The following is a 43,404-nucleotide window of genomic DNA, read 5'->3' as shown; positions in this document are numbered from 1 at the left end:
GAGAGCCCCTGTGAGGCGGGAACGGGAGACTCCGGCATATTTTCAATCTGCCGGAGGACACCGCTATTATTCATTCATTTCCACTGCCAGCACATAATCTGTGGGATCCGGCAGCACGGGATCAGGGCCGAGGGAGGCGAACACAATATCAGGATAATCGCTGTGCACCCAGCTATCGGACACCGGGATTTCATAGCCGTCCGCCAGCGCCCGTATTTTCTTCACTCTGGATTTATCCAGACCGAGAAGGGGCACCGGGCCAATGGTATTTTCAAACATATGGAAATAACAGGTGTTTCCCTTCCTGGTAACCCGTCCGTAATCCGGCTTGGGAACGCCGGCCGGCCCGCAGCCGTAAATGCTGTCCCCGTTTTTCTTCATCCAGCGGCCGATTTCCTCCAGGATCTCCACCGACCGGGGCGGGAAATTGCCGTAGGCGTCAGGCCCCACATTCAGAAGCATGTTTCCGCCCTTGGATACGCATTCCACCAGCTTCTTGATAAGCATCGGGGCCGGCTTGTAAAAATGGTCCGTCCCGCAGTAGCCCCAGTGATTGTTCATAGTCACACAGGCCTCCCAGGCAAGCGGCCTGCCTTCCTTATCCAAAAGTCCGTTGGGAGGAATTATCTGTTCCGGGCTTACAAAGTCCCCATGATAAGGCGTGGGGCTGCATTCCGCCAGGGAACCCATTCCTTCCCCGCTCACCTCCAGCCTGTTATCGATGATCACCTGCGGCTGCAGGGAACGCACCATGTTGATCAGCCGGGTGGCGCCCCATTTTTCCCCGCGCATGTCATCGTAGGAGAAATCAAACCAGAGCAGATCCAGCTGTCCGTAATTGGTGCAGATTTCCTCCACCTGCCGGTGCATGTACTCGATGTACCTGCCAAAATCCCGGTTTTCATTTCCGCATTCCGGATGGTTGCGCATGGGATGGTTGCGATCCTGGTAATGGGGATAATCGTCATGATACCAGTCCAGCAGGGTGAAATAAAGCCCCACCTTCAGCCCCTCCGCCCGGACCGCCTCCACATATTCCTTCACCAGATCCCGCCCGGCCTTTGTATTTGTCGCCTTGTATTCCGTATACTTGCTGTCAAACAGGCAGAAGCCATCGTGATGCTTGGCCGTGAGCACCATATATTTCATGCCGGCCTGCTTTGCCATCCTCGCCCATTCCCTGGGCTTAAAATCCCTGGCGTCAAATTCCTCAAAATACTTCTGATACTCTTCAATTGTCATTTCCTCGGTGCTGCGGATCCACTCACCCCTTGCAGGAATGGAATACAGCCCCCAGTGGATGAACATACCGAACCTTGCATCCCGGTACCATTCCATCCTCTTCTCATATTCATCTCTGTTAAATTGATACATATCCTTTCCTCACCCTTTCACTGCCCCAATCATAACACCTTTTACAAAATATTTCTGCACAAAAGGATAAATACACAGAACCGGCAGGGAAGCCACAACGATGGTGGAATATTTCAGCAGGTCCGTCAGGCCTCTCTGCGCCGCAATGGCCGAAGCATCGCTTATCATCGTGTAATCCACCTGATTCAGAATCAGGATATCCCGCAGTACAATCTGCAGCGGCACCATTGTCTGGCTTTTCAGATAAATCATGGCGTCAAAGTAGGAATTCCATTTTGTAACCCCGTAATACAGCACAAGCACGGCCAGAATCGGCTTTGACAGCGGCACCACTACCCGAAGCAGATATTTGAAGGGCGTACAGCCGTCCAGCTGCCCCGCTTCATACAGTTCATCCGGAATGGAATTCACAAAATAAGTCCGGCAGATGATCATATTGTAAGTGGACATGGCGGAAGGGATGATCATTGACCACCTTGTATTTACCAGTCCCAGGGAATTTACCAGCATATATGTGGGAATCAGCCCGCCGCTGAAATACATGGTAAACACAAAGATCATTGCCACCTTGTTCCTGGCCGTAAATTCCTTTCTGGACAACGGATAGGCGCACATTACGGTCATGACGATATTGACTAATGTCCCCACTATCATATAGTAAAAGGAATTGGCAAAGCCGGTGAGAATATTCCTGTTCTTAAAAACCGCCTGATAGCCCCGCAGCGTAGGACGCACCGGCAGGAACCACACTTCATTGCTGATTACCGCCTGCGGGTCAGAAAACGAAGCGCTCACAATATAGACCAGCGGCAGAAATACCACCAGCATAATGGCCGCCAGCAGGATATAGATCAAAATGATAAATATTTTATCTCCCAAAGGAGCCTTTCCGAACTTTTTCAATTGATTTCCCATAACGCTCCCCCTTACCACAGACTGGTTTCCGTAATTTTTTTGGAAATCTGGTTCACCGTCACCAGCATGATGAAGCTCACCAGCGACTGGAACAGGCCCGCCGCCGTGGAGAAGCCGTAGTCTGCGTTCACCAGGCCGACCTTATATACGAAGGTGGCGATAACTTCGGATTTTGCCAGGTTCATGCTGTTCTGCATCAGGAATACCTTGTCAAAACCGATATTGATCATATTGCCGCAGGCGAAAATTAGCATTGTCACCACAGTAGGCCGGATAGCCGGCAGATCCACATGCCAGATTCTCTGCAGGCGGCTGGCGCCGTCCACAATAGCCGCTTCCTTCAGCTCCGGGCTGACGCCGGCCAGCGCCGCTATGTAAATAATGGCCGAATAGCCCGCCGTCTGCCACACGCCGCTCCATACATACAGGCTCCTGAAAATATCCACATCCCCGAAGAAATTCACCGGCCCCACGCCGAACAGCCCCAGCAGCTTGTTGATGATGCCGATACGCAGATCCGTCATCTGCATGAGCATGCCGACCATAACCACCGTGGAAATAAAATAGGGGGCATAGGTTATCATCTGTACAGTTTTCTTGAATTTTACCGCCTTCACCTCATTCAGCCCCACCGCCAGCAGAATCGGGATGGGAAAGCTTGCAAGGAGGCTGTAAAAGCCCAGCACCAGCGTATTGATAATAACCTTGGAGCTGGAAGGGGACAGCAGGAACTGTTTAAAATACCTCAAACCCACCCAGTCGCTGCCCCAGATCCCCTTTCTGATGCTGTAGTCCTTAAAGGCCAGAATCACCCCGCCCATGGGAATATAGGCAAATACAATGGCATAAATGAGCGGCACCGCTATAATCGCCCAGAACTGCCAGTTGGAATTCTTTACCCTGTTCTTATTTTTTGCTTTTACTTTCATCGCACCTGTTTTCAAAGCATTCCCTCCTCCTCTGCCTTAAGATCGAAATCCTTTGCTGCCCGGCCCGGCCTTCTTCTGTAGAAAAAGGCGCCCCCTTTTCCGGAGGCGCCTTCGCTCCTGACACCGGCAGCGCCTTACGGCAAATGCCATTTATTCCCGCGGCCGCAGGCCGGACTGATGCACGTATGCGTCCGCCTGGCGGCTGCCGCGAGGGTCAAATACCATTTTACTTTGAGCTTTGCCTGTCATATGCGGTCTGATAAACCTCCAGCAGCGTAGGCAGGCCTACGTTGTCAAAGCCTTTTACATAAGAATCCCAGTCCTTATCAAAGTCTTTTCTGCCGGTGATGAACGCAACCTTATTTTCTTCAATGTAGTTTTCCACTTCCACGCCGATGGTCTGGATTTTGGTGGCTTCCTCATCCGTCAGCTTCAGGTAAGGCAGCACATCCCAGTCGCCTTCCTTCTGTGCGTAAGGCTCCATTTTTTCCTTGGTGGCGTCATACAGCAGTTTTTCCAGCCCCAGTGAGGTTCCCACATCCACATTCTGATCCGTGCTTTCACCAAGACGGAACTCTGCGGGGAAATACTTCACCTGCACGTCCTGCCAGTCATGGTTCTGTGCCTCGCCTGAGTAAGGATTGAGCACCTCATACATGGCCGGTTCGCCGTTCAGACCCTTCTTTCCTTCCGGGTTCAGAACCCAGTCGGTGCCTTCTTCAGCGCCGTACTGAGAAGAAAGGGCGCCCTCTGTGGTAAAAAAGTAATCGATCCAGCGAAGCGCAGCTTCGGGATATTTACATTTATCGGTAACGAAGAAATCGCCTTCACCCAGGCCTGCATATTTCATGTAGGTAGCCCGTCTGGTTCCGTCCGGGCCGGCAATGGGAGCCATTACCTGATAATGTCTGTAGGTTTCATTATTGTTGTCCGCATCAAAATGGTTGGAAATGGTTCCGCAGGGCAGGAACAGAACCGGTTCGCCTTCCTGATTGGCCAGGGCGCGCAGCTGCTCCTCTGTCTGTGTGAAGTCGCCGTCATAAATAGCGCCCAGTTTATACAGGCTGTTCATATATTTCAATGCTTCCTTATACTCATCGGTATTGGCAATCGTCCTTATCTTGCCTTCCGGTGCCAGACCTACCTCCACGCGGTAATCCTGGGATTTGGAAGGGGAAAGTATGAAGGCGTTAGTCATCCATTCCTCAAATCTGGCATGCCAGCCGTCCTTCGCCCCGCCTACCGCTATGCCTGTAGGGTTGATTTCCAGGAATTTCTTACATGCGTCATAAAATTCATCCGTGGTGGTAGGGACATCGATCCCCATCTTGTCCAGCCAGTAGGTGTTCACCCACATTTTCTTGGCGTACATACAATGGTAGCATTCGTTAAGCCCGCAGATAGCGTAAATATGGCCGTCCGTCTGCCTGGTAGCATCTATATATTCTCCCATATTCGCCATATAGTTGGGCATATTTGCCTCAATTAAATCGTCCAGCTGCAGAAGGATGCCTTCCTTCACGCCGTATTTTGCCTGGCTGGGGCTTGCAAACATGATCATGTCCGGGTAATCGCCCGTACTGAAGGCCAGGTTCAGCTTGGTTTCCCAGTCATCCCTGCTGCCGGTCTCAAAGTTGATCTTGATGCCGGTCTTTTCTTCCATAAATTTAGTAAAATCATTGGTTGCGAAATCCTCCACGTTAGGCATGGATACGCAGAACAATGTCAGTTCTATAGGTTCCTTTACAATGGGATAGGTACCCGTCTCCGTAAGAATGCCTGTGGAGCCTGAATCGGCCTGTGCTTCACCATTCTCCGCTTTCTCCCCGGTACCTCCTGTTTCCTTTGTGGTGCCCCCGCCGCAGGCTGCCAGACTGAACGTCATGAGCAGGCAAAGCAGAAGCGCTGTTGCTTTTTTCAGCTTTCTCATTAATCTCCCTCTCCTTTCTGTAAATCAGCTCCATTATCGCTGTTTAGTCCCTTGAGTTTGTGCATCTTTCAGAACTATAATTTATTTTAAATGTATCTATAAGCAATTACTACGCACGATTTTTATTTTAGCCAGACATTTTTATGCAAAATGTCCGAAAACACCCATTTTACAGGCATTCCGGACATGTCTAAAAATGTGCGGCTTATTCCCACCGGAAATCACCGATACCGGACATGCTAAAAACCCGGGCTGCAACAGCAGGCGTCCCGGCGGATACAGGCAGCAGCCGGGGACCGATGATTACAAAAATATAATAATTGACACATGCATTTTCGTAACTTACAATGAAAACAGAGGTAACCGCATAAACGGTGAAAGCACCGGACAGTAGTGTGCTGAGCCAAAAAATAAGAAGCAGGAGGTGTTATTTATGTTGCATGAGGTAAGCTTTCCGTCTTACAACAAACGTGACGAGGTACAGGGATGGATTTATGTCCCTGCTGCCAGGCCGAAAGGGATTGTACAGATTATCCACGGATTCGGCGAGCATTCCAGAAGATATCTGCACATGATTTCCAAATTTATGGATGCAGGCTTCATCGTAGCTGCCGACGACCATGTGGGGCACGGGAAAACGGCAATGGTAAGCGGCGTCTGGGGCGACTGGGGCGATGCAGGATTCCACACCATGATGGAAGACGAACACACGCTGAAGGAACTAGTCTGTGAGAAATACCCGAACCTTCCCTATTTCCTTTTCGGGCACAGCATGGGCTCCTTTATCGCCAGGGATTACGCGGCAAAATACGGCGATGAGCTGGCGGGCGTCACCATCTGCGGCACCACGGGCAGCTTCCGCGGCGCGGCGGAAACCGCACTGCTTCTCAAAAAAGCCATGGACGACGGCCTGGGGACCGATTCCAATCCGGAATTTACCGGCGCCCTCATGGGCTGGATGTGTGAACGCTGTGACGACATTACCATCGGCAACGAATGGATCTGTTCCGATCCTTATGTCCAGCGCGACCACGCGGAGGATCCCTTCGACGCCTTCACCAGGCCCACCAGCAACCGGTCCATGTATGATTTTACCCAGATGATGCTGTCCATCGAAGGCACACAGTGGGCAGAAAAGGTGCCCACGTCGCTTGCCTTCTACAATATCGGCGGCGACCAGGATCCTGTGGGCGAGTACGGCAAGGGCATTTATGAGGTTTCAAACTGGCTGTGCGAAACCGGGCATGAGGTTACCACCAGGGTCTATTCCGGCTACCGGCATGAGATACATAATTACAGTGATATCAAGGATGAGGTGGAGGACGGCATCCTTCAGTTTATGCTGGCGGCGGCTCCCTCCTGATATAGCGGGAAACCCCGCAGGCCTTCACAGCGCCGGGACAACGTTAGCCGTAAGCTGAAGCTGCGTCCCCAACGCCGGTTACGCAGAACGCGGCTCTGTCCGAACAATCAGCAAAAGTGCAAGGAGCTACCACATGAAAAACAAGATGTCCGTACAGACAGCGATAGAAAAAATCACTTATGTTACCAGCAATTTTCCTGAAGAGCCGTTCCGCATACTGTCAGAAAACCCGCAGGAAGCCATCCCTTACTTAATGGAAGGCATAAAGAAAGCATTAACGGAACAGGATCGGCTGGATGTAAATTATCAGCTACATTTTTACGCGCTTTTTCTGCTGGCGGAGTTTGGTTATCAGGAAGCCTTCCCAACAGTTATGGAACTGATCTCCATACCAGCCAATACCTTAGATACTTTACTTGGCGGTGCAATTACGGAAGGACTGGATGATTGCCTTTACAGTCTGTATAACGGCGATATTGATTTGCTGGAATCCTACATTATAGAAACACAGTCCAACAGCTATGCAAAAAATGCTGCGCTCAGAGTCTATATTCAGCTATACAATGATGGGGAAATACAGCAGCAAAGGCTGATGGATTTATTCAAAAAGCTGATTTATGCGCCGGTGGTTGAGGACGACACCTTTGACACCATGGTTTCCGCTGCAGTCTGCGACTGCCGCCTGTTCTCCATGCTTCCTGACGTTAAATATATGTATGATTATGATCGGGTGGATGAATCTTATTATGGAGATTATGCAGATTGTGTGGATTCCATATTTAATTACGGCCCCTACCGTGAAAGGGGCCTTAATAAAATTAACAGTGCCGCAGACATGTTGAGGAACTGGGCTATGTTTGACCAGCCCACTGATTCTAAGTCCAAAAAAGACGCCACAAAAAAAGATTTTGAAAAAATGCTGCATAAAATGATTGCTTCCGCGCAGCAGCCGGTAAAAACAGAAAAAATATATCCAAACGATCCCTGCCCCTGCGGAAGCGGGAAAAAATACAAAAAATGTTGTATGAACAAAGCTGCCGATAAAAAGGAAGAGCTTACAATGGCAGCGGACAGGAAAAAATGGCTGGAAAGTTATCCTGAAGATCCCGGCTGCCGGATTGAGGGCCATATCTACCTGAGTGATTTCTATGACCGGGAAGCGATAGAAACGGATAAGCTGGTCTATCTCGCCCTGAAGCACCGGGCCGAATTTATTACCATGCGCGAAACACAGGAACAAAAAATCAAACGCCGGACTTATTATCTGCTCAAGGCCTTTTCCAGATATGCGGAGAGGTGCAAAGCGGAGGACATTCGTACCTTCCGGGAATATGATGATAAATACAGTATCCACTATACCAGCGCTGAATGGCTGAATTACCTGATACAGCTGCTGGAAGAACAAAAGCTTTCTGCGGAATTGAAAGAAGTAAAAAGCTTTTGTGCCGGAAGATAAGCAACACCAGTGAAAAGGGGCCGCATGCGGCCCCTTTTTGTTATGTTTTTCTGAAAGAACTATCTGCGTATATATCGCTGGTTCCGGCTTCTTGGCTTAAGTTGTGATATTAAAAAGCGGTCGATAATATTCCAAAATACTTTCCTCCGGGTTTAACTTACTTACTATCTTGCTTACTATCTTGCTGCCTTCAGTATACCACATTTTTATTAACTATTACAAAATTATTATAAAACAGGTAAGAATGCTTAGTCTATGATAATGCATCCCTTACCGCCCTTTCACCACAACATGCTTTCCCCGTTCCAGCGTATACTCCTTCCCGGCCGCCTTCAGCACGCCGCCGTCCTTATCCGTATACACATCCAGCACGCCGTCCTTCCAGTCCATCCACACCGTCCCTTCATTCACAGGGAAGCTGCAGGAAAAACTGTCAAACAGCTCCAGCTGCGGCTCCACCGCAAAGGTTTCATAGGCCGTCCCTGTGGGCCTGACACCCATGCAGTACCTGCCCAGCAGATAGATGGGGCTCGCCCCCCAGGCATGGCACAGGCTCTTGCCGTATTTATCCCCGTACATGCCGTACTGCTCTTCCTCCGGCTGTTCCGGCTTGTATTCCTCCCAGAAGGTATCCGCGCCCCGCTCCAGCATACCTCCCCAATAGCTTTTTAACGTATCCATCACCACGTCAAAGCGTCCCAGCTTTGCCAGCGCTTCCAACTCGTAGAACTTGAAATACGGCGTAGTGATCGCGGCAACCTCCTCATTCAGAAGAACCTTATGAAGGATGCTTTCCGTTTCCGCCTCATCCGCATAACCGAACAGCACGGCAAAAATATTGGCATGACGCGTTACATTCCTGCGCCCTGACTGATAGCTGTCAATAAAAGCGCCCTTTTCCTCATCCCAGAAAAACTGTCTGATATTTTTAAGAAGTGCCTCCTTCCGGACGTCAAATTCCTCCGCATCCAGCCCCAGCAGCCTGCGCACGGAAGCCACAGCCTCGTAGCTTCTGGCCAGCAGCTGCTGCTCCGCGCACAGTGTCCCTTCCTTGTCCAGCTCCGCCCAGTCAATATAGATCCAGTCGCCTTCCCTCCCGTATATAAAGCCCTGCTCATCCGTCTGATCCATGCAGTAACGCAGAAGGGATTCCATCCTGGGATATACCATGCGGATAAAATCCAGATCCCCCGACATGTTATAGTAATTTTCCAGGCTGATAATCCAGTACATGGAATAATCCACAATTGTATTGATATGCTCTATCACCGGATCATTTCCCCGCAGCGCCAGAATCGTCCGTTTGCAGATATCCTTGTCAAAAAACAGGTACTGGTTAATAAAATAGCTCTGATACGCATCTCCCGACCAGATCCAGCGATCCCTTTTCACCCCGTCCAGGAAAAAAATGCCGCTGGCCAGCCGGAACGTGGTATCCGCAACCTCCCAAATCCTGTTTATCAGCCCGTCACTACAGGAAAAGCTGCTTCTTTTCGGGAAATCCACATATTTATACAACGCTTCCACCGTAACCAGCGAAGCGTTTTCCCCCTCCGGTATAAAAAGATAACGGAAAGCCCTGAGCTTGGTATGATAGCGCTGCCCGGACTCCCAGCGCCCGAACGGGAAAGCTCCACAGTCCGCCTCTCTTTCAGGCCCGCTGGCACAGCCCGCCGGTACACTGTCCTTTTTCCCCGGGATTTCCAGTACCTGCTTCAGATAACACAGCTGCGTATCCAGCGCCTCCGTCCGGGATTCCCCGTAGCACAACGTCATCTGATCCGGCCTCTCCTCCCCGTTTATTTTTATCAGCGTATCCGCCGTCAGCTCCCTGCCGAAATCATACAGCACTCCCCCGTTCACCCGTTCTGTGGAGACAGGCCGGCATAATTCCTGCGTATATTCGAATATCTGGGGATCCTGTTGTGCCCTTACATACATGTCATTCCATCCCACCGGCACTTCGGGCGCCGCAAAATCCGTTACAGTCCAGTTCTTTCCCGAACGGATTACCTCTCCCTCCACATAGATGCAGGGAAGCCCGGTACGGTTTCCTATTACCACATCAATCCCTATTTCTTTTGCAGGACAGGAAATCCATTCCCCGATCGTATACTTTTTTTCCTGATAAAAGGGCTGTCCTTCCGGGAACCAGGACGGCGCCTTCTCCTCCCATTTTACCAGCACGTGGCCGATTCCCTTTGCTGTCACCCGAAATGCCGTCTCCTTTTCCAGCCGGCAGGACGCATGGAAAACCACATGATGGCGGCAGTCCGCTATATGCCAGTAGGCCGGCCAGAAAAAGCCCCGCTCCTCCCTGTCAAAATTCTGGCACATGCCGTGATAAATCTCAAAATCTCCGGGATACCATATCCAGTTCGCCATATTTTCCCCTTTCATAGCTGTGCAGCCGCTTTGCAGTCAGCGTTTTCTTTCCGCAATAAGGCCTTTTCTTATCCGCCGCACAACCGATTGTACTTTTATTTACAGCTATTATATAATAAGCCATGGGAGCTTCTAAACGTCCGATTCCCGTTTCCGGCTCCCATACTACGCCCAAAACCCAGTTGCTTCCTTACACATATTTCACAGGAGAACCGATGAAAAAACAGAAAAAAGCTTCCGTTTCCTCCGAGCAGGCCGTGGATATGCTGGTCCATAATAACTGGACCGCCTCTTCGGATCATCTGACAATTATAACGCCGCTGACCCTGTTCTATAAAATCAGGGATGAAAAAACAGGGAATCTCCTGCACGCCGCAGTCTATCCCGGCGCCATGAGCTGCGATTACCAGCCCAACAACGCCGCCCTGCACCAGCACGACCATTTTGAGCTGATGTATGTGCTTGACGGTGAGCTGACAAATAAAATCGAACGGATTTCCTATACCTATAAAAAAGGGGATGCCTGCCTTCTGAACCGCAACACCCGGCATACGGACATCCCGGGCCAGCGCTGCAGCGTAGTTTTTATCAACTTCCATGCGCAGTATATCCTGGAGCTTATGGAAAAAGATGTGCTTTTTGAATTAAGCCCCCAAATCACGCCCCCGGGCGGGGCTATCCATGATTTCCTGCGCTCCAACCTTCAGGGAGAGGAACGTTTTGCCAGAAATTATCTGGAATTTTCCTCCACCCTGCATTCCCTTGCCGCTCCGTCCGTAAGCCCTGCGGAGACGATCATTGACCAGCTGCAGCAGGAAATGGTGAGTGCCCGGCCCGGCTATTCTTACCTGCTGCGCGGCCTGCTGCTGCGCCTGTTCCACACCCTGGAGGACAAGACCAGATTCCACTGCAATTTCATGCGCCTGGATTCCAGCAATGAGGAATTTCTGTTCGCCCGCATTTCCAACTGCCTGGAGGAAAGCCACGGCAATATCTCACGCCCGGAGCTTTCCCGGGCGCTGCATTATAATGCGGAATACCTGAACCAGATTGTAAAACGGCGCACAGGTGCCAGTCTGCTGAAGCTGGCCGGACAGTACCGCCTGGATCATGCCAGGCAGCTTCTTACGAAGACGGACAAAAGCGTCACCGCAATTGTTGAGGAGCTGGGCTTCTCCGGCACCTCCCATTTCTATAACCTTTTCCGCAGGGAAACCGGCATGTCCCCCCTTGAATACCGGGAAAAAAATTCATAAAAAATACGGCGCACCGCAGATATCCTTTCTGCATAGCCGCCGTATTTTTCATATCAGATAAATACCTTTTGATCTCCTGTTTTCATTTATGGCACACCCTCATGGGAAGCTTACCGGTTTTTCGCCTTTGACAGATACTCGCTTAAAAGCTTAACCAGCTTTTCAATCTCAATAGGCTTGGTGGTATGGGCGTTCATCCCTGCATTGAGGGAGCGTTCCACATCCTCCTTGAATGCGTTGGCGCTCATGGCGATAATGGGGATTTCCTGCGCGCCCTTTTTACCGCTCTTTCTGATTTCCCTGGCAGCCGTAAGACCGTCCATTACAGGCATCTGTATATCCATCAGAATCAAATCATAATACCCAACCGGCCTTTTCAGATAGCTCTTCAGCGCTTCCTTTCCGTTCTTCCTGCGTTCCACCTGAAAATCGTAGCTGCCCAGCAGTGTCTGGGCAATCTCCGCGTTGAGATCATTGTCCTCCGCCAAAAGGATCCTTTTTTCTTTATAGGAAACGCCTTCCTGCGCCTCTGCCTGATCCTTTTGTTCCTCATTTTCCCGGCACTCGGATAATTTCATGGGAATGGTAAAATAAAATTCCGAACCGGCCCCCACCTGGCTTTCTATCTGGAGGGTGCCTCCCAGCAGCTCCACCAGATTCTTGCAGATGGCAAGCCCCAGCCCTGTGCCGGGCACTCTACTGATATTTTCCCCATCTCCCTGTTCGAACGCTTCAAAAATCACATCCTGGTTATCCTCACTGATGCCACAGCCCGAATCTTTGACACGGAATGTGAATTCCGCCTGTTCGTCGTCCCCGGGCGTCTCCTCCGCAATCAGTACCACCATCCCCATGGACTGGGTAAACTTAATGGCATTGCTCAGCAGATTGCCCAAAATTTCCCGCAGGAAAACCGGATCTGAAACCACGCCGGAATGCCGGATGCTGATAGCCCGTGTCAGGCCGACCCCGCTCCTGGAAGCGGAGAAGCTGTATTCGCTGATGATTTCCTCCAACAGCGAACGCAGATCAAAGGCAGTCTCCCGGCATTCCATCTTCCCGCTCTCAATCTTGGACATATCCAGCACATCATTCACCAGCATCTGCAGATGCTGCATGGAAAGCTTCATTTTATCCAGACAGTCCGTAATTTTGTCTTTGTCGTCCAGATTCAGCCTCGCTATATCGATCATACCCATAATACCATTCATAGGCGTGCGGATCTCATGGCTCATCTTTGACAGGAACCCTGTTTTAGCCGCATTGGACTGGATCGCGACCGCCAGCTCCATCTGCGCTTCCTTCAGACGTTCCCGTTCCGTCACATCAAGGAAGGTAAACTGGACGATGGCAGCGCCTTTATCCTCCATAATCCAGTTGGCGGTTCCCTCGATGGTAGTGGAGCCTCCGTCCTTCTTCGTCAGGTTGAAACGGACCTCCCTCTGTTCCCCCGGCTTGCCCAGGGAATGCATGAAGGCGCCGATCTTCGCCAGACAATTCTGGTGTTCGTCCTGCGGATTCTCATTAAACAGCTGCTTTTCGATATCCGCTTCATTTTTTTCATCCAGAACATCAAGCGCAATCCGGTTAATGCTCAGGATTTTATTACTTCTGATATCCACCTGAACGATTCCGCAAACCGCCGTATTATACAGAAGCTTATAGAGCCTGTCATACCTGTCGCGCTCCGCCTCCACCTGCTGCAGCGCACGCTTTCTTTCCGTGGTATCCATAAAGGTGCTCTGAATCAGCGTCTTTCCGTCCGGCGTGATGATTACCTTCGCCACTCCCGTTACCCAGCGTACACCGTCATGCTTTGTATAAACCCGGTGTTCAAATTTAACGCACTCCCCTTCTTTTTTCAGTGAAAGAAGCGTGCGCCGAATATAATCCGCATCCTCAGAAACAGATACCTCGGGAAGCGTCTGCGCCGTCTGCCTGCGGAACTCCTCCATGGATTCATATCCCAGCATCTGGAGCGCCTCGCTGTTGGCATTATAACAGCGCAGTGTGTTATCCTCTATTTCATACTGCACTATTCCGCAGACCACGTTCTGGTACAGCTTATTATAATAATCACGTTCCTTCTTAAGCTGTTCTTCATACTCCTTAATCAGAGAAATATCCGTAACAATACACTGCAGTTCAATGTGATGCTCCTGCCGGAATACCACGGCCTGCATGGAACACCAGCGGCTCATCCCATCCTTCTGCCACAGGCGGCATTCCGCCTTAAGAAGCCTGCCGTCTGAAACAGCCATCCGGATTTCGTCCTTTAATTCCACCCAGTCCGAGGCGTGAAGAAGGTTATCGAAACGATTATGTAAATCCAGGCGCATTTCCTCTGCTGAATAACCGATTAGGTCAAAAAAGCTGTCGTTTGCATATTCTATTACCAGTATATCGTCAAATCTCAGACGGAGCACACCGCCCGGGACGCTGTCCGTCAGATGCTTCAGGTCGAACTTGGCCGCCTCCAGACGCTTGGTAATGTCAAACATGGATACCAGAACCCCCTTGGGGGTATGAGCATGGTCAAAATACGGACGGATCCGCACCAGCCAGATTACGTTATTCTGATCCGTAATCTCCTTCTCCACAATTTTTCCCTGTCTTGACACATCGGTTACATCCTGTCTGAAGTCGGGATAGGAATCCAGAAAATTAATCTGGTTCACCGGACGTTCCAAATCCGTAATCCGCAGATTCGTATGCTGGAGCATAATGGGCGTAATTTTACGGATGTGCATCTTTTCATCCACATACAGCGCGCCCACATCCGCATTGAGCAGAAGGTTATCAAAGTCAGCATTGGCAGTGGTCAGCTCTACGATTTTATTCTGATATTCGGCATTTATCGTATAAAGCTCTTCATTGACCGACTGCATCTCTTCATTGGTGCTCTGCAGCTCCTCATTGGATGCCAGCAGCTCTTCATTGGTGGCCTGCAGCTCTTCATTGCGGGACTCAGATTCCTCCACCGCCAGCTTCAGGTTCCAGTTGCTCTCATTCAGCGCGGTCTCCAGCGCCTGGATCCGGCTGTCCTTCAGTTCCCGCAGGTCCAGCAGGTTATCCACCTTCTTCGGCTTTTCCTCCGCCTTGATCTGTACCAGATAATATTCCCCTTCTGTCAGATTAAAATAGCGCACCTTAACGCACAGGATTTCATTGGGATAATCCGACAGGCCGGTAGCCCGCCTTTCCACGATGCCGTCCGATATCTTCCGGGAATCCAGCAGCATACTATTGATAAAGGCAGCCAGGCTGGGGGAGAAAAAAGAATTAAGCCCTCCGTCAAACTGTCCGTCCTGCATCCTCATATACTGTCCGCCGCCCTGGATTACCTGTACGACCTTACAGTCCTCATTCAGCAGCACCGATGGTCCCGCCATGGCAAACAGCAGCTTCTCGGAAATGCCTGTAGAACGCAGGCCGTTTTGCACACTGCGCTCCCTCTTGCTCCGTTCCGGCTGATGCGTTAAAAAGTTCCCGCTCATATTCAACGCAGGGTACATGGAAATATCTTTCTTTGCATAGTTCTTGTTTTTGGAATAAATCTTCCATTTCTTGTCCAGCAGATTGTAGGCCTCGTCCATATCACCCATGGATTCACTGCTGCCCAAAAACACATAACCGTCCTCTGCCAGAAGCTGATAAAATGCCGCCAGCGCCTTCTGCTGCATCTCCGGCTTCACATAAATGAACATATTCCGGCAGACAATCAGATCCAGCTTGGAAAAAGGAGCATCCCTGAAAATATTATGCTTTGCGAAAACTATCATTTTACGGATTTTTTCACCGACCAGATAACCGCCGCTGGTATGCTCGAAATACTGATCCAGCATTGCCTGATCCATGTTTTCCAGAAGGCTTTCCGAATATATTCCCTTCTGCGCCGTGGCTATTGCATTCTGATCCACGTCCGTGGCAAATATCTTGACGTCTGCGGAAATATGCAGGAATTCCATGCATTCGCAGAGCAGGATTGCCAGGGAATACGCCTCCTCGCCCGTGGAACAGGCGATGCTCCACACACGGATCGCTTTCTTTTTCTTTAAGATCGGGATAATTACATTCTCTCCCAAATGGCGGAACGCTTCCTCATCCCGGAAAAAAGAGGTCACTCCGATGAGCAGATCCCTGTATAGCTGTGCCCGCTCCTCCTCCGTGGAGAGAAGATAGTCCAGATACTCTCCCATCCCATGGAATTTATTGAGGGCAATACGCCGCTCGATCCTTCTGTAAATCGTATTCGTCTTATAGATGGTAAAATCAATATCCGAATACAGGCTGATGGCATTGAGTATACAGGAATAATCCTCAGCCAGTTCCATATGCTCCAGCTCATCCTGGTGCATGGACTGAATGTGGGGATTTTTCAGATATTCCCTCAGTGAAGAGCCGATTTTCGACACATTCAGGGTCAAATCCACCATACCTGTGGAAATGGCGCTCTGCGGCATGGATGCATACTGGGCCTCGCTCGGCTTCTGGACAATTACAAGCCCGCCGTTTTCTTTGACAGATCCAATCCCGATGGCTCCGTCTGAGCCGCTTCCTGACAGAATAATAGCCACGGCATGCACATCGCTTACCGAAGCCAGTGATTGAAACAGCAGATTAATGGGCAGGTAAAGCTGGTTCCGGTCATGGACCGATTCCAGATGGAACCGTCCTTCCTTTATGGTCAATGTTTTTCCCGGATGATTTAAGTAAATGTGATTCGGCTTGGGTTCTGCTCCCTCTTCAGCCAGCTGCACCGGCAGTTTGGAGGATTTCTGCAGTATCTTATCCATCAGGCTCACGGCATCCGGTGACAGATGCTGGACAACAATAAAAGACGCCCCTGTGTCCACCGGCATATTCTGAAATAACTCCTGTAAAGCCTCCACACCTCCTGCGGAAGCCCCCACTCCGACATAGCATCGCACTTTCTGCTGATCCGGCCGGAAATTCTCCGCCGGTTCAGCTCCCTTCTCTCCCATGATATGCTCCTTTCCCCCATCAAAAAACACCTGACAGGGCTTTTACTCCATCAAGTATTCTTCCATTGTATCATCTTTTTTGATATCTTGCACATAATTTTAACGATCTGACATATTTCCTGGAAGAATTCTGGTATTTTTCAGTACAGGTGCGTCCGCTCTGCCTGTTTACCACGCAGGCCGCCGCGCAGACCGCAAGAAAGTGATTCAGGAATGCCAGAATCGATCCCAAAAGGCGGAAACGGGCCGCATTTCTGCCGCCCGTTTCCGCAGTAGCCCGGTGCAGCTTGAAACCGTCACCGTCTTTCTTTTATATGAAATGCCTTTGCGCCGGGATAAACCGCGCTGTTTCCCAGTTCTTCTTCGATTCGAAGCAGCTGGTTATACTTTGCCACGCGCTCCGATCTGCTGGGCGCGCCGGTCTTGATCTGGCAGGTATTCAGTGCAACCGCCAGGTCTGCAATGGTAGTATCCTCCGTTTCGCCGGAGCGGTGGGATACAATTGCGGTATAACCCGCGTTATGGGCCATTTTAACCGCTTCCAGAGTCTCGGAAACACTTCCGATCTGATTGAGCTTGATCAGGATGGAATTGCCGCAGCCCAGGGAAATACCTTTGCCAAGACGCAGTGTATTGGTAACAAAAAGGTCGTCTCCTACCAGCTGTACCCTATCCCCCAGCTCCTTTGTCATCATCTGCCAGCCTTCCCAGTCCTCCTCGTCCAGACCGTCTTCTATGGAATAGATGGGATACTTCTCGCAAAGCGCTTTCCAGTGAGCCACAAGCTGCCCGGAGGTAAATTTCTTCCCGCTCTTGGGGAGCAGGTATTCCCCTTTCTTTTCTCCCTTCCATTCGCTTGACGCCGCGTCCATGGCAAGGACAAAATCCTTTCCAGGCTCATAGCCGGCTTTCCGTACCGCCTCCAGTATTAACTGAATCGCTTCTTCATCACTGGACAGATTCGGCGCGAAGCCGCCCTCATCGCCTACGGAAGTTGCAAGCCCGCGGGACTTCAAAAGCGCTGCCAGCGCATGAAACACCTCCGTGCACCAACGCAGGCCTTCCCGGAAGCTTTCCGCCCCCACAGGCATGATCATGAACTCCTGTACATCCACCGTATTCGCCGCATGCGCGCCGCCGTTTAAGATATTCATCATCGGCACAGGCAGCCGGTTTCCTGAAACGCCGCCCAGGAAACGATACAGCGGCAGCTCCAGGGCTGCGGCAGCCGCTCTCGCACAGGCGATAGATACCGCCAGGATCGCATTGGCACCCAGATTGGATTTATCCTCGCTTCCATCTGCGTCAATCATAGCCTTATCCACGCCATAGGTATCGGAAGCGTCCATTCCCTTCAGCGTGTCGCAAATCACAGTATTGATATTATGTACCGCCCTGGTCACACCTTTTCCGCCGAAACGGCCCTTGTCGCCGTCCCTCAGCTCCAGCGCCTCAAACTCTCCGGTGGATGCGCCGCTGGGGGCCGCTGCGCGCCCCATAGCGCCGCAGGCCAGCGTTACCTCAGCCTCCACTGTGGGATTGCCCCTGGAATCAATAATTTCACGGCCGGTTACTTTTTCAATTTCCAGTTTTTTCATATTCGAATATTCTCCTTTCATAAGAATTTCAAAATCTTTTTGTCATTCACCACCATACAGGACTGCAAAAAGATAGGATTCAGATAATTCCTACCTCTTTAGTATGATTTATCTAAATCCTATTATATTCCTCTTTCCGTTATAACGCAACAGCCCCTGCGCACCATAAATGATAAATCTTTCCTGATAGCTATGGCAATTCACAGGCTTAAGCTGCCCCGATTCAGCTGATATAAAGAATCGGCGTATCCCCCAGAACCCTTCTGATTTCCCTCCGGAGGAACTCTTCCGCCTCAGCCCTGGCCTCAGGACGGTAACAATACCTCCCCCTGCCCCGCCCAGTCATCAGCTCCTGCTGATACAAATCCGGCGCCTTGGGAAAAGCATCCCCATTAATTGCCCGATGCACATAGCTGTATGTCATAAGAATTATCTCCAGGAACATTTCCTTTTTCATTTTAGGGGAAAGGCTCTGTGCGAGCTCCTCCAAAAGTCCAGTATACAGCCCCTTCCAGCCCTCCACCAGAATCACCGGCGCAATCAGCAGCCCGCAGGGATAACCGGCTTCACACATACGGTTTACCGCTCCGATCCGCTCCTTCAGGGAAGAGGTTCCCAGTTCAATCCGGCTGATAATTTCCTGCGGATTCACACTCATCCTGAAGATTATTTTTCCTCTATGCTCCAACGCCAAAAGCGGGTCAACCATATGAAACTTGCTGGGAAAAGTCAGGAACCCCTCCCCCTCCCTGGCAAACCGGGGAATCGTATAAAGCAGATTTCCTGTTATCGTATTTTCCAGCACCAGATCACTGTTGCTGCCGATTTCATAAGTCCGTCCCGGCTCCTTCGCCGATCGCCTGATAATCCGGTCCAGCATGCTCTCCCGGTTTACAAACAGCCTCAGATACGCGCATTTATTATAATTACACACAAGATAACAATAAAGGCACATGGCAGTACACCCCGAAGACGTATAAGGCACCAGATAATCCGAAACCTTATGATTTTCCGTATATTTATGTGTCTTTCGGATTCCCACGATCAGATTTCTTTTCATACGCCCAAATTCCGAATTCGGCTTCTCCTGCATCTCCTTTATAGAATTATGGCTCTCAATCGGTATCCAGGGCACCCCCGCAAATTTCTCCTCCAACTGCCTCCCCAGCTCATAATTCATACTCTCAGGTTCATAATAAACGGCATCAAATGATATCTCTTTCACTTTCCCCTGCTTCCCCCGGACACTCACGCCACATTGTATCCGGCATACTGATTCTGTAACTGTCCGGCACCTTAACAGTTTCTGCCGGGCAGCCGCTTCATTTTCACAGAATTAGTATGCGCCATCTCCCCGAAATCATGTACTGACATAAATCATAAACTATTACCCTTCCTGATAAAAATATAAAATAACCCTGCAGAAAAAAGCGGCGGCGGCATCCCTGTACATCCCGCCATTTTCAGACACGAAGAAAGGCCGCGGAATCCATCCGCGGCCTGCCGTAACTTTCTTTTCTGCGGCGATACGCCGCAACCTGATTATATCTATTCCAGAATCTTTCTGTTATACTTTTCTTTCTTCTTATAAACCTCCTGGCCGCCGTGCAGCTCCTGCCTAAACTCCCTGAGCCGCTGCTCCTTCTGAAGGATACGCTGTGCGCCGATGGTATTGTACCGGTAGCTTTTGAATATATGTGAAAGGCTGATGCGGACATACTCCATTCCCTGAGCCATGGCAATATCCACCTTCATCAGAGAAAGCAACAGCATGTGATATGCCTTACTCCAAAAGCCTTTTCCCGCCTCCGTCTCCCTTACCAGCCAGGCAAAAAGCAACAAAAGAAAAACGCCGTCCAACAAAACAAAAATTGTTCCCATCATAATCCTCAACCTCTTTTCCATCATTGAAACGCTGTTTACGGGAACCATGTTTTTCCTTATGTCTATATGCTAATCATAGCCTTTTTGCAGGGAAGAGTCAAGGATTCCGGCACATTTTGGCTGTGAAAAAACAGCCGCTTTTCTTATTCTTCCGAATCTGTCAGCAGACTTTTATAACGCCTTTAACGATATCCGCTTTGTTATGAACGCAGGAATCCAGCGCATTTTTTATGTCATCCAGCTCAAAGTAATCGGTAACGATGTCCTTGATACGGATTTTCCCTCCTGCCACAGCCTCAATGGCCATAGGGTAAATATTCCGGTAGCGGAATACGGTCTTAAAGGTCAGTTCCTTATCCAGCGCCATGCCGATGGGCAGGGTCATCTCACCTGTTGCGCTGTAGCCAACAAATACGATAACAGCGCCTTTTTTAGCCGCACGGATCAGCTGGGACGCGGTAATCTGGCTGCCCGCCGTCTCGATTCCCAGGTCTGCGCCTTTTCCTCCGGTCAGTTCCCTGATCCGTTCCACCGCATCCTCTTCTTTTCCGTTAATCACATAGTCCGCGCCCAGCTCCAGCGCCTTATCCAGACGCTTCTGCATCACATCCACCACAATGATTTTGGAAACGCCCATAGCGCGCAGTGAAAGCAGCGTACACAGACCAATACAGCCCGCTCCGGTCACAACCGCAGTCTGGCCCAGATGTGCGCCTCCCTGGTTCGCCGCATGCATGCCTACTGCAAGAGGCTCAATCAAAGCGCCCTCCATGGTGCTCACATTCTCCGGCAGCTTAAAGCAAAGCCCTGCTTCATGCGCCACATATTCCTGAAATACACCGTCCACAGGCGGTGTGGCAAAGAAAATCACATCCTCGCACAGATTATATTTTCCTTCCTTACAATGCTCACAGTGGCCGCAGGTCTTTCCCGGCTCCAGAGCCACCCTGTCGCCCACCTTTAAGTCCGTGACGCCCGCGCCTGTCTCCACTACGGTGCCGCCCGCTTCATGCCCCAGTACAAAAGGCGGTTCCACGACAAAATCCCCGATCCTTCCTGATTCATAATAATGCAGATCAGAACCGCAAATACCCACGTACTCCACTTTTACCAGCACCTCATTATCCGCCGGCACGGGAATGGGACGTTCCTGAATCTCTACCTGGGAAATCCCTGTCATAACCGCCGTTTTCATAGTTCCTTCCATTGCTAACCCTCCTGTATGCAACCATTTAGAAGATAAAATCCTCCAATTTTACTACAATTATATCATAGCCGGGTTTCAGAAAAGACGCCAGTCAAATATGGGGATTTATTTGTCAAAAATGTGCAAAACCGTCCGTTGCAACGGCTGCTGAAAAACTGCGGGCGGCAATAATGGCGGCGCCGCAAACCGAGGGGATAACCGTCAATCGCGATGGTAGAGGTCTCTTGTGTAGACCTTGTCCCATATTCCGGCACGTCCCTGTAATTGACCAGGAGCTGCTTGGTATCCTTGGGAAGGCAGTAACCGCCGCAGCCAAAGGAAGGATTGTTGTAGTGGGTGCCTATTCTGGGGGCCAGGCCCACGCCCTCTATGATCTGTTTTGTATTCAATCCTCTGACTTCCGCATAGGTATCCAGCTCATTAAAAAAAGCACACTCTCAGCGCTAAATACGTATTGGCAAAAAGCTTTACCGCTTCTGCTTCCGTCGGGTTGATAATCAATGTCGGTATATCTTTTTTGACAGCCCCTTCCTGAAGCAAATTTACATACAGGCCGGCTTTCCTGTTTATCTCCTCATCTTCCTCCGGGACTCCTTCAATTATTCGGGACGGATATAAGTTATCATACAATGCATAAGTACCCTGCCTTTTGATTTCCCGTCTGATCAGAAATAAATTAAACTGTCGTATCTTTTCCATTTTGTTCATGCTTTCTGCCACTCTGTCCATTCCGTCTTCCCGGTTTCCTTTATATAATGAATATATTGGCATATCCGCCGCGCCGTTGCTTTTTTCCGCACTTAAAAACTGGCGCATTTCAAAGGAACGGCAGGCGGAATCCGGTTGATTTCATTTAACAAGATACACAGGAGGGGACACATGAAACCAAACAAACATTTAAAAGAACTGGACGGCCTTCGCACCAGATTATATGATTCGGAGCTGAAGCGCCGTGAAGAAGAAAACAGAAGCTATATGATGCATCTGGAAAACCGCTTTCTTCTGCTTAATTTCAATCTGGAGGCCGGAAGGGATACTTCCGACAACGTCATAGAAGGAATGCACGGCGGCTGGGAATTTCCCACCTGCCAGCTGCGGGGACACTTTCTGGGGCACTGGCTGTCCGCTGCCGCCATGCGTTATCATGCTGTGGGGGACAAGGAAATCAAGGCCAAAGCCGATGCGATTGTGGACGAGCTGGCGGAATGCCAGAAGGCAAACGGTGGACAATGGGCCGGACCGATTCCGGAAAAATACCTGTATCGGATCGCCCAGGGAAAGCAGGTATGGGCGCCCCATTATACAATCCACAAGGTATTTATGGGCCTGCTGGACATGTATGAATACGCGGGAAATGAAACCGCGCTGGAAATTGCTGAAAATTTTGCGGACTGGTTTTACGACTGGACCGGACGTTTCAGTCGGGAAGAAATGAATGATATCCTGGATTTTGAGACCGGCGGCATGCTGGAAATCTGGGTGGAGCTTTTTGCCGTTACCGGAAAAGAAAAATATAAGACGCTGATGGAGCGTTATTACAGGGAGCGTCTGTTCGATCCGCTCCTTCGCGGAGAAGATGTGCTGACAAACATGCATGCCAACACCACCATCCCCGAAGTCATCGGCTGCGCCCGCGCTTATGATGTGACAGGGGATGAAAAATGGCGTACCATAGCGGAGAATTACTGGAAGCTTGCCGTAACGGACCGGGGAATGTACGCCACCGGAGGACAGACCTGTGGAGAAATCTGGACGCCTATGAAACGCTTAAGCGCGAGACTTGGACAAAAAGGACAGGAACACTGCACTGTTTACAACATGATGCGGCTTGCCGGATTCCTGTTTCGCTGGACCGGGGATCCCTCTTATGCGGATTATCAGGAACGTCTTCTTTACAACGGCCTGATGGCGCAGGGGTACTGGCAGAGCACTTTAAGCCACGGCTTTACCAGCCCTTACCCTTCCCATGGGCTTCTTACCTATTTTCTTCCCATGCAGGCAGGCAGCCGCAAAGGCTGGTCAAGCCAGAAAAGCGATTTCTTCTGCTGTCACGGCACGCTGGTGCAGGCCAACGCCGCTTTCAACAGAGGACTCTACTACCAGTCGGAGGATACGCTCTACGTCTGCCAGTACCGTGACAGCCAGGTTACCTTTAGCATAAAGGATACTCCTGTCACCCTGCTGCAGAAACAGGATCCGCTCACAGGCAGTTCCCACCTTGCAAGCACCTCCTCGGAAAAACAGTCCGTACTGGAGGACACCCGCAAGTATCCTTCCCAGCCGGACTGTTTGGTTCCCTGTCTGAAAATTGAAACGGCAAAGGCGGTGGAAATGACCCTCCAGATCCGCATCCCCTGGTGGATTGCAGGCGAAGCACAGATTCTGGTAAACGGCGAAGAAATCTGGCGCGGCAGCGACGCCGTCTCTTTTGTCCCGCTGAACCGCACCTGGAAGGATGGGGATGTGGTGCGCATCCTGCTGCCGAAAGCAGTAAAGGCATGCCCCCTGCCCGATGATGAAACTATGACGGCCTTCCTTTACGGTCCCGTAGTGCTGGCGGGTCTTACCGACGAGGAGCGCACACTGCACGTTCCCGACCTCTCCCGTCCGGAACAAATCCTTGTCCACGATAACGAACGGGAATGGGGAAGCTGGAAATCCACCTTCCGCACCACCGGCCAGGAACGGGGCATCCGTTTTATCCCGCTGCATGATGTGGGCTATGAGCCATACAGCATTTATTTCCCTGTAAAATCAGACAGGTAAAAAATATAGCCTTCGGCTGCATGTCAGCCAGGTAAAACACAGTTTCCGGGCGCATGCCTGACAGGTAAAAATCATGGCTTCCGGCTGCATGCAGCCTGTTATATCAGGCCAATCAGCTCCCGGCAGCTGCCATCCCGCAAAAATACGGGTATCACGGAAAGCGGCGCCTTTACGGAAACCGTCTGTCCTCCCTCATAGGCCGTACCGTCATGAAGCAGCGTCCAGGTATGGCCTTCCGGGAGGTAAACCGCTCTTTCCATCGCATCCTCGTACAAAACCGGGGCTACCAGCATATCGCTTCCGAACATATACTGTTCTTTCATTTCCCAGCAGCACTCCTGTCCGGGAAATTCATAAAACATGGGGCGCATCACCGGCCTGCCGTACTGATGCGCTTCTTCCATCAGCCGCCTGGTATAAGGCCTCATGGCATCGCGCAGCCGGATATAGGCTGCCAGTATCTTTTCATTTTCCTCCCCGAAGCTCCATACCTCATTGGGCCCACCCGTATGCTGATGCTGTCTGCCGTCCTTTCCCGTCACTCTTTCTGCAGGAAGCCGGTCGCCGTGAAGGCGCATCACCGGGCAGAAGGTTCCCCACTCAAACCAGCGGACCAACAGCTGACGAAAGGCCGCATCCTCCGGATCCCCTCCCGTAAAACCGCCGATATCCGTTGTCCACCAGGGAATTCCCGCAATCCCCATATTCAGCCCCGCGCATACCTGCCTGCGGAAGGTTTTCCAGTCGGAGTGGATATCCCCGGACCAGACAAGAGCCCCGTACCTCTGGCTCCCGGCCCAGGCACAGCGCACCAGGTTCACCGGCTTCTCCACCCCTTCCCTGCGCAGCCCCTCATAAAAGGTCCGCGTAAACAGCTGGGGATACAGATTCCCCACCTGCGCCTGCGTTCCCATCCTGCAGCGGTAATTGTCATAATCATAGGTGGTAAAGCCCGGCTCCGCCTCATCCAGCCAGAAAAGCCTGATCCCTTTTTCCAGATAATTTTTCCTGCATTTTTCCCAGAGATAATCTCGTGCCTGCGGATTCGTCACATCGGTAAAGGTACTGTTTTCATTAAAAAGCTTTGCCAGATCAATCCCCTTCTCCGCCTTAACCAACAGCCCCTTCTGCTTCATTTCCTCATAGTTTTCACTGGTCCAGGCCACCTCCGGCCATACGGAAACCATCAGCTGCACGCCAAGCTCCTCCAGCCTTTTCACCATTCCTTCCGGATCCGGGAAAAATTCCTCATCAAACCGGAAATCCCCCATTCTTGGCCAATGGAAAAAGTCACATACAATCACATCCAGCTTAATCCCCTTTTGATGATAGGTTTCGGCCACCGAAAGAATCTGTTCCTGGTTCCAATAACGCAGCTTGCACTGCCAGAAGCCCAGCCCATATTCCGGCATCATGGGCACCCTGCCCGTGACCGCTGAATAAGCGCACTCAATTTCATCCGGCGTATCTCCTGCCGTAATCCAATAGTCCAGCTGCTTCGTGCTCTGGGCAAACCACTCCGTAGTATTGGCCCCGAAGCTCACACGCCCCACCGCCGGATTATGCCACAGAAAACCATACCCCAGGCTGGAAAGCAGAAAAGGCACGCTTGCCTGGGAATTTCTCTGCGCCAGCTCCAGGTTGCAATACTTGATATTCAGAAAATCCTGCTGATACTGCCCCATCCCATACAGCTTTTCCTCCGGATCGGATGCGAAAGTCACAGCCAGCTGGTAATCCCCGCCGATGACCGGCTTGAAAAAACGGCTCCTCCGGTTGAGCGCGCCATCCTCTCCCGCCTCTGCCAAAAGCAATTTCCCCTCACTGTTGTAAAAAGAAAGCACAGCGCCGGAATTTTTCCCCTTTTCCATCACCCCAATAATTTTCCCATTCCTGATTTCACTTCTCTCTTCCCCAACCGTGATTACAGCCTCCGCCCTCTCCTGCGGCAAAAGCGCATAATCCGTATCCTCCGGCTCCCGCAGCATGGCGCTTCTCACCCGCAGTCCGTTTTCTCCCCACGGCTCCACAATCAGCGTCTCTCCATCCCAACGGCAAACCAGCCTGTTTGCCTCCTGAAACATCCTCTCCATAACAATCCTCCCGTATCCTTTCCCCTGCAATCAATCCAATCCGTCTGCCCTCTGCAGCTCCAAAACCTCATGCAGGACCTCGCACCAGTTATTCCATAGCCGTTCATAATCCTCCCCCGAAATCACCCGCTCTTCCAAATCCGCAACACTGCGGATTCCCCGCTTTCTGCAGGCATCCGCACAAAGCCTGTAAGCCTCCCAGTCCAGCTCATCCTCATCCCAGACCAACGGAATCCTCTCAAGCCCCGCAAGCCAGGCCGCATAAGCCCGGGTATGCCCGTCCGTAAAAATAACCTGCCCATCCAGCTCCTTCACAGGCACCGCCTCAAACCCGGACAAATCCCCCGGCTCAAACCAACGCCCAATCTGCTCCAGCTTCTCCTCAGAAATATAGAACTGCGATGGCTGAATATCCACGATCCTCAAATCCCTGATCTCCATATTTCCTCCTCTCTACGCTAATAAACACGCTCGCAAACCTTCCATTATATCAAAGCAATATATCCACTCTTTCCCTGCCTTTAATATCCCCAGGACTCCCCCGACATCCCCCTCCTACAGTAAACGCCTAAAGCATCCTCAATCGAATTATACCATACTTCTCTCCTTTTTCCATATCGTTCCCCCTCCACATCCCCTTCCTTTTCTCCACAAAAAAAGCCGCCGCCTCAACTCTGCAATCCTACGATAACAAAGTCCACGCGACAGCTCATACCTACCCTTCAAAAACCACCACTATTTCATATCTATACATTCACGTCTCAATACCTTCCGGCCTCCAGCGCCCGGGGCAGCGGGCACAGGACGACGGAGGCACCTCACTTCCCCGATAGACCTCCCATTCACTCCCCCACTGACGGCTTTGTGAGCATCGTCCGGGTCAGCTTCGCCAAAGATACCCCTCCCATGTGCATATCCTCATCTCCAAAACGCATCACCAGATTCTGCCCTTTCTCCATAGGAAGCCATTCCGTCAGCCCCGGCCCATTTGGATTTCCGTTCTTAACAAAATTGGAGATATAATCTACCATGGCATTGGAAAGCTTGTAATCCCATTCCATAAAAGGCCGCCAACTGCCTTCCAGCGTACCAAATACATACCAGAGATCAGAGGAATGCCACGCCCCACAGCCATCTCCCGGAAGCTGCCTGCAAAAGAAATAATCAAAGCTTTTGCACTTTCCCTGATCACTTTGCAACCGCGCCCAGCTCTTTGCCATTCTATAAATAATGGGGGGTACGATATCCTCGCTGGTGGAGCCGCACAAATAAGGCACTGCATGCTGTCTCCCTGCTTTTGAAGCAGACTCCGCAGACTCCATAAGCATTCTTCCGTCCAGCACAGGGCCGCAGAAAGCCATTGCGTTCTTTTTTCCCTTGCACAATGCCTGAAATACCTCAAATAGCCGTTGTGGTTCTGCCCTGCGCAATGCATCCAAATCCGATGCCCCCAAACGCCTTTCCAGCTCCTGCCAGAACGGATATGCCTCACTGGCCGGCCGGGTGGAAAACAGCCTGGATACGCCTCCTCCGCTGAGCATGATAGCCCCGCAAAAAAGTCCTTTGGTAAGAGGCGTTACACACAGCTGCTGCACACTCATGGCTCCCGCTGACTGCCCCATAATGGTTATCCTGTCGGGATTTCCACCGAAGGCGGCAATGTTGCCACGCACCCACTGCAGTGCGCACAGCTGATCAAACAAACCATAATTTCCCGTAAAGCCAGCTTCCTCTGCAAGCTCCGGCAGCGCGCAGAAGCCCATGGGCCCCAGCCGGTAATTACAGGTGACCAGAATCACCCCACGCCTGCAGTACGCTTCCCCGGAAAAATGCTTCTCATGCCCGCAGCCTCCCTTAAATCCGCCGCCATGAATGTAAAAAAGAACCGGCAGGCCTTCAGCGTCCACGGGCGCCCAAATATTCAGAAACAGGCAGTCGTCGCTATAGGTATAGCTTTCGCCTTTTCGGAATTCATTATAATAGAAAGCCTTCTCAGGGACCTCCTCCTCATTATAAAAAGCCCTCGGCTGCCAGGAACAGTTTCCGAACCGTCCGGCATCATATATGCCGTCCCAATGGTCCACCTGTACAGGATATTCAAAACGTCCTGCCCTGGCATATCGGATTCCCCGGAAAACAGCCGTTCCGTCCTCCTTTCCGGGAATTCCACGCACCGGCCCGCAACCGGTCTGAACCAGATAATCCTCCATCATTTATTTTCACTATCCTTCCGATGACAGGCGGCCGGCATCCATGGAAAGCGTTCCATCACATCCTCCTCAAAGGCTCTCAGCTGCGCAAGGCTCTCCACAACAGCAGGCACATCTATTCTTTTTACAAGCTCATCAATTAGCCGCCTTCCCTCCTGCGCAAGCTCCTGCCTGCGTTCGGCGGTGGGAACAGGCGTTGTGGAAGCATGATCCCCGGGATCCCCAAAGCAGTAGCCGACGCTTCCGCTTTGATAGGCCAGATTGAAAATCCGGTTAAACGGCGCCACCGTCTGCGGCTGCATGGAGAAAAATTCCGTTGTAAGCGGCACATCCTCCAACCTTCCCAAAATATCATACGCCCCCAGAAACATACCGTCCAGCTTTTCCATAAATCCCAACGGGTTCTTCTGCATATCCTCTGACGAAAACAGATCCCTGGCCGCTCCAAACATTTGCATGGTCATATCCATATAAAGAATTGGTACCCCTGTTTCATCAAAAAAGTCACGAACCATAGGGCTGCAGGTCATATGGGCCGGCCCATGCAGGCTGATATAGATCTGCCGCTTAAATCCCTGACGCAGCAGGCTGCGCGCAATAGCTCCCAGATAATCAATCCCCTGACGTATGCTCACCTGTGTGGTCCCCCGCCCGCTGGCTGTAGCTCCCGCATAAAAATAGGGTAGCCCGGACAAAACCAGCCCGTCACAGGCTTCGGCCATCTTCAGCGCCACCGCCTCGCTGATTACCGTTTCACAGTCAAGTGGCAGGCCTCCGTGCATTTCCACCGTTCCCACCGGAACGATGATGATATCATTATTTTCCAGATAAGCTTCTACCTCACTGTTCAGCAGTTTCGGCAAAAATCTGCTTCTAAGCTCCATTTTTTTCTCCTTCTTTCTTCTCCAAAACAACCGCTTTTATTCCTCCGCTTTGCCGCCTTCCTTTGAGGCTGCCATCAATGCACGGATTTCCGGCGTGATATTCCATACGAATTTCAGGGAAACCCAGCAAAGCAGCAGGAACACGGCGGGCGTAAGGACTACCAGCGCCTTGATTCCCATCTGGACTCCCGCGGTCTGTGTTTCAGCCCCCGGCATATATCCAATGACACCAAGAAGCGCAACTGCGGCGGATGAGCCGATTGCCTGTCCTATACGGCGCATCAGATTGAAGGTACCATAAATAGAACCTTCCGTTCTCTTTCCGGTAACATATTCATTGTAATCAATCGCTTCACCAACCATACCCCACTGCATCAGCACCGTGATTCCGCCGAAACCACTGGCAAAAGCGGACACTGCCATATACACGAAAATATTATTGGGAAGGAGGAATAAGATAACATACAGGACAACGCTGATAAGCTGACTGGCGCGCACAGTTTTTTCCAGTCCCGCCTTTGCCACTACCTTGGGAACAAGCGCAAGGAAAATAAAGCTTAACCCCATGCTGAATACTGTCATAAGCCCCATCATACTCAGCGCTCCCAATACATCACGGTACATATAAATGCCCAGTGTGGTTCCCATATACTGCATAATACAATAGAAAAGCCCCTGCAGACACAATGCCACAAAAGCACGGTTCCTTTTAAATACCACAAGGATGTCGGTAAACTTGATGTCACTGGAATCCTTAATATCATCCTCCGCAGGTCTCATGTTTCGTTCACAGGTCCATTTGCAGCTAAGTATGCATGCTGCAAAACCGATGATTGCACATACCGTAACCCCGAGAGTATACCCCAGCTGTGGATTGGCTGTCATTTTGTCAATGATGACAGGGAACATTGCCATCGGAATCAGGTTGCCGATCATGGATCCAAAGCCCCTGGCACTGGAAAGATTCGCCCGCTCCGCATCATTCCCGGCCATCGCACTGAGCAGAGAGCCGTAAGGTATGTTGAACATGGTATAGCTGGCCTCATACAACAGATAAGTAACAAGCGCCACAAGCACCTTAGCCGCGCCATTAGCATAGGTAGGCGCTGTATACATAAGTATGGATGTAATAAGAAGAAGCGGCGTTGCACGTACCATCCACGGACGGAATTTCCCCTTGCTGCTGTGGGTACGGGCGAAAATCTTATCCATCAGCGCCCCCATGAGTGGATCATTAATCGCATCCCATATTTTCAGTATCAGGTACATGGAAGCAACTGCTCCCGTTGATAGGCCGGCAACCTCTGTATAATAGGGGGTCAGAAAAGACCCCATAACGGCAAAAGTCATACAGCCGCCCAGATCTCCCATGGCATAACCGATCAAGTTTTTTTTGTTCAGACTGCTGTGGGAGGATGAAACCGATGTTTTTCCCATTTTTTTCTCCTTTTCGTATTAAGCGGCTTGCTATTTCCCCTCCGCTTCCGTATACTCAAAGCATACGGTATTGGAATTACAATTAAAATTGTAAAAATTGCAAATAACATTGTGATTCCAGCAAACAAATCAGTCATATTGTATGTAATGCATAAATAAAAGAGGTGCTTTTTATGGAAATTCCACAACATATTTTGAATAACAAGCAGTTTTTGAAAAGCATAAGCATGCAAAAATTATATCAGGTTATACAGGGACTGGACAGCAGCGAGGGAAATCTCTACCAACAGCTCCCCATGTTCCAGCAGGGTGCGCAGATCAACCACGATATCAGCTATACCGCTGATATCGTGGAGCTGCATTCCCACACATTTTATGAAATTCTGTTTATCTGCCAGGGTGAAAATGTGCAGTACCTGTGGAATAACAACCGCTACCGCCTTCAAAAAGGGGACGTCATGCTCATACCTCCCGGTGTAACCCACAGGCCTCTTTTTGCAGGTGAGTTGACGGAGCCTTACGAACGTTATGCATTATGGATAGAACCGGATTTTTTCAAAAGCCATGCCGCCCAGTTTCCTGTGCTGGACTATGCCCTGGAACAATGCCGCCTGGCCGACAGCGGGCTGCTGCGGAGTACCTCCGCCACCTACTCCGGCCTTTATGCAGGCTTCAACACCCTCTGGCTGGAGCAGGAAGGCCGGCGGTTCGGCTGGGAGGCCGCCGTTGCCCTGGGTGCTGTCCATCTGATGATTCATATCAGCCGCACCTTTTATTACCGCAATGCCTCCGTGGCCCAGACAGAAAGTCGCAGCCTGTTCGACGATGTGTTCCAATACATTGACACACATCTGTGTGAAAAACTCACTCTGGAGTATGTTGCCGGTCAGTTCCATGTTAGCACCTCAACCATTTCCCATCTGTTCCGCAGGCAGCTGGACGTCTCCTTTTACCATTGTGTAATCCAACGCCGCCTTATCAATGCAAAAAATAAAATCCTGCAGGGAATGTCCCTCCAGGATGTATGGGAAGCCTGCGGCTTCACTGACTATTCCTCTTTTTACCGCCTCTTTAAAAAAGAATACGGCATATCTCCCAGAGAATTCCGTACGCTGAACCTGAGGGATTAAAATGCCCCGCAGCCATGGCATTCCATCCATAGCAACGGGGCCATATTTTATGCAAACCGAATCTTACATGGGGCTGCAGACCGCCACGGTTTCTTCTCCTGTGGCACTCCCAGGCTCGCCGACAGTTCTGCATACAGATAATCTTCCGACAGATTAAAAAACTTTTTATCCATGGCAGTATTCTTTTTTCCCTGCGACAAACGCTCCTCATTCCACATCCACAGAGTCTTGATAATCTTAATCCACTACCGGCAGTCACAGCTGCTTAACGCCTGCCTGTAATTTTGCTCTCACTGCCTCTCATCCGCCAGCCGCTCTCACACTTTACGGCTATCATTTCAGATGCTATACTAATAGCAAAAATACGGCCCCCATTACTGCCGCAAGGCGAGGTGATACATAATGATAGAAATACTGAACGGCACGCATGAAACCGTGGCCTACCGGGAAATGAAAGGGATTAAGGTTTTTCTCAACACAGATCCCGAAGACTTTCCTCTCCACTGGCACACAGCGCTGGAGCTTATCATGCCGATCCGAAACGACTATACGGCCCGGACCAACGGAGAAACCATCCATGTTGTCCCGGGCGACATACTGTTGATTCCCCCGGGAGAGCTGCATTCGCTTTTCGCTCCGCCTGAAGGGGAACGCCTGTTTATGCAGTTTGACTACTCCCTGCTTTGCAGCCTGACGGGCATGGATTCCCTCCTGCACACGCTCCGCCCTTACCGCCTTATCCGGGCCGGTGGACAAAATGGGCTGGCTGAAACTCTCCGTGAGTATCTGGAAGAAATCAAACAGGAATACACCAGTGAGGATCCTTATCGGGAGCCCAGCGTCTATTCCCTGTTTCTTCGTTTTTTTGTGGCTCTCGGACGCAGTGATATGGCCGAAGGGAATAAGTTCCCTGACATTTCCCCCAGCAAACAGCAGGAATATATAGAAAAATTCATGTCCATCTGTACCTATATCAATGACCACTGCACGGAAGATCTGAGCATTGAAAAGCTGGCTGCCAGGGCGGGCTTCAGCAAGTATCATTTTTCCCGGCTGTTCAAGCAGTTTACCGGCGTGTCCTGCTATGAATACCTCATCGGCAGAAGAATCGCCTATGCGGAACGGCTGCTGCTTACGCCCAATCTTTCCATCACCGAGGTGGCCATGCAGTCCGGCTTCAACAGCCTTTCCACCTTTAACCGGATCTTCAAAACTGCCAAAAACTGCACGCCGTCCTCCTACAAATCGCTGAACAGGGGAACGCGGCTTGACACTGCCGGTTCCCCTGACTGAATTCTTTATTTTGCGCCTGTCATACATGCCGGCGCTTCGCACTGATCCAAAAAGTGATTTCAGCGGTAACAGCCCAGACCCATCCGGGCTGTTACCTTTTTTTAAAGGGTAATATCCACCTTTACAGGCTCCTGTCCTGTCAGGCTGATGCTTCTTGCATCAGGCTGGCTGATTCCCACATATAATGCAAAACGGGTACTGTCCACGTACTTCTTTCCTTCTTCATCCACAATCATGAGAGCCTCGTAAGGAACCTGCATTGTTACCTGTACGGTTTCCCCTTTTTTCAGGGCCACTCTCTTAAATGCGCAAAGGCTGTGATTGGGCACCGCATATTTGGATTCCAGATCCTTAATATATGCCTGCAGCACCTCATCGGTATCGTAATCCCCGTTATTTTCCAATACAGCGCTTACCTCAAAGGCTTCGCCTTCTTTGATTTCTCCCACGACTGCAGCCTCTTTTACCGAAACCTTGCCGTAGGTCAGGCCATAACCGAAGGGATAAAGCGGCTCTCTTTCCAGATAACGGTAGGTTCTGCCCTTCATGGAATAATCCTCAAAAGCCGGGAAGCCTTCCAGATCCTTGTAGAAGGTTACGGGAAGCTTGCCTGAAGGAGAACAGGTACCAAACAGAATATCTGCCGCAGCCTTACCTCCTCTGGCGCCGGGATACCATACCTGAAGGATGGCGTTCACATGCTCTGCCGCAAACTGCATGTCAATGGAGCTTCCTGACAGCATACATAATACCACAGGCTTACCGCAGCCGGCCACCGCCTCCAGAAGTTCTCTCTGGGATTCCGGCAGCTCCAGATCCTTTTTGTCGCCGGAAGCGTAGCTGTTTCCGGTATCGCCTTCCTCGCCTTCCAGATTCTCATCCAGTCCCAGACACAGAACCACAACGTCACTGTGCTCCGCAACGGTCAGCGCTTCTGAAATCCTGTCCTGTTTCCAGCCCAGATTTTCCACTCTGTCCTTATAAATATGGCAGCCCTCGGAATAATATACCCTTACACTGTCTCCCACCGCATCCTGAATTCCTTCCAGCATGGTGATATAGCGGGAAGAGGTGCCGTGATAGTTTCCAACCAGCGGTTTACGGCTGTCTGCGTTAGGTCCGATAACGCCGATTGTGTTCAGTTTTTCCTTACAAAGAGGCAGCGTTCCGTCATTTTTCAACAGAACCATGCTCTCTCTTGCCATTTTCTGAGCCAGTTCCAGATGCTCCTTACATTCCACCACTTCATAAGGAATCTTATCGTATTCATTTTCATCAAAGCAGCCCAGCAAAAATCTGGTGGTAAAAAGCCGTTCCGCTGCCTGGGTAATTTCCTCTTCCGTAACCATACCCTGCTCATAAGCTTTCAGCAAATGCAGATAGGTTATGCCGCAGTTTACATCGCAACCGGATTTCAACGCTAAAGCTGCTGATTCTTCCGGTGTTTTTGTTACCATATGGTGCATATGAAAATCTCTGATCGCCCAGCAGTCAGATACATAATGTCCCTGGAAATCCCACTCTCCACGAAGAATGTCACGAATCAGCGTCGGGCTACCGCAACAGGGCTCGCCGTTTGTTCTGTTATAGGCGCCCATAACGGCTTCCACGCCGGCTTCCTTCACGCAGGCTTCAAAAGCGGGCAGATAGGTTTCATACATATCCTTTTTGCTTGCTTTGGCATCAAATTCATGACGCACGCCCTCCGGCCCGGAATGTACTGCAAAATGCTTTGCGCAGGCCGCTGTTTTCATATATTCGTCATCCTGGCTGCCCTGCAGTCCCTCCACATAGGCAACGCCAAGACGTGAGGTCAGGTACGGATCTTCCCCATAGGTTTCATGGCCTCTTCCCCATCTGGGATCACGGAAAATATTCACATTGGGCGACCAGAAGGTCAGTCCCTTGTAGATATCCCTGTCGTCATGCCTGGAATATTCGTTGTATTTTGCCCTTCCTTCCGTTGCCACCGCGTCTCCCACTGTCTTCAGCAGCTCCTCGTCAAAAGCGGCAGCCATTGCTATGGCCTGCGGAAAGCTGGTCGCCACGCCTGCCCTGGCTACGCCGTGAAGCGCTTCATTCCACCAGTTATAGGTAGGGACGCCAAGTCTGGGAATGGCAGGAGCGTCATAACGCAGCTGGGACGCGCGCTCCTCCAATGTCATCTGGGCAACCAGCTCTTTTGCCTTTTGTCTGGCCTTTTCTCTGTCTCTCATACATTTCCTCCTGTTTTGCGGACAAAATACGACCTCTAAGCGGGCAGGGGATTTTCCTCCCAGCCATATTTCAGATTCCGCTGTTCACACTTTTCAGATTTTAAACGCCCCTTTTCCGGCTTCGGCCGCCGTTTTTTCATATATCTATTCCTTTTCCGGCTGCTTTCGTACCATTTTCCGGAAGGAAAAAGAGACGCTTTACTGTTGTTTTGATTATATCAGTTTCCTTACCGAAGGGGCTTGCGAAATATAGCTTGCTGATGACTAAATATTGCGGTCCTTTTATATGGTTAATATGATGACACCGCCGGCTACAGCCCGCCCACACCAGGGCCTGGCCGCATGGATTCAATGAAATGCCGGCTGTTACTGCCCAAACTGAAGGTGAGCCACTGCCGACTGGCTGACAGTTGCAATCCGGGTTTTTATTTTATAAAAAATTAATTGTATGATCACAGGTATACTGTTAAAATAGGAATACACCGGCGGCCGGAATTATGTGAAAGCCCTGTCTGTCGGAACAAACAATCCCTATCTTCATTTATTGTCATACTTCTAATTCGTTTTTCTGTCCGTCTCGGACATGAATTCCAATCAAGAATCAAAAATACCATGCCTGGTAAACCAGGAAAAAGTACAAAATAAAACACAAAAAACAGGTAAGATACGGTTGTCCGGTGTCGGATTTTCAGTTATAATTATATGGCAGGCAGAACTTTATACATAGCTTACGGAACGGAGGCTGTGTGAAAGGACGCAGGAAAAAAGCAGAAGCAAACTCTGCCGCATGGAAAGCTTCCAAGGAGAAGGTTCCCTATCATAAGTTTGCAAAAGAGCGCGAACCGCAACAAAGCAACGGACAGAACTCAGGGGAAAAGCCGGTCTGGCACTCTGAGGATCTGGGCCTGAAAACAGCTGCCCAATATTTTGGTGCAGAGCTGATGCCGCTGCTGGGTATTCCGGGGACAGTGGAGTACATTGCGCCGACCGAAACCGTGAAACTGGAAGCAAGACATTTTTATCAGGATTTCAACTATGCGACAAATGAAAAAAGCTGGATACATTTCGAATTTGAAAGCGATCATATCACAAACGAAGACCTGAAACGTTTCCGGGAATACGAGGCCGCCACCAGCCGGGCGCATAATGTGGATGTAATTACTTATGTCATCTGCTCCGCCAACGTCAAGAACCCCCGTTATCAGTTAATCTCCGGCATTAATGTGTACCGTGTCAGGATTATACGGCTGAAAGGACGGGATTCGGATCTTCTTTTCAAGGCTGTGGAGGAGAAAAAGGCCGGAGGAGAGGCGCTGACGAAAGCGGATCTTGTACCGCTTCTTCTGACGCCGCTGATGTCCGGCAGCATGAAAATTAAAGAGCGGATTATCCGGAGCCTGAAAATACTGTATACGGCAAGGGACTGCATAACTCCGCTGGAAATGGAAAAAATGCAGGCGGTATTATATACGTTTGCAGACAAGTTCCTGAACAAAAATGAATTGGATAACGTGAAAGAGGTGATTACAATGACGACATTGGGGAGAATGATATTTAATGACGGCGTTGAAAAAGGCATCCGCGCCATGGTTCTGGAAAATCTGGAGGAAGACGTCTGCGATGAGCGGATCTGTGAAAAGCTCCAGAAGCATTTTTCTCTTACCCGGGAGGAAGCGGAGGAAAAGGTGCAAAAATATAAAACACAGGAATAACACAGCCGGAGGGGCCGCACGCCCCTCCTTTTCCTCATACCACATGTTCCTTCTTCTTTTTTTTCTTCCAAACCCGCAGTGCAAACGTTACCGCCGCCGTTCCCATGGCAATCCATATAAAAGCGGAACAGGAATCCAGATACTCTGTTATAATCCCCCAGGATTCCCCCGCCACCGCTCCCAACACAACGAGCACAGTATCCCAGATGAGGCTCCCCGCCACAGTAAAGACTGTGAATACCGCCAGGTTCATCCTTGCCATCCCGGCCGGAATAGATATGAGACTGCGGATAATCGGCACACATCGGCCGAAGAAAACAGCCTTTCTGCCCCGGCCGTCAAACCACTTCAGGGTATCCGAAATCTCCTCCTTCTTAAAGCCCAGCCTTTTGCAGAATTTACTGTCCAGCAGTCTGCCCAGCCGCTGCGGACTCAGCAGTGCCCCCGCTCCATAAAGTAAAAAGGCGCTGGCAACGGAAGCTGCTGTGGATACAAAAATGACCCCCGCGATGGTCATCTTCGAACAGGTCGTCAGGAATCCGCCGAAGGTCAGGATAACCTCCGACGGAATGGGCGGAAAAATGGTCTCCACCACAATCAGAAGCCCAATCCCCAGATAACCGAACCGATTCATAATTTCAATCACTATTTCCTGCATATGTTGTCTCTGTCTTCTTCGCTTATTATTCAGTTTATGCCTTTTTTCCTCCATTCAGCACAAAATCGTAATGATTCAGACAACCGCCTTGTTTCGCAGGAACTTATTCCGTTACCTTAGTAATCTGCACCCATTCCAGCAGCTTTTCGATTGCCGGATTGTGGTTTTCCGTCAGCCAGCTTACCTCAAAATCCAGCGTTTCCTCCTCCAAATCCTCCTTCAGCATAGGAATCACCACCAGATTCCGGGTATTTCTGTAATACCTGACAGCATATTCCGGCAGAATGGCAATCCCAAGCCCTGCAGAAACCATCAGCAGGAGGGTCTGCACCTCTTTTTCCCGGCTTACAATATTCGGCGCGAAGCCGCCCCTGTCGTAGCACAGGATAACCTCCTCCGCCTCATCATTGGGCCGCCCCTTGGGCTGCATGATAATAAATTCCTCCCCGGACAAATCCCGGTAGGACAAATGCTTCCTGGAGGTGAGCGGATGCCCCGGATACAGCACGGCCATCAACGGATAGGACTTTAGGAAACGGTGGCTCAGCTCATGGTAATTATGTACATACGGTGACAGATTAAAGGCCACATCACACTCCCCGTCCTCCAGAAGGCTGTACAAAGCACTCATATTTTCCCGGATCAGCCGGATGGAAATATTGGGATAGGCTTCATGAAAGCTGCGTACCGTCTCTGAAAAAAGGCTCTGCTCATAGCCCCTGATAAATCCGATGGATATGGTGCCGGAAAACCCCTCCGCCGCAGAGCGGGCCAGCTTAACCGCTTCCTCCGACCGGGACAGAATGGCCTTCGCCTCATACATGAATACCCTGCCCGCAGGCGTCAGCTCCACATGATGCTTATCCCTGATAAAAAGAAGAACCCCTATGCTTTCCTCCAGCGCCCTGATCTGCTGCGTCATGGCTGTCTGGGAAATAAAACATTTCCTGGCCGCCCTGGTAAAATTCAAGGTTTCTGCCACCGACACAAAATACTCCAGCTGTTTCAGATTCATCTTGCCTGTTCCCTTCCTTCTTGGCTTGTAATAAGTTTTACTTATTGTAATATGCAATCTTCCAATTTGCAACCAGCTATTTTTTATCCTATAATTCATTTAATGAATTACAAAAGAAAGCAGGTACAGAAAATTGAAATCATTGAAAAACTTTTATGAGGGCGGCTATGCAAAATACATCCTGCCGGGCGTTCTCCTGCAGTCCGTTCTCATCGGCGGCGGCTACGCTACCGGGCGTGAAATATATTCCTACGGCGCTAAATTCGGCGCCATGGGCTGGATCTCCGGCCTGACCATTGGTATCGGCTTTGCGCTGTTCGCCTTTCTGACCTTTGAAATCTGCCGCATTTACAAGGTTTATGACTACAAAAATTATATCAGGCAGGTCATAGGGCCGCTTTGGCCTGTCATGGACATCCTGACCGTGCTCATCGCAATTGTCCTTATCGCCGTTATGGCCGCCGCCACAGGAAGCATTTTTGAACAGGTCGGCCTGCCGAATATCTTAGGCTCCGTGGTGATCGTATTCCTCTGCGGGCTCCTGAACTTCAAGGGCTCCAAGGTCATTGAAAAATTCGAATCCGTAGGCACCGTCCTCCTATACGGCGGCTATATCCTCTTTACCATCATTGTACTGGTCAAAAAAGGCGGCAACATCCCCCAGGTATTTGCAGCCATGGATACCAGCGCAGTCGGCGGAAGCGTTACTCTCCCGCTGTGCATCTGGACAGGTATCCTCTATGTGGCTTATAATATAAATGCAATCCCCATGGGCATGTTTTCCCTGACCAGGCAGACAAAACGGAAGGAAACGCTGGTTTCCGGAATTATCGCCGGGCTTCTGATGGTAATTCCCTGGTTCCTTTCCTATTTTGCAATGATGTGCTTTTACGGCGACACCTCGATTGTAGGCGCGGACGTGGCTACTCCCTGGATGGAAATGATTAAAGCGGTAAACGGCGGCCCGGTGCTTCTGGGGCTTTTCAGCCTCGTTATGGGCTGGACCCTGGTGGAAACAGCCACCGGCTGTATCCATATGATCATCGACCGTTTTGACGTGGCTCTCGCGGAAAGGGGCAATGCCAAAATGTCGGATCGCAAGCGCGGGCTGATTACCGTGGCAACCCTGATTGCGGCCCTTCTGCTTTCCAGAATCGGTGTGGTTACCCTGATAGAAAAGGGCTATTCTTATCTGTCCTATGGCTTCATCCTTTTCTACCTGCTTCCCACCCTGATTATCGGCGGATACAAAATCCTCCGTCACAAAGAGAAAAAACAGTAAGTGTGAAAGAACGCGGCAGGCCAGTTATCTGAACATCCACGAAGGAACAGAACTATTGTAACAGTTCAGACCTGTCTGAATTATTACAAACAATTATCATTATATAAATAAAAGACAGGAGATATGGATTATGAAATATGTAGGCTATTACAACGGAGAAATCGGCCCTCTTGAGGAAATGAAAATCCCCATGCTGGACCGCGCCGTATACTTCGGCGACGGCTGCTATGATGCAACCACCTTTGCACACAATCATATTTTTGCGGTAAAGGATCATGTGGACCGTTTTTACAACAGCTGCAAGATGCTGGAGATTCCCTTTGATATACCCAGGGAAACTCTTGTAGAGGAGCTGCAGAAATGTATCGATGCCAACGAACTGGATCACGGCATGCTCTACTGGCAGTGTTCCCGCGGGACGGCGCTGCGCGCCCACAATTTCCCTCCGGCGGACGTTAAGCCCAACCTGATGATTTTTACCGTTCCCTGTGAACTGGTGCCTATGGATCAGGCCTTTAAGCTAATTTCCATGGAGGATACCCGCTTCCTTCATTGCAATATCAAAACACTGAATCTGATTCCCAGCGTTATCGCTTATCAGCGCTGCATGGAATCGGGCTGTCAGGAAACCATTTTCCACAGAGGCGACCGGGTAACGGAATGCGCACACAGCAACGTCCTGATGATTAAGGACGGCGTTCTCTGCACGCCTCCCAGGGATAATCTGATTCTGCCCGGCATCACGCTCAAGCATCTCCTGGAGCTGGCGCAGGCCAACGGAATTCCCACAAAGGAAGCGCCCTTCACCATGGATGAGCTGAGAGATGCAGATGAAATTATCATCAGCAGCTCCGGCGGACTCTGCATCAGGGCCGTGGAGCTGGACGGAAAGCCTGTGGGCGGAAAAGATCCTGCCACCCTGAAAAAGCTGCAGGACGCTTATACGGCATTCTATGATAAGGATACCAATTATTAATATGTGAAAACAGCCGGCATCTGAAAATCAAATACCTCGCTGCAAGCCACGAGGTATCAAACTTGCAGCGCTGCAGAGCAGCAGGGTCTTTGACCCTCGCGTCATTCGCCAAATATCCATGCAAGCATGGATACCTGGCTCGTTGCTCGCGGGAATAAAAGTGTGCAGGCCTGCCAGCCTGGTTCTGAAAGAACCATTGACGGCAGCCTGCACACTTTTTCTGTACTGTTATACACAGTGCAGAAATTAGTTACCCAAGAAATTCACAAAGCCTGTACTGAGTCAGAAGATTTTTTATCAGCGTACCTTTGAGCACTCTTAACTCCATCTCAACTCCTCCTTTTTCTTTTCAGGATCTGCGTGTTGTTTCCGATACATTAACCATCACGGCTTTGTTATTGCTTCCCGCCGGGTATCTGACTGATTAACCAAACGGTTAATTCAATTGCTTTTTCCTGAAATTTGAGAAAGTATAGTGAGCCTGACGGGTTTTGTCAAGTCCATAAAATTTTTTCTGCTATCTTTTATAAAGCTTCATTTTGCTATCGTCATTACAGCGCAGTCTTCCCTTTTTCCTTTCGCCGGCAGTTTTTTTCCGATACTGCGCTAATCAGGCAGTAGAATAGCGGGAAAGATGTCCGGTTTTTAGAAAAACAAAAGTTTCATGTATTTAGGGCTGGCCGCCGCGCCGGAGACTTGGTACAATAGTTCCTATACAACACATCGATGTATTTTTACAAAGGGGGATATTATGAGAAAGAAATTCATCTTTGCAGCAGTATGCGGCGCACTGCTTCTCAGTGCATGTTCAAAGGAAGTGGAAAACGAACCTTTGGAAATCAGCCTGGCATCTGAAAACTATGCTGTGGAATATACGGGCCTTCTCAAGGATGGGATTCCTGAGGGCGCTGCAGCCTTCACAGGAGAAGAACCTGACGGTTCCAAATGGAACGGCGAGGGAAATTTTGAATCCGGGAAATTGTCGGATGCCAGGGTAGCATCCTTTCCCATGGAACTCGAAGCGGCAGGGCAAAAATATACGGGAACCTTTGAGGGGGATGTCAACGGGGACTGTTTCTCCGGAACATTTACCGGTATGGACGGACTGGTGTATCAAGGTGATATTATCAATAACTGCACCTCCGGAAAAGGGAAGATAGAAGGGCTTGCTTATACCTTAAATGAGAGGGGACGGCAGATAGAAGGGATTTATTCCGGTGACATAAATAATTCCGCAATAACAGGCAGCGGTCAATTTACCTCAAACGATAAAGCATTTATATATGAAGGCGGTTTTGAGGATGGTATGCTAAAGGGCGCCGGCAAATTAAAGGATAACGCCTATCTGGTTAATTTCTCCGAGGTAGACAGAGTAGGGCAATATGAGGGAGATACCATTGACGGCCTGGCAGATGGGCAGGGTACTTTTTCAGCCGTTAATACTTATAATGAGCCATATACATATCAGGGAGGCTGGAAACATGGACTCTTTCATGGTTATGGTTCCAGGATATTGGAAAATGAAGATTTAATGGATTATACCGGGAATTATATAGAGGGTGAATATGCTCCAAATGCGCAGGAATTTTTTACTTCATTGGGTACCTCAGGTTCTTTCCCTTATACAGTTACTGAGTTAGCGGACAACTTCCTGTCTGAGCATGACCAGCTTTTTTTCGAACACAATATAGACGATTACAGTTCCTTTCTTGATGAAGAATTCAGTTTTAAGAAATTCGAAAAAAATCCGGCCAAATTCGGAGACAAACTCATTGATTTAAAACGCCTTCAGGTAGTACAGATTTCAGAGGTTAAATACAGTGAATATCTGCCTGTTGTCACTACTATAATTGCCAGTAACTCTAATAATATCTATTGGATTTATTATATTGGCGGGTGTGATGATGTATACGCAGGAAGTACGATTGAAGCACATCTGCTTCCCCTGGGATACGGATCCTATACAACATTGCTTGGGACAAGCAGAACAGCCATGGCAGCTGCCGCTGCAGCGATCAGATAACTGTTTAATAGAAGGATTTATCACTTATGCCGATAACGATGACTGGAAAAACAGAAAGTAAATCACTGTAATTTCATGCAAAAACACCAGCAAAAAAAGCTGGTGTTTTTGCGCGTTATGCCAAAGGCCAAACAGAAACCTTATATAAATATATTTCAATAACGGCCAGGAAAATCCGGATGCAGCCTTCTGCCACACTGCCGAAGGCAATATGAAAATAGCTGGTTACTGCTGCCTGTCTGTATATTTATCCACAAGCATTATGGCATCCTTTTCTGACAGTCCGAATCTGCTTACCAGCTTTTCGATAATCTGCTGTCTGTTTTTTCCTTCTTCCAGATTATCTAAAATAAAAATCTGCAGCCCTTTTTCAAATCCCTCTTTTTCGCCTTCCATACGCACATACTTCTCCCTCGCCTTCCGGTCC

General features: G+C 50.1%; 30 protein-coding genes and 1 pseudogene. 10 read left to right on the top strand and 21 right to left on the bottom strand.

Features of this window, described 5'->3' with window-relative positions:
• Positions 1–66: 66 nt before the first annotated feature.
• The 4 genes from HMPREF1548_RS16185 to HMPREF1548_RS16170 all read right to left on the bottom strand — a co-directional run bounded on the left by HMPREF1548_RS16185 (position 67) and on the right by HMPREF1548_RS16170 (position 5,148).
• Positions 67–1,374 carry an alpha-L-fucosidase gene (locus tag HMPREF1548_RS16185; protein ID WP_021637418.1) on the bottom strand — a complete coding sequence of 436 codons (1,308 nt, stop codon included), beginning with the start codon at positions 1,372–1,374 and terminating at the stop codon, positions 67–69.
• Between the two features lie 9 nt (positions 1,375–1,383).
• Positions 1,384–2,289, bottom strand: a complete 906-nt coding sequence (locus HMPREF1548_RS16180) for a carbohydrate ABC transporter permease (protein ID WP_021637417.1) — start codon at positions 2,287–2,289, stop codon at positions 1,384–1,386.
• Positions 2,290–2,300: 11 nt separating this feature from the next.
• Positions 2,301–3,233, bottom strand: coding sequence for an ABC transporter permease (locus HMPREF1548_RS16175; protein WP_242991312.1), 933 nt, complete (start codon positions 3,231–3,233; stop codon positions 2,301–2,303).
• A gap of 211 nt (positions 3,234–3,444) precedes the next feature.
• Positions 3,445–5,148, bottom strand: a complete 1,704-nt coding sequence (locus HMPREF1548_RS16170; RefSeq protein WP_021637414.1) for an ABC transporter substrate-binding protein — start codon at positions 5,146–5,148, stop codon at positions 3,445–3,447.
• A 433-nt stretch (positions 5,149–5,581) separates the two neighbouring features.
• On the opposite strand from HMPREF1548_RS16170, the gene HMPREF1548_RS16160 reads away from it, so the two are divergent.
• Both HMPREF1548_RS16160 and HMPREF1548_RS29565 read left to right on the top strand, forming a co-directional pair.
• The gene (locus HMPREF1548_RS16160) at positions 5,582–6,511 is read left to right on the top strand and encodes an alpha/beta fold hydrolase (protein ID WP_021637412.1); all 930 of its coding nucleotides are present in this window, start codon (positions 5,582–5,584) and stop codon (positions 6,509–6,511) included.
• Positions 6,512–6,644: 133 nt separating this feature from the next.
• Positions 6,645–7,967 (top strand): DUF1186 domain-containing protein, encoded by a 1,323-nt coding sequence (locus tag HMPREF1548_RS29565; RefSeq protein WP_021637411.1) that lies wholly within the window; start codon positions 6,645–6,647, stop codon positions 7,965–7,967.
• A 270-nt stretch (positions 7,968–8,237) separates the two neighbouring features.
• On the opposite strand, the gene HMPREF1548_RS16150 is transcribed toward HMPREF1548_RS29565, so the two are convergent.
• Both HMPREF1548_RS16150 and HMPREF1548_RS29560 read right to left on the bottom strand, forming a co-directional pair.
• Positions 8,238–10,352 (bottom strand): alpha-L-rhamnosidase-related protein, encoded by a 2,115-nt coding sequence (locus HMPREF1548_RS16150; RefSeq protein ID WP_051358416.1) that lies wholly within the window; start codon positions 10,350–10,352, stop codon positions 8,238–8,240.
• A complete protein-coding gene (locus tag HMPREF1548_RS29560; RefSeq protein ID WP_021637408.1) occupies positions 10,318–10,527 on the bottom strand; it encodes a hypothetical protein in 210 nt (69 codons plus the stop codon). The genes HMPREF1548_RS16150 and HMPREF1548_RS29560 overlap by 35 nt, the downstream gene beginning before the upstream one ends.
• A 40-nt stretch (positions 10,528–10,567) precedes the next feature.
• Here HMPREF1548_RS29560 and HMPREF1548_RS16140 point away from each other — a divergent pair, with 40 nt between their 5' ends.
• Positions 10,568–11,608 (top strand): AraC family transcriptional regulator, encoded by a 1,041-nt coding sequence (locus tag HMPREF1548_RS16140; protein ID WP_021637407.1) that lies wholly within the window; start codon positions 10,568–10,570, stop codon positions 11,606–11,608.
• Between the two features lie 110 nt (positions 11,609–11,718).
• Here HMPREF1548_RS16140 and HMPREF1548_RS16135 read toward each other — a convergent pair whose 3' ends face one another.
• The 6 genes and pseudogenes from HMPREF1548_RS16135 to HMPREF1548_RS29555 form a co-directional block, all read right to left on the bottom strand.
• Positions 11,719–16,593 carry a CheR family methyltransferase gene (locus tag HMPREF1548_RS16135; RefSeq protein WP_051358415.1) on the bottom strand — a complete coding sequence of 1,625 codons (4,875 nt, stop codon included), beginning with the start codon at positions 16,591–16,593 and terminating at the stop codon, positions 11,719–11,721.
• A gap of 296 nt (positions 16,594–16,889) precedes the next feature.
• The gene (gene eno / locus HMPREF1548_RS16130; protein WP_035322466.1) at positions 16,890–18,191 is read right to left on the bottom strand and encodes a phosphopyruvate hydratase; all 1,302 of its coding nucleotides are present in this window, start codon (positions 18,189–18,191) and stop codon (positions 16,890–16,892) included.
• Between the two features lie 223 nt (positions 18,192–18,414).
• Positions 18,415–19,407: an SPL family radical SAM protein gene (locus HMPREF1548_RS16125; RefSeq protein ID WP_035322472.1), complete on the bottom strand. Its 993-nt coding sequence runs from the start codon at positions 19,405–19,407 to the stop codon at positions 18,415–18,417.
• A 332-nt stretch (positions 19,408–19,739) separates the two neighbouring features.
• On the bottom strand, positions 19,740–20,075 hold the full coding sequence (locus HMPREF1548_RS16120) for a hypothetical protein (RefSeq protein WP_157065696.1): 336 nt from the start codon (positions 20,073–20,075) through the stop codon (positions 19,740–19,742).
• A 160-nt stretch (positions 20,076–20,235) separates the two neighbouring features.
• Entirely contained in the window at positions 20,236–21,282 is a 1,047-nt protein-coding gene (locus HMPREF1548_RS16115) for an NAD(P)-dependent alcohol dehydrogenase (protein ID WP_021637400.1), read from the bottom strand.
• A gap of 245 nt (positions 21,283–21,527) precedes the next feature.
• Positions 21,528–21,915, bottom strand: a pseudogene (locus HMPREF1548_RS29555) (UDP-glucose 6-dehydrogenase); the annotation flags it as partial.
• A gap of 246 nt (positions 21,916–22,161) precedes the next feature.
• On the opposite strand from HMPREF1548_RS29555, the gene HMPREF1548_RS16105 reads away from it, so the two are divergent.
• Positions 22,162–24,048, top strand: coding sequence for a beta-L-arabinofuranosidase domain-containing protein (locus tag HMPREF1548_RS16105; RefSeq protein WP_021637397.1), 1,887 nt, complete (start codon positions 22,162–22,164; stop codon positions 24,046–24,048).
• A gap of 98 nt (positions 24,049–24,146) precedes the next feature.
• Here the strand turns inward: HMPREF1548_RS16105 and HMPREF1548_RS16100 are convergent, their stop codons facing one another.
• From HMPREF1548_RS16100 to HMPREF1548_RS16080, 5 genes are all read right to left on the bottom strand, one after another.
• Complete coding sequence (locus HMPREF1548_RS16100) at positions 24,147–26,141, bottom strand: glycoside hydrolase family 31 protein (protein ID WP_035322463.1); 1,995 nt, start codon at positions 26,139–26,141, stop codon at positions 24,147–24,149.
• A gap of 30 nt (positions 26,142–26,171) precedes the next feature.
• Positions 26,172–26,582, bottom strand: a complete 411-nt coding sequence (locus HMPREF1548_RS16095; protein ID WP_021637395.1) for a hypothetical protein — start codon at positions 26,580–26,582, stop codon at positions 26,172–26,174.
• 401 nt (positions 26,583–26,983) lie between these two features.
• Positions 26,984–28,354 carry a carboxylesterase/lipase family protein gene (locus tag HMPREF1548_RS16090; RefSeq protein ID WP_021637394.1) on the bottom strand — a complete coding sequence of 457 codons (1,371 nt, stop codon included), beginning with the start codon at positions 28,352–28,354 and terminating at the stop codon, positions 26,984–26,986.
• Positions 28,351–29,235, bottom strand: a complete 885-nt coding sequence (locus HMPREF1548_RS16085) for a creatininase family protein (protein WP_021637393.1) — start codon at positions 29,233–29,235, stop codon at positions 28,351–28,353. The genes HMPREF1548_RS16090 and HMPREF1548_RS16085 overlap by 4 nt, the downstream gene beginning before the upstream one ends.
• Before the next feature lie 36 nt (positions 29,236–29,271).
• A complete protein-coding gene (locus HMPREF1548_RS16080; RefSeq protein WP_021637392.1) occupies positions 29,272–30,672 on the bottom strand; it encodes an MFS transporter in 1,401 nt (466 codons plus the stop codon).
• 173 nt (positions 30,673–30,845) lie between these two features.
• Between HMPREF1548_RS16080 and HMPREF1548_RS16075 the strand changes: the two genes are divergently transcribed.
• Entirely contained in the window at positions 30,846–31,802 is a 957-nt protein-coding gene (locus HMPREF1548_RS16075) for an AraC family transcriptional regulator (protein WP_021637391.1), read from the top strand.
• A gap of 402 nt (positions 31,803–32,204) precedes the next feature.
• A complete protein-coding gene (locus HMPREF1548_RS16070) occupies positions 32,205–33,095 on the top strand; it encodes a helix-turn-helix domain-containing protein (RefSeq protein ID WP_021637389.1) in 891 nt (296 codons plus the stop codon).
• Positions 33,096–33,196: 101 nt separating this feature from the next.
• Here the strand turns inward: HMPREF1548_RS16070 and HMPREF1548_RS16065 are convergent, their stop codons facing one another.
• The gene (locus HMPREF1548_RS16065; RefSeq protein ID WP_021637387.1) at positions 33,197–35,311 is read right to left on the bottom strand and encodes a glycoside hydrolase family 3 C-terminal domain-containing protein; all 2,115 of its coding nucleotides are present in this window, start codon (positions 35,309–35,311) and stop codon (positions 33,197–33,199) included.
• Between the two features lie 746 nt (positions 35,312–36,057).
• Here HMPREF1548_RS16065 and HMPREF1548_RS16060 point away from each other — a divergent pair.
• Positions 36,058–37,023 (top strand): hypothetical protein, encoded by a 966-nt coding sequence (locus tag HMPREF1548_RS16060; protein WP_021637383.1) that lies wholly within the window; start codon positions 36,058–36,060, stop codon positions 37,021–37,023.
• 34 nt (positions 37,024–37,057) lie between these two features.
• Here the strand turns inward: HMPREF1548_RS16060 and HMPREF1548_RS16055 are convergent, their stop codons facing one another.
• Complete coding sequence (locus HMPREF1548_RS16055; RefSeq protein WP_025488623.1) at positions 37,058–37,681, bottom strand: DedA family protein; 624 nt, start codon at positions 37,679–37,681, stop codon at positions 37,058–37,060.
• Between the two features lie 103 nt (positions 37,682–37,784).
• Entirely contained in the window at positions 37,785–38,696 is a 912-nt protein-coding gene (locus HMPREF1548_RS16050; RefSeq protein WP_035322459.1) for a LysR family transcriptional regulator, read from the bottom strand.
• A 133-nt stretch (positions 38,697–38,829) separates the two neighbouring features.
• Between HMPREF1548_RS16050 and HMPREF1548_RS16045 the strand changes: the two genes are divergently transcribed.
• The 3 genes from HMPREF1548_RS16045 to HMPREF1548_RS16035 all read left to right on the top strand — a co-directional run bounded on the left by HMPREF1548_RS16045 (position 38,830) and on the right by HMPREF1548_RS16035 (position 42,977).
• A complete protein-coding gene (locus tag HMPREF1548_RS16045) occupies positions 38,830–39,978 on the top strand; it encodes a YkvI family membrane protein (RefSeq protein ID WP_025488621.1) in 1,149 nt (382 codons plus the stop codon).
• A gap of 130 nt (positions 39,979–40,108) precedes the next feature.
• Complete coding sequence (locus HMPREF1548_RS16040; protein ID WP_021637379.1) at positions 40,109–40,954, top strand: aminotransferase class IV; 846 nt, start codon at positions 40,109–40,111, stop codon at positions 40,952–40,954.
• Positions 40,955–41,705: 751 nt separating this feature from the next.
• Positions 41,706–42,977: an MORN repeat-containing protein gene (locus HMPREF1548_RS16035; RefSeq protein WP_035322455.1), complete on the top strand. Its 1,272-nt coding sequence runs from the start codon at positions 41,706–41,708 to the stop codon at positions 42,975–42,977.
• Positions 42,978–43,202: 225 nt separating this feature from the next.
• On the opposite strand, the gene HMPREF1548_RS16030 is transcribed toward HMPREF1548_RS16035, so the two are convergent.
• Positions 43,203–43,404: cytochrome c-type biogenesis protein (locus HMPREF1548_RS16030; RefSeq protein WP_021637373.1), on the bottom strand; the 202-nt coding region annotated here is incomplete at its 5' end.

Origin of the sequence: Clostridium sp. KLE 1755, from assembly GCF_000466465.2 — a bacterium.
GTDB classification, from domain to species: Bacteria; Bacillota; Clostridia; order Lachnospirales; family Lachnospiraceae; genus Eisenbergiella; species Eisenbergiella porci.
Note: the sequence above shows the minus strand (reverse complement) of the source record. Positions and strands in the feature narration are given on the sequence as shown.

Bases quoted from the DNA above. Each gene is read 5' to 3' on its own strand.
- HMPREF1548_RS16100 (WP_035322463.1), bottom strand. From the start codon at position 26,141: ATGGAGAGGATGTTTCAGGAGGCAAACAGGCTGGTTTGCCGTTGGGAT.
- HMPREF1548_RS16090 (WP_021637394.1), bottom strand. From the start codon at position 28,354: ATGATGGAGGATTATCTGGTTCAGACCGGTTGCGGGCCGGTGCGTGGA.
- HMPREF1548_RS16170 (WP_021637414.1), bottom strand. From the start codon at position 5,148: ATGAGAAAGCTGAAAAAAGCAACAGCGCTTCTGCTTTGCCTGCTCATG.
- HMPREF1548_RS16085 (WP_021637393.1), bottom strand. From the start codon at position 29,235: ATGGAGCTTAGAAGCAGATTTTTGCCGAAACTGCTGAACAGTGAGGTA.
- HMPREF1548_RS16185 (WP_021637418.1), bottom strand. From the start codon at position 1,374: ATGTATCAATTTAACAGAGATGAATATGAGAAGAGGATGGAATGGTAC.
- HMPREF1548_RS16055 (WP_025488623.1), bottom strand. From the start codon at position 37,681: ATGCAGGAAATAGTGATTGAAATTATGAATCGGTTCGGTTATCTGGGG.
- HMPREF1548_RS16035 (WP_035322455.1), top strand. From the start codon at position 41,706: ATGAGAAAGAAATTCATCTTTGCAGCAGTATGCGGCGCACTGCTTCTC.
- HMPREF1548_RS16150 (WP_051358416.1), bottom strand. From the start codon at position 10,352: ATGGCGAACTGGATATGGTATCCCGGAGATTTTGAGATTTATCACGGC.
- HMPREF1548_RS16180 (WP_021637417.1), bottom strand. From the start codon at position 2,289: ATGGGAAATCAATTGAAAAAGTTCGGAAAGGCTCCTTTGGGAGATAAA.
- HMPREF1548_RS16040 (WP_021637379.1), top strand. From the start codon at position 40,109: ATGAAATATGTAGGCTATTACAACGGAGAAATCGGCCCTCTTGAGGAA.
- HMPREF1548_RS16120 (WP_157065696.1), bottom strand. From the start codon at position 20,075: ATGATGGGAACAATTTTTGTTTTGTTGGACGGCGTTTTTCTTTTGTTG.
- HMPREF1548_RS16080 (WP_021637392.1), bottom strand. From the start codon at position 30,672: ATGGGAAAAACATCGGTTTCATCCTCCCACAGCAGTCTGAACAAAAAA.
- HMPREF1548_RS16105 (WP_021637397.1), top strand. From the start codon at position 22,162: ATGAAACCAAACAAACATTTAAAAGAACTGGACGGCCTTCGCACCAGA.
- HMPREF1548_RS16065 (WP_021637387.1), bottom strand. From the start codon at position 35,311: ATGAGAGACAGAGAAAAGGCCAGACAAAAGGCAAAAGAGCTGGTTGCC.
- HMPREF1548_RS29565 (WP_021637411.1), top strand. From the start codon at position 6,645: ATGAAAAACAAGATGTCCGTACAGACAGCGATAGAAAAAATCACTTAT.
- HMPREF1548_RS16050 (WP_035322459.1), bottom strand. From the start codon at position 38,696: ATGAATCTGAAACAGCTGGAGTATTTTGTGTCGGTGGCAGAAACCTTG.
- HMPREF1548_RS16070 (WP_021637389.1), top strand. From the start codon at position 32,205: ATGATAGAAATACTGAACGGCACGCATGAAACCGTGGCCTACCGGGAA.
- HMPREF1548_RS16135 (WP_051358415.1), bottom strand. From the start codon at position 16,593: ATGGGAGAGAAGGGAGCTGAACCGGCGGAGAATTTCCGGCCGGATCAG.
- HMPREF1548_RS16075 (WP_021637391.1), top strand. From the start codon at position 30,846: ATGGAAATTCCACAACATATTTTGAATAACAAGCAGTTTTTGAAAAGC.
- HMPREF1548_RS16115 (WP_021637400.1), bottom strand. From the start codon at position 21,282: ATGGAAGGAACTATGAAAACGGCGGTTATGACAGGGATTTCCCAGGTA.
- HMPREF1548_RS16095 (WP_021637395.1), bottom strand. From the start codon at position 26,582: ATGGAGATCAGGGATTTGAGGATCGTGGATATTCAGCCATCGCAGTTC.
- HMPREF1548_RS16160 (WP_021637412.1), top strand. From the start codon at position 5,582: ATGTTGCATGAGGTAAGCTTTCCGTCTTACAACAAACGTGACGAGGTA.
- eno (WP_035322466.1), bottom strand. From the start codon at position 18,191: ATGAAAAAACTGGAAATTGAAAAAGTAACCGGCCGTGAAATTATTGAT.
- HMPREF1548_RS16140 (WP_021637407.1), top strand. From the start codon at position 10,568: ATGAAAAAACAGAAAAAAGCTTCCGTTTCCTCCGAGCAGGCCGTGGAT.